The organism is Chloroflexota bacterium, from assembly GCA_020850535.1.
Lineage (GTDB): Bacteria > Chloroflexota > UBA6077 > UBA6077 > JACCZL01 > JADZEM01.
The window spans coordinates 57672-113887 of the sequence record JADZEM010000123.1; the positions used below are offsets into that span (position 1 = coordinate 57672).

The following is a 56216-nucleotide window of genomic DNA, read 5'->3' on the forward strand; positions in this document are numbered from 1 at the left end:
CCGATCGCGATCCACGCTGGCGAGACGTTCGCGGTTCACGAGCGGACATTGGCGTACTGCTACGCGCAGTACTGCGTTCCTGTGGACGGTCAGGCGGATGTCATGATCGCTGGCATCCCGTACCTCTCGCCGTACAACATCGACTCGGCCCTGAACCCACTGCTCGTCCAGGTCATGGCGCTCGCGTACACCTTCCACATGTACCGTGGGCACCCGCTGGTCCGAAAAGGCGGTGTGATGATCGTCACCCATCCGCTCTACGACGAGTTCGATGCCGAGCAGCACCCCTCGTATATCGAGTTCTTCCACCGTCTGCTGCCGGAGACGCGCGACGCTTTTGAGCTCCAGCACCGATTCGAGGCAGAGTTTGCCCAGGACGCGGGCTACCGCCACCTCTACCGCGAGGGCAAGGCGTACCATGGCGTCCATCCGTTTTATATGTGGTATTGGGGCGAAGCGGGCCGCGCCCATCTCGGCAAGGTGATCGTCGTCGGCGCGAGGGAGCCGGAGACGGCCGCGCGTCTGGGCTGGGACACGGCGACGAGCATGGACGAGGCGCTGGCGTTCGCGCAGTCGTACCTTGGACATCGACCCAGCGTCACGTTTTTTCGGATGCCGCCCCTTGTGATGGCCGATCTCACGGGACCACCGGCATGAAACACGTGCTCGTCACCGGGGGCACCGGCTTTCTCGGGCGCCATCTGGTTGCCCACCTGCGCCGCACCGAGCCGGAGACCCGCCTACGACTGCTCTGTCGCGAATCTACCCCAGCCGACGACGATCCTGCCGTTGAGGTCGTACGAGGCAACGTGGCGGATGCCGCGAGCGTGTTTCGCGCGATGGATGGGGTCGATCAGGTCTACCACCTGGCTGGCCCTGTGTCCCGTCGCCGGTCGGATCGGCAAGACTTCTTCTCGACCCACGTCGAAGGGGCCAGGAGCGTCTGTGCCGCCGCCGCACGCTACCGCCCCGAGCGGCTGGTGTTTGTGTCGACGTCCGGTACCATCGCTGTCTCGCGCCGCCCAGTCCTGCACAACGAGGGGGCGGCATACCCGTACACACTGGTGAGCCGCTGGCCGTACTACGTGAGCAAGATATTTGCGGAGAAGCTTGTCTTGCAGGCCACCGCCGAGCACGATCTTCCGACAGTCGTCGTCAACCCGACCCTGGTCCTTGGGCCGTGCGGTGGTCCGTCCTCGACGAACGCGTCGATCATGCCGTTTCTGGATGGTCGACTCCCGTTCGTCCCGCGCGGTGGGCTCAGCTTTGTGGACGTGCGCGACGTCGCGGCGATCCTGCCAGTGGCCGCGGCACGGGGGCGGGCAGGCCAACGCTACCTGCTAACCACCGCGAACGTGAGCTTCCGCGAGTTGACGAGCCGGCTGGCGGAGATTGAAGGACGACCGGCCAGGAACTTGCCAGGGCTTCCGACGCCGCTGGTGCAGGATGCGGCAGGCGTGCTGAGGCTGCTGCCGCTCGCGGCTCAGAGAGCGCTCTTGGACCCGGCGGGCCTCGAGATGTCGACCTGCTTCTGGTACGCTGACGCTTCGAAGGCCCGCACCGAGCTCGGGTTTGCACCGCGTAACCCCTCTGAGACTCTCGCAGCGGCCGTGAACGATCTCCAGAGAGCGGAGGTGGGGCAATGATGCGCCAGCGCTCGGGTGCTCCACTGGTGCTGGCACCGCCCCGGCCGTCGAGTGTCGGCAGGCCCGGGTGGCCGTACTCGCCGCTGTCGGTGGTGGCGCGCGGCTGGATACAGGCACCGCTCTTTGGTCTACTGGGGCTGTTGGTTCGGACCGAAGTGAGCGGCCTGGAGCGGATCGAGCAGATGGATCGGCCGGTGCTCTTCGTAGCGAACCATATCAGTCACCTGGACACCGCCGTGGTGCTGCGGGCACTACCGGCCGAACGGCGGCGTCGGATTGCGGTGGGGGCAGCGCGTGATTACTTTTACAACCATGCGCTCGTTGGCGCGATGGTGGGCCTCGGTGTCGGGGCTTTTCCGCTCACCCGAGGAGCCGACATTCGGCCACTGCTCGACCAGTGTACGCGTCTGAAAGAGAGTGGCTGGTCGATGCTCTTTTTCCCGGAGGGCACGCGCTCGACTTCCGGCGAGATAGGGCCGTTCAGGCACGGTGTCGGACTGATTGCCGCCACGCTTGGTCTACCGGTGGTGCCGATCCGGACGCGTGGTCTGTTTGAAGTGTTACCGAAGGGCAGCGTCCTGCTACGTCCCGGCCGCGTGACCGTCAACATCGGCTCGCCGTTCGACGTCGAGCCTGGAGCTCCGATTCACCATGTCACCGCCTCGATCAAGGCGGCACTCCACGCTCTCTAGCATCGCGGGGCTCCACAGCGCACCCGGGGATAGTGCAAGCTCCCGACCCGTACTCGTGCGGGCTGCACGAGTACGGGCTGCACGAGTACGGGCTGCACTCACGGCCGATCAGGCCGCGGTTCGAGTGTTTGACGCATACAATCCAGCGCCCGAGAGAGCCCCGTCCGCGCGCTCTCCGAGCGCTACGTACCCGGCCTTCGGTAGACCGCGTGCGCCTCCAGCTTCTCCACGTCGAAGTCCACGCCGAGGCCGGGGCGCTCTGACAGGAACAACTGATCGCCCCGGAAATCGATGGGGTGATCGAGGAAGTGGTTGTAGTTGGCGTAGTTCGCGATGTTGTGTTCGAGCCGGTAGAAGTTGGGCACGGTCATCATGGTGTGCGCGCCGGCGAGGACTTGCAGCGGCCCCATCGCGTTGTGCGGGCTGATCGGGACGTGGTACGCCTCGGCCATGGTGGCAATGCGGAGCATCTCGGAGATGCCGCCGGTCCAGACGATGTCCGGCATGATGTAGTCCGTCAGGTGCTGCTCCAGGAGGGGCAGGAAGTCGTGGCGAGTGTACAGCCGCTCGCCGACGCAGACGGGGATGTTGATCTGCTCGCGGACGGCGCGGAGTGCCTGGATGCTCTCCGGCGGCGTCGGCTCCTCGAACCAGCCCAGGTTGTACGGCTCCAGCCGCTTGCAGATGCGGACGCAGGTGGGCACGTTGTAGTGGCCGTGGGCGTCCAGCAGAATCCCGATGTTCGGACCGACGGCCTCGCGCATGGCGGCGATGATGTTGGCGCCGAAGTCCTCGCCCTCGGGGGAGATCTGCCCGGCCAGGTAGCCAGTATGAAATTGCTCCATTTCCAGGAAGGGGTCGCACTTGATGACCGTGTGCCCCTTCGCCACGGCTCGCTTGGCCGCCGCGGCGTACTCCTCGGGGGTCTTGGCGAACGGGAAGCCGTCCAGCGCGAAGAACCAGGCGTTGGCGTAGGTGGGGATGCTCGGGCGGACCTTCCCGCCGAGCAGATCGTAGATCGGGCGGCCGGTCACCTTGCCCTTGATATCCCAGAGCGCGATGTCCAACCCGCTAACGACAGCTGTTGGCAGCCCGCGCGGCCCGAGGTACGCCGCCTTCCGGAAGATCCGGTGCCACATCGCGTTGATGTCGGCAGCATCTTCGCCGACGATCCACGGCTTCAGGTGGTGGATGGCGTCGGCGATCATCAAACTGCCGTTGCCGGGGAAGTTCGTACACTCGCCCCAGCCGTAGACGCCCTCGTCCGTGCGGACCCGCACGAACGTCCAGATATCGGGGTACTCCACGCTGTTCGGCGTGGTGAACTTCGACGGATCGACGGTGTAGACGTCGACATCCGTGATCTTCATGCTGATCCCTCCCTGAGGCCGGCCGCGGCGGAGCAGCCCGGCGACGTGCGGGAGGATCATAGGATGAGGACCATCAGCGCCGCCTTCCCAGGCGGCCACCGGGCTGGACACAGATTCTTGACAGTTCGGCCATCGAATCGCCGTGACCGAGGCGGTATCGTGGTCGAGGCAGACACACCCAGTACCACGTCAGCATCGCTTCGGGGGCGAGAGCATGAGCGACTTCTCGGGATACATGGGTCAGATCGCCGGGCGGCGCACGGCCAGCCGGCGGGCATTCCTGGCATTGGCGCTCGGGACAAGCGCCAGCCTGCTCGGGGGGTGCGGGGCCGCGCGAGCGCAGGCGAGCGGAGCGGCATCACAGCCGACCGGAGCGACAGCACAGGCCGGCGCAAGCGGTGCGGCCTCCCAGGCCGGCGCGACAGGTGGAGCTATCGTCGGGCCGCGGGCGCGCCCCGCCACGACCCCGGCCGTGCGGGGCGCACCATCGGGCCAGGCGGTCAATCGCTCGGTCCAGACGCTCAGGGTGGGCGAGGTCGAGCGGCGTTACATCCGCTACGAGCCGGGCGGCCTCGATCCGTCAGCACCGGCCCCGCTGCTCGTCGCGCTGCACGGGCGGGGCGGCAATGGCCGTGTCTCCGAGCTGATGTTCCGCTTCAACGAGCTGGCTGACCAGCACCGGTTCGTCGTGGCCTACCCGGACGCGCTGGGCAACCCACCCACCTGGAACGAGGGGTTCGTCGGACTGCCCGGCGGCCCCTACCGGCCGGACGACATCGGCTTCATCCGCGCGCTGGTCGACCGCGAGGGGCGTGCTCGCTTCCTGGACGCCCGCCGCCTGTTCGTCTGCGGCCACTCCAGCGGCGCGCTGATGACCTACCGGCTCGCGGCCGAAGCCGCCGACCTCTTCGCCGCGGCCGGGGCCGTCGCCGGCTCGGCCGGGTACACCAGGCCGAGCGGCCAGACCCAGACCGTTCAGCAGCCCAGCCGCCCGATCTCGATCGTCCACGTGCACGGCACGGCTGATCCGCTGGTCCCCTACAACGGCGGGGATGGCAACGCCAATCGGAATGGCGACTTCATCTCCGTTGCCGACACCATCAGTTTCTGGGTCAAAGCGAACCGCTGCACGCCGACGCCCACCACCGAGACGACTGGCCCCGTCCGCCGTGACACCTACGGCGGCGGCGCAGACGGCGCCGAAGTCACCCTCTGGACGCTTGACGGCGGCGGCCACGAGTGGCCTCGTACCACGGCTGCCGTGCGCCGGAACATCCCGACCAGCAGCATGTCGGCCAGCGAGGAGATCTGGGCATTCTTCGCGGCGCACGGCCGGACGGCCTGACGGTGACATCGCCGCGAGGGGCCTCGTGTGCCCCCCAGGCGGTCAAGAGACCGGCGCGAGCGGCTTCGTCGGGCGGGGCTCGGGCGTGTCCTGGCCCGATGTTGGGGCGGCCTCGTCGGGCGCCGGCCCGGCCTGGTGGCTGCCTGACGCTGGCGGGCCATCGCTCAGGGGCAGCACAAACGCAAACGTCGCGCCCTGCCCCTCGCCCTCCGATTCTGCCATCATCCGGCCGCCCATCATCTCCACCAGCGCCCGTGCGATCGTCAGCCCAACCCCGGCCCCGCCCATCGCCCGCGAGCGGGACTTGTCCACCCGGTAGAACCGCTCGAAGACGCGCGGCAGATGCTCCGGGGCGATGCCGATCCCGCTGTCCGTCACCGTGAAACGCACGGCATCCGGCTCGGCCGCGACGCGCACCACGATCTGCCTCGGCGGCGGCGTGTAGCGCAGCGCGTTGGTGAGCAGGTTCGTCAGCACCTGGATCGCCCGCTCGCGGTCCGCCGAGACGAGCGGCAGAGACGGTGGCGTCTCGACGGTGACGGTCAGGCCCAGGGCGGCGGCGTCGCCTTCGACGCGCTCGACGGCCGGCCGCACGATCTCGGCGGGGGCCGTGGGCCGCACGACGACTGGCAACTGATGCGCCTCAGCTCGTGACAGCTCGTGCAGGTCTTCGACCAGCCGCCGCAACCGGCCAGCCTCGTCGTGCAGCTTCGCCCAGACCCGGTCAGACGGCGCGATCACGCCGTCGAGCAGCCCTTCGAGATACCCTTCGAGCGTGGCAATCGGCGTCCGCATCTCGTGAGCCACATCCCCGATCAGCTCCTGCCGCCGCCGCTCAGCATCCTCGACCGCCGTCGCCATCGCGTTGAAGCTGGCGGCAAGCTGGCGGGTCTCGGTCGCGCCCTCCACGGGGACGCGCTCGTCATAGTGCCCGTCCGCCAGTCGATGGCTCGCGCCGGCCAGCCGGTGAATCGGGCGGGCGATCCCGCGCGAGACGAAGACGCTGACGACAACCGCCGTGGCGAGCGCCGCACTGCCGGCCACCAGCAGCGAGTCGGCAATCGAGGCGAGGTAGCTCTCGGTGACGCGCCGCTCCAGCTCGGCAGACATCACGCCGAGCGGCCCCATGCCGGGCGGCTGCTGCGGCCGAGCGAGCTGGCCGCCGGCCCCCGACCCGGAGCCGGCCCCGGCGTTCGGCCCGAGCGCCGGGCCGCGCCGCGCGTTGGCGATCATGTTGCGCTCGAAGATGCGGGGCGCGGCCACCGTCGCCGCCAGGTAGAGCGTCGTCAGGCCAACGGCGATCACCAGCAGGTGCGCCAGGAGCAGGCGCGCATGCAGGCCGCGAAACGCCCGTCGCAGCGCGTTCACGGCGCGCCCTCCGCCAGCCGATACCCGACGCCTCGGACCGTCTGGACCCAGCGGGGGCGCTGCGGATCGTCCTCCAGCTTGCGGCGCAGGTTCCCGACGTGGACATCTACGACATGATCGTCGTAGAACGCGCTGCCCCAGACCCGGTCCAACAGCTGCCCCCGCGTAAAGACGTGGCCCGGGTGCGCCGCGAGGATGGTGAGGATCGCCAGCTCGCGGGCCGTCAGCGTGACCGGCTCGCCGCGCTTGCAGACCAGATGGCGGGCCGGATCGATGGTCAGCTCGCCGAACTGGAACGGCTCGGGGGGCGGCGGCTCGGCGGCAGCGCCCGTGCGGGGCCGTCGGAGCATCGCCTGGACGCGCGCCACCAGCTCACGCGGGCTGAACGGCTTGGTCAGGTAGTCGTCCGCGCCGACAGACAGCCCGACAACCTTGTCCACTTCCTCGGCGCGGGCCGTCAGCATCACGATGTACGCGTCCGAGAACTGGCGGATGCGCCGGCAGACCTCCAGGCCGTCGAGGCCCGGCAGCATCAGGTCCAGCACCACCAGGTCTGGCTGAGCTTCGCGCGCGAGCGACAGGGCGGCCACGCCGTCGCTGGCCGTGTAGACCTCGTAGCCCTCCCGTTCGAGGTAGCCTTGCACCAGCTCGACCAGGTTCGCCTCGTCGTCGACGACCAGGATGCGCGTTGCGTCCGCTCGGCCTGCCATGCCTCCAGTATACGGTGGGGCGGCGGGTCAGTCGGGCAGCTCGGCGTCCGGGTGCATCGGTCGTTACGACCGTCAGCGTCTCCACTTCAAGCACGTTGCTACCCGGATGATCGTCATCGGGATGGCAGCATTCTCGCTGGCGCTGGTGCTGGCATCGCAGCTGGTGGCCAATGAGATCGTTGGGTTCACGCCGTCACTGGTGGTCGCCGGGGTGATCGCTGGAATGATTGGCGCGGTCTGGTGGATCATCCCCGTGACCATGAAGGGACGGCGTGCCGCGCGGTAGTACCGTGCATGCACGCCGGTGACAGGCGCTCGACTACGACTTCCCGCGACGAGAATCCTTGGCCGCCCGAGCAGTCGCCATGCTAGAACGGTCATGACGGACGTTGCCACCGGCGTGGCAGCGAGATAGGGAGATCATGGGACGATTCCGAGTGCGGCGGCTCCTGCTGGCGGGTGCGATGGCGTTCAGCGTGGCCGTTGGCGTTGCCGCCGTGGCCGAGTTTGACGAGATGGGGACGGCGTTCGCCCAGGTGGTGAACCCGAACGGCGAGACCGAGCTGGATGGGGTCGTCGAGGCGATGCCGGCGACGGGCCTCATCGGGACGTGGCAGGTGAGCGGTCGGACCGTGGTGGTGACGGACGCCACCGAGATCGATCAGGAAGAGGGACCGCTGGCGGTCGGTGCGCTGGTCGAGGTGGAGGGCAAGGAGCAGCCAGACGGCTCGATCCTGGCGCGCGATCTCGAAGTCGAGGACGAAGACGACTAGCCGGCCGACTCGCGCCACCGGGCCGCAAGCTCCATTGCGCGAGCGCTCCGGCCAGTCCGGCCGACAGGCACGAGGTCTGGCCGCTGACTAGCTGGTCGGGGGCTCCAGGCAGGGCGTGAACTCCTGGCGGATGTACTGATGGTTGGTGGCGGATCCGCCGCTCAGGACCAGCTCGACGTCGATCCGCTCGGCGATGCTCGGAATGGTGACGCTGCCGGAGAAGAAGCCTGCGCCGGTGGCGTCGGTGCGGAGCGTCCCCACGTGATGGTGGTCGCCAGCCGATCCGCCGCCGGCATCGACGTAGACATCGTAGGTCGTGTCCGCTGGCGCTCCCGTCAGCGAGGCTTCGACGCGCACCGCGACGCCGCCTGACACGCTCTGGGTGTAGGCGGCAGCGGCGCCACTGCCGATGGACGCCAGCTCGCGCGCCAACGGCCCGCTGCAAGATGGCAGGGCCGTGCTGGTCGGCGTGCTGGTGATGGTGGGCGCGGCTGTACTGGTGGCCGTGGCCGTTGCCGTGCTGGTCGCGGTGGCCGTTCGGGTGGCGGTGGCTGTGCTGGTGGCAGTGGCCGTGCTGGTGGCCGATGGCACGGGCGTCAGGGTACTGGTCGGTGTTGGAGAGCCTGTCGCCGTGGCCGTCGGCGTCCGCGTGCTGGTCGGCAGCGGCGCGGTTGGCGTACGGGTTGCCGTACTGGTCGGCGTCCGGGTGCTGGTCGGCGGCACAGCGATCGCAGTGCTGGTTGCCGTCGCGGTCGGCGTCGGGACGGTCGTCCCGATCACCCCGACCGTCCCCGTGGGCGTCGGGACGCCGCTCCGGACCACCTCCACGCCCGTGCCCGCGCCGTACGATCCGGTCAGCGGCTGGCTGACGATGATCGAGCCGAAGCCGACGACGATGCCGGTCTCCGAGGCGGGCGGCGTGCCGATCTGGATCAGGTCGCCAATGGCGAAGCCAGCCGTGGACGCGACGTCCAGGCGGACGGTGCCGCTGGGCGCGGCGGCGATCAGGAACGTCCTGCCAGCCTGCGGTTGTTGTGGGGTGTCGCGCTCCTGCTGCTCGCGCTCCTGGTTCTGGGAGCCGTGCTGCGGCGCGGTGTACGAGCCGGTTCCGATGCCCGGGTTGTCGGTGCCCGTCGGGTTACCGCTGGTGGTCGCCTCGGTCACGGCGTTGTACAGCGAGCCGGCCGCGTCAAACCTGCTGTCGACGATGTCGCCGCGCGAGGTGCTGGTCCGCTTCTCGCCGCGCCGTAGCTGCATCCCGGCGCGCGGAAAATCGACGATCCCTTCGCCAACAGCCAGCGTCACGTCCCCGGATGGATCGACATGGTGGCCGAAGACGGTCCCACGCACCACCGCCACCGAGCCGCCGGCCTCGATGCGGTACGAGGAGCCGGGTGACGAGAGGGTGACCACGCGATGGACGGTGGTGCCGACGACGCTTTCGATGGTGATAGTGGTGACCTGCCCCTGACGGGCCAGGTCACGCAGGACGATGGTCGTGTCCGCGCCAAGCTCCAGCTCGGACCCCTCGAAGAAGGTGACGAGCGCGGCGGCGCGCCCAACCGTGGCGATCTGGTCGCCCTCGGCGAGCGCGAGTCCGCTGCCGGCCGGCGAGACGGGCGTCCCATCCGCCCGCAGCACGCCGACCGAGCCGCGCAGGACCGTCAAGGTCGCCCCGGCTGCGATCTGCGCGCGGGCCAGCCCGGCCGCCGTCTGGGCCGTGCCAAGGAGGCCCGCAGCCGCAACGGCAAGCAGGATCAACAGCCTGACCCCGATCAGACCGGCGCGCCCCGAGGCCCGAAGCCCCCGCTTCAAGCTGCCCCCCACTCTTCGACGCCGCCCCCGAAGGGCGTGCCGCGCTACTCACAACTCCGTCGTGTGCCGTCCATCAAGAACGGACGAGCCAACACAACGGCCAGCGCGACCAGCCCCCGAAGAGCGTCCACGCACAGCTGCTTCCCGCACTGTACTCGATTGTGCGCCCCGGCGCGAGGCCGCTGCGCCCCCTTCGGTTGCGATTCGGTGGAGATCGCCGTCAACCCGGGCCCACCGGGGGCGACTGGCCCACCGTGGGGTGATGCCCGCGCCATCGTAGCATCCTGACGGAAGCATGACGATACCCCGTCTTCGGTACTGTGGTACAGGGGTCGGCGGGCCGATCGGGGCGGCCGGCGCCGACAGATCGCCCGAGAGAAAAGGCCGAGCCCGTGGGATCAGGCCCGGCCGGCGCCGAGGAGGGGGGCATCCCACCGGTCGGCGCTGCCAGCGTACACGGTGTCGGGAGCCACACCAAGTGACACGTTGGTCCCGACCGCCAGAGCACGCCCTGCCCTGCCAGAGCGCCCGCGTGAGAGCTGGCGCTCGTCCCGTCCGCGGCCCTTCGGACGGAACGGCACAATGGGAGAGAAGCGGAAAGGCGGCATCGTCGCCGCCCGCACTCCCGGCGCTGTCAGCAAGGCCACCAGCTGCCTTGGGGGGACTACCCCACGCCAGACTTACCCGCCGATTCTATTATCGACGATATTCACCCGGCGTACATCTCCTGGCTGGTAGAGGTTTGGTTACCGCAACGCCTGATCGAGAGATATATAATTCGTGTTAGAAAATGGGAACAACCGCCAAAAGGTGACCGCTGGAACGGTTCGTGCTACACAATACGGTCAGGAAGCAGTGGTCACCAGCCGCCGCATCCGCCCTCGCAGCCCGCGTACGTGTCAGGTGCGCGGGCTTTTCTCTGCCTGGTTTCTGGTGGACGACGCTGACAGCGCCGTCCGGCCGTGCGCCGTCAGCGTCCACAGGCGGGCCTGGGCCGGCGTGCAGGCTGCTGCGATGGGGCAGCTTTCGCAGGGCGAGGCGCACGGCATGGCGAGGGGCGCGAGGTACCCGCGACGCTGGAGATCGTCCAGCATCGGGCCGAGCAGCCGTATGCTGACCCCCAGCGAGCGGGCAAGCTCGTCCGGGCGGGTCACCCGCCCGTCGGCCAGCGACTGGAGCACCTGTCGGAGCATGACTCAGCCTCCCAGCCCGAACAGCGACAGCCCCTGATAGAGCAGCAGCCCTGCCAGCAGCGAGATCGACAGCGAGAGGCCGAGACTGAAGAGGGTCCAGCGCACGCTCTGACTCTCGCGGTAGATCATCGTGACGGTCGCCATGCAGGGGATGAACAGCATCTGCATCGCCAGGTAAGCCACCGCCCCGGCGACGGACACCTGCTCGGCCATCTGCTCGGCCAGGCCGACGCCTTCCTCACCGGCGCCGTAGAGCACGCCCAGCACGGCGATGGCGTTCTCCTTGGCCGGGAAGCTCGCCAGCAGCGCCACGATCATCCGCCAGTCCATCCCCATGAGCTGGCCGAACGGCTCGACGGCCTGCCCGAACATCCCGAGCACGCTCTCTTCGACCTCTGACCCTGGGAAGCTGCTGAGCGCCCAGACGGCGATGGACAGGACGACAATCGGGCCGGCGGCCTTGCCCAGGAACTCGCGGACGTTGTTCCAGACGAACAGCCCGATGGTGCGCGCGTTGGGCAGGTGATAGAGCGGCAACTCCATGATCAGGGCCAGTTGCTCACCACGGAACAACAGCCGGTGCAGCACCACGCCCAGGACGCTGAGCACGACCAGGTTCAGCGCCACCAATCCGGCGGCCACCAGCGGCGCGGCGTCGGAGAAGAAGGCCGGGACCAGGAACGCGAGGACGGCGAACCGCGCCGCGCACGGCACGAACGGCGCGAGCACAATCGTCAGCAGGCGGCTCGACCGGCTCTCGAGCACCCGTGTGCCCATGATGGCCGGCACGTTGCAGCCGAACCCGAGCACCAGCGGCAGGACGCTCTTCCCGTGGAGGCCCATCGCGTGCATGCACCGGTCCATCACGTAGGCCACCCGCGCCAGGTAGCCGGTGTCCTCAAGCACGCCAAGCGCCGCGAAGAAGACCACCAGGACCGGCAGGAACGTCAGGACCGTTCCAGCCCCCCCGAGCACGCCATCGATGAGGAAGCTGGCAAGCCAGGCCGGCTGCAAGCCCATGTCGTCACGGATCCACCCGCTGAGCCCATCGACCACGGTCACTTCGAGCCACTCCTGGAGCGGCGCGGCCAGCGTGAACGTCAGCCAGTACACCAGGCTGAGCATGCCCAGCAGCATTGCGAGGCCGAGGAATGGATGGGTTGCCACGCGGTCCACCCGCTCGGTCAGCGAGGCGGCGGCAGTCGCGGGCTGGACCGTCGCGGCGCGGGCCACCTCCTCGATCCAGGCGTAACGCGCACCGGCGATGTCGAGCATCGCGCCGGGGTGCTGCCCGAGCCGCGTCTGAATATCGTCCCAGGCGGCGGTGGTAAGCCAGCCGGGCGCTCGATCCGTCAGGTCACGGTCGCCTTCGAGCAGCTTCAGCGCGACCCATCCTGTCGAGTACGGCGCGGGCACCGAGCCGTTCAGCGAGGTCTCAATCGCCTGCACGGCTTCTGCATGCGGGAGGGTCAGCAGGGGCCGTCGGGGGGCAACGGTCGCGCGGCCATCGACGACCTGTGCGACCGTCTCCACCAGGCGTTCGATGCCGTCGCCGCGCGTCGCGATCATCGGCACCACGGGCAGGCCCAGCTCGGCCTCCAGCCGGCTGGCGTCGATCTGGAGCCCATGGTTCGCGGCGACGTCCAGCATGTTGAGCGCCAGCACGACCGGTGACGGCAGCGCCAGCAGCTCGGCCAGGAGGTAGAGGTTGCGCTCCAGCGCTGTCGCATCAGTGACGAGGACAATCGCGTCGGGACGCGCTTCCAGAATGTAGTCCCGTGCGACCAGCTCCTCGGCTGAGCTTGCGCTCAAGCTATAGGTACCCGGCAGATCCACCAGCTCGAGCACGAGGCCGTTGCGCTCCAGCGTGCCGGTTCGCCGCTCGATGGTCTTGCCGGGCCAGTTGCCGACGTGCTGGCGCAGGCCGGTCAGCGCGTTGAAGACGGTGGACTTGCCGACGTTCGGCTGGCCGGCGATGGCGACCGAGATCGTGCTGGACCGCCGATTGAGCAGCCCGAGACCGCCCGACCGGCTGGGCGCACGAATGTCACCGTGCTGGCTATGGCATCCCATGGCACGCCCCCTCCAGAAGAATCCCAGCGGCGACTTCCCGTGCCAGGGCAACCCGCGTGTTGCGAACGAGCACGATCATCGGGCCGTGGCTCGCGTTCCGAAGCATCTGCACCTCCGTCCCGATCGAGAAGCCGAGCGCGGAGAGCCGCGACAACGCGCCATGCTCGCCGGTGATCCCGCTGACGACGCCTCGTTCGCCGACGACAAGCTGGGTGAGGAAGTCCTGGGCTGGTCCACTCATAGGGGGCCTCCTGTCGAGCCGAGCGGCTCGATGCTCGAATGCGGAGTGAGGAATGGGTTACACTGTGTCTTAGCTCTTACTAATCTGCTGTGGCGCGATGTGGTTCGGTCCTGTGTGGGGTGGGGTTAGGGAGCGGACGCCTACGCCGCGACGACGAAAGCGACGATCGGGTGGGTCGGACACCGGCCCCCAAAACGGAGGCTGGTGATGTCCCCTGTACAGCTTGTGCTCGCCGCGCTCAGTACGGCTCCGGTCCGCTCACTGACGCTGCAAGCAGGCAAGTCGATTGTGGGTGCGCTCCTGGACGACCGTGCCAACAGTCGGTTGGAGCGGCAGTATTGCGCCTGCCGGCCAACGCGGCGGGCGGCGGGCGAGCGGCGAGTCAAGGAAGTCGTCCCTGGCTGCGTCCGCGTGAGCCTCCCCGGGCTCTGGGGCGACCCGGAGTGGGCCGCCGAGCTGGAGAGCAGCCTGCTCCAGCTCAACGGCATCCGCGATGTCCAGGCGAGCTCACGCACGGGACGGGTGCTCATTCTCTTCGATCCCACGGTTGTGGCGTACGATGAAATCGACCGGCTGCTCGTGCAGGAGCCCAGTGAGGCGCTCGTGACCGATGCCGCCGTTGGCGAGCACACCGTCGACGATCACACCATCGGCGACCACACCATCGGCGAGCACGCCATCGGCGTTGGCCGCGTCGTTGCCCAGGTGCTCCATGTGCCCGTTGCCGTCGGGCAGGGCGAGCAGGTGATCGACCTCGCCGTTCACGCGGCTCGGTAGCGCCGCGCCAGGGTCCCGATAGGCAACAAGCTGTGCCGAGTGCAGCACGACGGCCACGGTGCTCAGGTTGTGGACGACGGCGCCCACGAGTGGGGACATCAGGCCGAAGGCGCTCAAGCCGATGCCGAGCAGGTTGATCCCAATCGCCGCCGCGAAATTGTGGTGAACGACGTCGAGCGTGTGCCGGCTGAGCCGAATCACGCTCGGCACCTGACAGAGGTCATCCCCCGCCAGCGCGATGTCCGCCGCTTCAATCGCGACATCCGTGCCGACCGTCCCCATGGCAAAGCCGATGGTTGCCGCTGCCAGGGCCGGGGCGTCGTTGATCCCATCGCCAACCATCGCCACCTGATGGCCGTCCGCTTGCAGCTGGTGGATGAGGGTGAGCTTGTCCTCAGGCAGGACGCCTTCCAGGTACTCGGACACGCCAACCCTGCTGGCGATACGCGCGGCAGCGGCCCCACGGTCGCCCGTCGCAACGACGAGCCGCCGCATCTGCGCTGCCCGCAACTCGGCAACAGCCCGACGCGCCTCGGCGCGGATCTCCTCTTCGATGCTGATCCAGCCCAGGAGGCGGCCGTCGGCGACGACCCAGAGCAGCGCTTGCTCCTCGTAGCCGGCCTGGGTAGCTGGCACGTCGATCTCATACTGGGATAGCAGGCGTCTGCCGCCAACGGCCACGCTGATGCCGTCCACGTTCGCCCGGACGCCGACGGCCACGAGCGTCTCGTAGTCGGCAGCGGCAGGGGCTACGATGCCGCGCTCGTCGAGGTGGCGCTGGATCGCCGCAGCGAACGGATGATGCGAGTGACGCTCAGCGGCGGCTGCCAGGGCGATGACCCGCGCTGGAGCCACGTCCGGCGCGCACGAGACGACCTCGCTGACGCGGGGGATGCCGGTCGTCAACGTTCCCGTCTTGTCGAAGACCAGGGCGTCAATGTCGCCGGCCAGCTCCAGGTACAGCCCGCCCTTGATCAGGACACCGCGCCGGGCCGCGTTGGCGATGGCCGCCCCGATAGCTGTCGGCGTCGAAAGACCGGCCGCACACGGACAGGCGATGACCAGCATGCTGAGGCTTCGTCGGAAGTCGCGCGTCAGCAGGAACACCGTGGCCGCCAGAGCAAACGACCAGGGCACGAAATGCTCCGAGAAATGGTCCACGGAGCACTGAATTGGCGCGCGATGCTCGCGGGCCTCTTCGACGCGCTGAATGATCCGGCCGACAGCCGTGTCGTCCCCAACGGCCGTCGTTCGGATGATGATGTGGCCGGCCTCAACGATGGTGCCGGCGAACACCCGGTCTCCGGCCACGCGGGCCACTGGCATCGCCTCGCCCGTGATCGCGGCCTGGTTGACCGTCGCCTCGCCGTCCTCCACGACACCATCGACGGCGATCTTCTCACCCTCATGGACGCTCACGAGCGTATCTACAGTGATCTCGGCGACCGGAACCCGGACCTCCTGGTCGTTGACGATGATCCAGACCCAGGCGTCGCCCACTGAGAGCAGATCGCGGATCGCGCGGCGAGACTTCCGAAGCGTGAGCGCCTCAGCCAGGTCGCCCAGGTTGATCAGCCAGACCACCACCAGGCCCGTGAAGCTCTCACGCAGGATCAGCGACGTGAACGTGGCGCTGCTGATCAGCAGATCCATGTCTGTACGCCTCTCCTTGAGGAGAATCATCAAGCCACGGCGGAAGATCGGGTAGCCGGCCACCAGGGTGGCGACTGACGCGAGGCTGAGGAACGGCGTCCCCGCCAGCAGCGCCCCGCCGCCCACCAGCCGCTGGAACGCAAAACGGCCCAGGACCGCCCCGCTGAGGGCGATCCGAATGACCGAGGCGAGCATGCCCGGCTCGCCGTCCTGCTGCTCGCGCTTCCGAGCAGGGGGTGGCGGGACGGCCGGCGCGGTTGCCGTCGTCTCCAGGATCGCCTCGAGCGACACCACGCCTGGGGCATATTCAACCAGGACACGCCCGCTCCCTGGATTGGCCTGGACGCGCTGGATGCCACGGAGGGTAGCAAGCGCCCGCTCGATGCCGTGTGCCCGGTCCGGCCGGCCGTACAGACCGGCTACCCGCAGACGAACACGGCCAGGTAGCTGCGTGATGACCACCACGTCAGCCATGGTGCATCTCCCGTATCGATGTTCAAAGCCGGAGGCCCGTACCGGCCCACGGTCGGTACCGTGGGCCGACCAGCGTCATCGAGCAGGCGGGCGACGCAGCCAGCGCCAGATGTCAGCCAGCAGGCCGGCGGTCAGCGACGCCCCGATGGCGATGCCCAGGAGGCGCGTGAAGAAGCCAGTGCGGACCATCGTGGTTCCGACACGATCCCAATTGATGCCATCAGCTTGATTGGTAGGCCCACCAAACTGCCCAGAGTTCATGAGGATGCTCCATACAAGGGAAGAGGCTCGCCAGCAAACGTGGCGAGACTGCGACCAGTCATCGATAAGCAGAGCAGCGCTCTATGCGCTCGTGCGTGTTCCCAGGCGGGGGGTCCCAGGCGGGGTCAGTCGCTCGCAGCGTCACCGTGCAGGTCGTGCCGAGCTTGCGCCCGAATGTCCGCGACGTCCTCACTCAGCTCGTTCCAGCGGAGCATGGCCGTTTCTTGCATCGCGATTGCCTCGCGTACCGCGGCGACGGCGACGGGGCGGCCAGCGCGAAGGATGAGCGACCGGAGGCCCATCCCGACGAAGGCGCCGGTCAGGCCGATCAGAAACGCAGCGCGCGGTTGGACATACGTGCTCATCGTTCTTGCCTCCAAACGTCATGAGCAGTTTCGCGCAGTGAGCATGGTGCATCGCCGCAGGGCTGCAACCGAGCCCTCAGTGATGCAGCATGGTGGGAGCGCGACCGTGACAGGCTCCGGAACGGCCGTGGACTCGCACAACTCGACGTGACCGCGAGGTTGGCGCATCGCGCGGAGCCGACACGATGGTCAGCGCTCTGGCACATCAACACAAGTGATGTGAGCTACTGCTAAGATACGACGTTCAGGTCAGCTCCACCGTTGACAGTTGTCCCGCGAGCAGGGTGACGCGTGTCCCAATGCCACGGGGATCATCGCGTTTCCGCGACCACCGTTGTCCGCGCCGATGTTTGCAGCTGTCGACTCGCTGCCTCGCCAGCCGGAGCAGCCGCCGCCCCGCTCACGCGGCCCGAGATGAGACATCCTTCTTGAGACGCGCTGGCGGCCCGGTCCGGAGCCGCTCCGAGAAGTTATGTTTCCGAGACGAAAGGTGCTGTATCGCGCAACGTCGCTGTGACGCCTGCGCCCGTACGATGGCGCTCGCCAGGGAGGCGAGGCCAGATGGGCAACCAACAGGCGATCGATCGGGGCGGTGCGCGGCAGGCGCGACCGAGCCAGGCTGCACCAGCAGCCCCGGCGTCGGCGCTTGCTGGGCGTAGCCGCTCGGGCGAGCCGTCAGTCGGTCGCTCGGCGGGCGCACAGGCCGGCGACGGTCGGCGTGCGTTCGGGCTGGTCAGCCTTCCCGGCGCCACATGCGAGCACACACTCGCGTGCGGGCCGCTGCCGCTGCTCGGGGCACAAGGGGTGAGGAGCCCCGAGCGTGCGGAGATGGCTCAGGAAGGAGATGCGGCCGGAGCATGGCTTTGCCAGCCCACGGGCGGGGACACCCTCAGCTCGTGCTTGACGGACGGACAGGCCGCGCTGGCCTGTGCGGGAACGATACGCGTGCCCCCAGCACGGGACAGCCGGCCTGTACCACGCACGGACTGGAGAGACGATGACCGAGGACGGGACCACCGACGGAGCGGCGTCGCGCCTGACCGCCGTGCCTGTGCGCGATGCGAGACTGGCACGCGGCAGCATGCGCGCCGCGCTGACGGCGCAGGACGTCCGTCGCTTGACACTCTTCAAATGGCGGTACTCACTCGAATCAGCGGGCTTCAGCTCGCAGCAAGCAGCGCGCCTGCTCTTCCTCAAGTGGCTCCACGCTCGGCGCGGGCCGGCGGGGATCTCCTGAGCGGGGATCTCCTGAGCAGGGTCTTCCGAGGGGCAGCTCTGGGGATCTCGGATGCCTTGCCGCTGCCGGACGTAACCAGTACGCTTCCTGCCAGTCGCTCCGACGATCCTGGGCGACGGGTGATCCCTCATGGACGAGCTAGCGTACCGTATGCGGCCGGCCGAGCCGGACGATCTGCCCCAGATCAGGACCACCATCACGGTGAGCCTGGCACACCCGGAAGGCCGTGGCCGTGGGACCAGTCTGAAGACTGCGCTCCAGCGGAACGAGCTTCTGTTGCTGGAGCGGTACGACGCTCGCGAGAAGGACTGGGTGATCGGCGGGTTTGTCGAGTTCCACATGCGAGTCGACGACACGCTGACGCTGCGGGATCTTGGGACGGCCGGCGAGACGCCACACGCCGGGGTTGCGAAGCACTTGCTGAGCGAGCTGTTCAGTCAGCTCAGCCCGCTGAGCGCGACCTGCGTGGTCCGGCGCGATGCCACTCCCTGGAACGAGATCCTGGCGAGCATCCCGGGCTTCACCGTGGACGGACCCCCGGAGTACCGTCGCCCTCACTACTACAACATCTGGAAGTGGTCGCCGGAGCTGGCTCAGCAGGCCCAGGGGAGAGCGCGCACGCGTGGCGCGCCTCCGCGTGGTGGGCCGAGAGCGGGGCGGCGCCGCTGACCGTTCGCGCACTGGTTAGGCGGATCATGCCTGTGTTTGACGCTCGATCGGTTCCTGTTTCACTGGCCGTGGGACGGTCGGAGCGCACGGGGGTGCGGCCGTGATGTACGACGCCGACACCTTCCTGCAGTTCCTGGCCGCGGAGCGGCGCCTCTCGCCGAACACCCTGGCGGCCTATCGCAATGACCTCCGACAGTTCGAGGAGTATCTTGCGATCCGCCAGCACGACCCGTTGGGGAACGGCACGTCGAACGGCTCTGCGTCCGTTGGGCCAGCTGACCCCACGATCGCTTCCCGCGAGCAGGTGGCGGGCTTCTTCCTGAGCCTGCGCGAGGACAAGGGGTACTCGGCGGCGACGATCGCCCGGAAGATGGCGGCCGTCAAGTCGATGTTCCACTACCTCACGCGGCAGGGCGCCGTCACCGCGAACCCGACCGCCGATCTCGGCTCGCCCGAGGTCAAGAAGCCGCTGCCGAAGGCGATCTCGCCAGAGGACATCGAGCGGCTGATGCGGCAGGCCGACAAGAAGGGCACGCCCGAGGGCCTGCGCGACCGCGCCATGCTCAACCTGCTGTATGCCACCGGCATGCGCGTCTCGGAGCTCGTGACGCTCGACCTGAGCGACATCGACTTTGAGAAGGGCGCCGTGCGCTGCGTCGGGCGGGGGCTGCGGGTGCGAAGCCTGCCGATCGACGCGCGGATCCTGGTCGTGCTGCGCGACTATCTGGAGCGTGGCCGCTCGCAGCTCGTGCGCCCGGGCCAGCCGACCTCAGCCCTGTTCCTCAACCACCGGGGCCAGCGGCTGACGCGCCAGGGCTTCTGGCTGATCATGAAGGCTGTCGCCCGCGAGAGCGGCGTGACCGTTGAGGTGACGCCGCACACCCTGCGCCACTCGTTCGCGGCGCACCGCCTGAACGATGGGCTGGCGCTCCCCAAGCTGCGCGAGCTGCTGGGCCATGCCAACATCTCCACGACCCAGATCTACACGCAGCTCAAGAGCGAGGGGCCGCGCCAGCTCGTGCCGCCGCCGCACCACCACACGCGTCTCGCTGTCGTCGGCGGCCGGCGCGGCTAGAAGGGGTAGGGTCATGGGTCGAAGGTCGTGGGTCATGGGGCAAACGGCGGCGAGTCGCTCGTCCATCCCCACGATCTACGACCCACGCCCCATCACCCGCGTCCCGTGACGACCTCATCTTTGGCCTACCGTGTCCGGGAGGCGGCCTCCAGCCTGCGGGGCCGCCTGCCAACCCTGCCGAAAGTCGGGATCATCCTCGGCTCGGGGCTGGGGCCGCTGGCGGACGAGGTCCAGCACACGACCGTGGTGCCCTACGCCGAGATCCCGCACTTCGCGGTCTCGACGGTGGCCGGCCACGCCGGGCAACTGGTCTCCGGGACGCTCGAAGGCGTGCCGGTGGCCGTCCTGCGCGGGCGCGTCCATTACTACGAAGGGTACTCGCTGCAGCAGGTGACGTTCCCGGTCCGGACCTTGCGCCGGCTGGGGGCGCAGACCCTCATCATCACGAACGCGGCCGGTGGGCTGAGCCCTGACTACCGTGCCGGCGACGTGATGGTGATCCGCGACCACATCAACCTGCTCGGGCTGGCCGGCCAGAATCCGCTGATCGGGGCCGACGAGCCAGAGCTGGGCATTCGCTTCGTGGACATGAGCGCGCCGTACGACGCTGTCTTGCGTGGGCGTGCCGTGCAGCTCGGGACGGACCTGGGCGTTCGGGTCCATGAGGGCGTGTACGTGGTGGTGGCGGGACCAAACTACGAGACGGGCGCGGAGCTGCGCTACCTGCGCGGCATCGGCGCGGACGCCGTTGGCATGTCCACCGTCCATGAGGTGATCGTGGCGCGACACGAGCGGATGCGGGTGCTGGGGATCTCGGTCATCACGAACAGCGCCGCGCCGTCGCCGGTCGTGGCCGACGTCAACCATGAAGAGGTGCTCTCCGTGGCCGAGGTGGCGGGCGCGGGGCTGGCGGGCATCGTGCGGGGCATCCTCCGCACGCTCGATACGCCGGCCGGCGGCGCGGGCGGCCCGGCATGAGCGTCAACGTCCACTTCCTGCCGGCAGCCTCCTGGCCAGCCGTGAGCCGGGCCGTCCGCAACAGCGTCATCGGCGCGCTCGTGGCCGGGACGCTGCTGCTGCCGTTTCCGCTGGCGCCGCGATTTGACCATGCCCGGCCGACGCTTGATCTCGCCGTACGACCAGGAGATACCCTCGCCGCCCAGACCCCGAGCGATCTCATCGCTCAACCCTCGCTGCGTGCCGCGGAGGCGGGGCAAGACTGGTCAGTTTCGGCAGATGAGGGCGGACCGCTGCTGGCCTCCATGCCGGCCGAGGCCACGGACACCGGCATCACTCTCCCCCCGCTCCGTGAGATTCCCCTTCAGGTCGAGGCCGACGAGCGGCTGACCACCCTCGAGCGGCTCCTTGCGACGCCGCGCCCGGCCCGCGATCCCATCGCCCTGGCCGGGCGGGTCAGCGGCACGCTTGCGCCGTGGACGGCCAGCCAGCCGTTCAGTGGGCCGCTGGCCGTCGGGCACCAGACGACGTTCTTCGTCCTCGATCAGACGGACAACACCTACAAGACCCGCGCGGCCACGCTGCGCCTGGTGTCCGGGTACGCCTACTGGTACGTCCAGGACGGTGAGACGGTCCGCGACGACGAGCTGGCGCTGGCCGCAAAGCAGTTCGACGAGCAGACCGTCCCGACCGTCCACCGCGTCTTTGGCACGGAGTGGATGCCGGGCATCGATGGCGACGCCCGCATCACCATCTTCCTGGGGCAAGCGCCGGGCGTCGGGGCGTACTTCTCGTCCTGGGACGAGTATCCGCGCTCCGTCTATCGGTACTCGAACGAGCGCGAGATGATCCACGTCAATGTCAGTTCGGTGCGGCCGGGCTCGGTCGGCTTTGACGGGACCATCGCCCACGAGTACCAGCACATGGTGCACTGGCATCTCAACCCCCAGGACGACACCTGGGTGGACGAGGGCATGGCCGAGCTGGCGTCCTCGCTGGCCGTACGGGGGCGCTCTCCCAGCACGGCGAGCTTCCAGCGCCAGCCCGACGTGCAGTTGACGGCGTGGTCTCAGGGGGCGCAGACAGGCCTGCACTACCAGGCTGCCTACCTGTTCTCGCGGTACTTCGCGCAGCGCTTTGGCGAGGATGCTGTCGCGCGGCTGCTCAGCGAGACGGGTCGCCCGCCCGACACGGTCACGGCCTTCCTGAGTCGGAGCGGCCTGGGGATCACCTTCGAGGACGTGTTCGAGGATTGGATCGTCGCCAACCTGCTGGACGATCCCACGGTTGGGGATGGCCGCTTCGCGCACGAGGGCCTGGAGCACCGCGCGACGCCCACGCTGTCGTTACGCCCTGATGGGCAGCCAGCCAGGAGCGAGGTCCAGCAGTTCGGGGCAGAGTACGTCGAGTTGACGGGCGACGGCTCGGACGCCGAGCTGTCGTTCGCAGGCGCGTCGAGTGTGCGGCTGGTCGGCGCAGACGCTGCCAGCGGCCGGAACGTCTGGTGGACGAACCGGGCGGACGGCATGGACTCCTCGCTGACCCGCCGCTTCGACCTGACCGGGCTGACCGGCGCCACGCTGCGCTTCAACCTCTGGTACGACACCGAGCGTGACTTCGACTTCCTGTACGTGCTGGTCTCGACGGACGGCGGCACGCGCTGGCACGTGCTGCACGGCCCCTCTGCAGATGACGCGAACCCGACCGGCAACGCCATCGGGCCGGGCTACAGCGGACGGAGCGGGCAGGCTGGCAGCCAGCGCGGCGATCCGACCTGGCTCGCGGAGAGCATCGATCTGACGCCGTTCGCGGGCCGCGAGGTGCTGGTACGCTTCGAGTATGTGACGGACCAGGGGTACAACGCTCAGGGCGCGCTGCTCGACGACATCGAGATCCCGGAGCTGGCTTTCCGCGACGACGCCGAGGCTGATGCTGGCTGGACGGCTGAGGGCTTCCTGCGGTCGGCCAACCAGATCCCGCAGACCTGGAGCTTGCGGCTCGTCGAGCAGCAGCGGGGGGGCCAGACGACGGTCCGCGCGCTGCGGGTGGACGCCAACGGTCAACTGACAGAGCGCATCCCGAGCCTCGGCGGCAGCACCGAGCGGGCCGTGCTGGTGATCAGCGGCCTCTCGCCGCGCACCCTTGAAGCCGCGCCGTACACCCTGACGCTGCGCCCGAGATAACCTCAGCCCCGGCGCGCGTTCAAACCTGCTGGGCCAGTGCGATGGCTCCAAGCACCCCCGCGCGGTCCCCGAGGCCCGGCGGCACGATGTACTCGTCCACGCGGTCCAGGATCAGCGGGTGCTGCAGGTAGCCGTTCAGCAGCGTCCGCACCTCCTCGCGGATCATCGGGAAGAGAAACGCCTGGTGCATCACCCCGCCGCCGAGGATCACCCGTTGCGGGGAGAGCGTCAGGCTGAGGCTTACCACGCCGAGCGCGAGGTAGTGCGCCTCCAGCTTCCAGGCCGCATGCTCGGGTGGGAGCGTCTCGGCTGGCTGGCCCCAGCGTTGGCTGATGGCCGGTCCGGCCGCCAGCCCCTCCAGACAGTCGTCGTGGTACGGGCAGAAACCCGAATACGGATCGGCGGCCGGATCGCGCGGCAGCAGGATGTGCCCCATCTCCGGGTGGATCAGCCCGTGCAGCAACTGGCCGTGCACCAGCGCGCCGCCGCCGATGCCCGTTCCCACCGTCAGGTAGATCAGGGTGTCCTGCTGCTGGGCCGCCCCCCAGCGATGCTCGGCGAGGGCCGCGCCGTTCACGTCGGTGTCGATGGCGACGGGCAGCCCGAGCGCCCGCTGGATCGGCCCGCGCAGATCGGCAAAGCGCCAGCCGGGCTTGGGGGTGGCCGTGATGTAGCCGAACGTCTCCGAGCGGGGGTTGAGATCGACTGGCCCGAACGACGCGATCCCGATGGCCGCCAGGGGCGCCTGCGCGTGCTGCTCCTGGAGGAACGCGATGGCCCGCCCGATGGTCTCGTCGGGGGTCGTCGTCTCGATGACGGTCTCGGCGCGAAGGTCGTCTGGCCCGGTCCCCACGGCGCACACGAACTTGGTGCCGCCCGCCTCGATGCCGCCGTACAACCGCTCCATGCTCGTATCCTCCCGAACGACCGTTGCGGCGAGATTATCTCTCGGTAACAGCCTTACCCGCTGCTATCGTGAGAGGATGGTGTACGCTGATACCGGGCGTGGGCCTACCGCAGTCTTGCGAGCGCGGCGTTTGGGGGAGGATCTCACGGCGATGGAAGCCACGACACCGTTCGGATCGGCGCAGCCGGAGCTGCCGCCAGTCGCCCAGTTCCGCCGTGAGCTGCTGGAGAACCTGCACGACCGCGTCGGCACCGACCTGTCGTTCGCGACGCCGAGCGAAGCGTACCTGGCGCTGGCCTACACCGTCCGCGACCGTCTGATCCAGCGCTGGCTCGACACCCTCCACGCCGGCATCGACAGCCAGTCGCGCTTCGTCTGCTACCTCTCCGCCGAGTACCTGATCGGCCGGCAGCTCGACAACAACCTGCTGAACACCGGCACCGAGGACGTGGCCCGCGAAGCCCTCTCCGACCTCGGCCTGAGCCTGGACGAGCTGCGGGGCCTGGAGTCCGAGCCGGGCCTGGGCAACGGCGGCCTGGGGCGGCTGGCGGCCTGCTACCTCGACTCGCTGGCGACGCTCCGCATCCCGAGCATCGGCTACGGCCTGCGCTACGAGTTCGGCATCTTCCGGCAGGTCTTCCGCGACGGCTGGCAGGTGGAAGAGGCGGACGACTGGCTGCGGCGCGGCAACCCCTGGGAGTTCCCGCACCCGGAGATGGCGATCGAGGTCGGGTTCGGGGGCGGCACCGAGAGCTTCATCGACCCGAACGGGCGTTTCCGCGTGCGCTGGCACCCGGATCGGACCCTCGTGGGCGTGCCGTACAACACGATGGTCCCCGGCTACGAGAGCGGCGCTGTCAACACGCTGCGGCTCTGGCGCGCCCAGGCTACCCGCTCCTTCGACCTGGACGTGTTCAACGCCGGCGACTACCTCCGTGCCGTCCACCGCAACATCCTCTCCGAGAACCTGACCAAAGTCCTCTACCCTGAGGACAGCACGCCCCAGGGGCGGCAGCTTCGGCTGGAGCAGCAGTACTTCTTCGTGGCCTGCTCGCTGAAGGACGCGCTGCGGATCGTGCGGGTCATGGGCCTGCCCATCGAGGCGTTGCCGGAGAAGGTCGTCTTCCAGCTCAACGACACCCACCCGTCGATCGCCATTGTCGAGCTGATGCGGCTGCTGCTGGACGAGTACGGCATGGCCTGGGATCCTGCCTGGGCCGTCACCACCCAGGTTTTCGCCTACACCTGCCACACGCTGTTGCCCGAGGCGCTGGAGACCTGGCCCGTTGCGCTGATCCAGTCGGTGCTGCCGCGCCACATGGAGCTGATCTACGAGATCAACCGCCGCTTTCTGGAGTCCGTGCGCGCGCAGAACCCGGACGACCTCGGCCGGCTGGCCCGGATGTCGCTGATCGCGGAAGGGCCGGAGCAGCGCGTTCGGATGGCGAACCTCGCGGTGGTCGGCAGCTACGCCGTCAACGGCGTGGCCGAGCTGCACTCCCGCCTGCTCCGCGAGCAGACCCTGCGTGACTTCGCCGAGCTGTGGCCGGAGAAGTTCCAGAACAAGACGAACGGCGTCACGCCGCGCCGCTTCATGCAGCTGGCAAACCCCCGTCTTGCCGACCTGATCTCGTCGCGCATCGGCCCCGAATGGCTGACGCAGATGGACGATCTGCGCGACCTGGAGTCCCTGGCCGAAAGCCCCGAGTTCCGGGCCGAGTGGCGGCGTATCAAGCAGCGCAACAAGCAACTGCTGGCCCTGATCATCCGCGACCGCACCGGCGTGACCGTCGATCCCGCCTCGCTGTTCGACGTGATGGTGAAGCGGCTCCACGAGTACAAGCGCCAGCACCTCAAGCTGCTGCACATCATCACGCTGTACAACCGGATCAAGGCCGATCCCGCTGCCAGCGTCGTGCCGCGCACCGTCATCTTTGGCGCGAAGGCCGCGCCGGGCTACCGGATGGCGAAGCTGATCGTCAAACTGATCAACGACGTGGCCGCCGTGGTCAACAACGATCCCGACGTAGCCGGCCGCCTGAAAGTCGTGTTCCTGCCGAACTTCAACGTCTCGCTGGGCGAGCGCGTCTACCCGGCCGCCGACCTCTCGGAGCAGATCTCGCTGGCCGGCAAGGAAGCGTCCGGCACCGGCAACATGAAGCTGGCGCTGAACGGCGCGCTGACCATCGGGACGCTCGACGGCGCGAACATCGAGATCCGCCAGCTGGTGGGCGACGAGAACTTCTTCCTCTTCGGGCTGACCGCCGAGGAGGTGGCCGAGCACAAGGCACGCGGCTACCGCCCGCGCGACTACGTGACCGCCGACCGCGAGCTGTCGCTGGCGCTGGATCAGATCGCCTCAGGCCACTTCTCGGACGGCGATGCGGGCCTGTTCCGCCCGATTGTGGACAACCTGCTCAACGACGACCCGTTCATGCTGCTGGCCGACTTCCGCTCGTATATCGAGACGCAGGAACGAGCCGAGCACGCCTACCGCGATGCCGACCACTGGTCGAGGATGTCGATTCTGAACGTGGCGCGCTGTGGCTACTTCTCCTCGGACCGCTCGATCCGCGAGTACTGCGAGGAGATCTGGCGCGTCACGCCTATCGACGTCCCGGGCAACTCCGGCGAGGACATCGATGCCAGCCAGCGGCTCGGCCAGCCGAGCGCCGAGGAGCAGACCAGCCTGCCCGAGCTGCCAGACGACGAGCGCGACCTGCTCTGCGATCTCGCGATGCTGGTGGGCCTGGACGTGATGCATGCCACCCACAGCGGCGCGCAGGGGACGCTCATCGAGCTGGCGACGGCGGTGGCCGCCCCGACGGCCGTCGCGCGCTTCCTGACCCGCAGCGCCCTGGTGCGCTCGCTGGTGCCCTCCGACGTCGAGGCCATCGAGCGGAGCGAGCGGCTGATCGGCCGGCTGCGGAAATCATACGACTTGCGCTCGCGGGACGGCCGCGCGGCCCTGCACGACGACGTGCTGGTGCAGTGCCGGGCGGCGATGGATCTGCTCACAACCCGTGCGAAGCCGCAGGACGCCGCCGAGTTCGCGCGGTGGCTGCTGCTGGTGGGCGAGCGGGTGGCCGAGGCGTCCGTCGAGCCGCAGCCGGGCCGCCCCGAGCGCCAGGTCAGCGAGTCCGAAGTGGCGGCGCTCCGGGAGCTCGCGGCGGCGTTGCGCGTCGAGGGGTAGACGGGCCGGTGTCGGGTGCTGGGTTTCAGGTTTCAGGGGCGCGCACCCACGTCGTCAACGGTCATCCTGGGCGGCGGTCATCCAGCACCTGTCATCCAGCACCTGTCATCCAGAGCGGTGGTCATCCAGCACCTGTCATCCAGAGCGGTGGTCATCCAGCACCTGTCATCCAGAGCGGTGGTCATCCTGCACCTGTCATCCTGGGCGGCGGTCATCCTGCGCGGCGGTCATCCTGCGCGGCGGTCATCCTGCGCGGCGGTCATCCTGCACCTGTCATCCAGAGCGGCGCGAGCTTGCGAGCAGAGCGAAGGATCTCACCCGCTGACCGTCAACGCTCGCGTCACCCACTGACCGTCAACGTTCGTGTGACGCCCCGACCGCCAGCTTATGCGTCACCCGCTGACCGTCAACGCTCGCGTCAGCGGGTGAGGTCCTTCGCTGCGCTCAGGATGACAATTGGGAGTCGCAGCTTTACCATGACATTCTGCTGCCTACGGACGGCTGCCTACTGCCTCGGCTTGCTCAGCTCCGTCTGGAGGTCCATGTTGAGGACCGTTGCGGCCCGGCGGACCGGCTCGTAGGCGGCGTCCGACGTCTCGGCGACGCCTCGCGTGCCGATGGCATCGTCGAACAGCTTCTGGCCGTCCTCGCGGGCCGAGATCCGCAGCAGCGCCTCGCGGGTCTTCTTGATGATGTCCGGGGAGAGGCCTTTGCGGAACGCCACGCCATCGTTGGGGATCGGCGGAGACTCTTCGAGGATGCGGATCTCCTTCTCGGCGTTCGGGTAGACCGAGTTGAGGCGCGGGATCGAGTCCTTACCCATCGCGCCCGCGTCAACCTGTCCCTGGAGCACCGCCAGCCCGACCTTGTCGTGGCCGCCCGCGAACACCTGCTGCCCGAGGTCTTCCGGTTTCAGGTTGTGCTCGGCCAGGATGGTGCGTGGGAACAGGAAGCCGGAGGTCGAGCCGGGATCGACCCAGGCGAACCGCTTGCCGCGCAGGTCCTCGACCTTCTGGATCGGCGAGTCCACCCGCGTGACGATGGTGCCCCAGTACTGCGTGCCGACGCGCGTCACCGAGACCAGCGTCATATCGGCGCCGCACTTCTCGCGCGCCAGGATGTACGCCAGCGGGCTGACCCACCCGATATCCACACGGTCCGCGCACATCGCCTCGACGACGGCTGCGTAGGAGGTCGGCACGTCGCCGGTGTAGGTGAGCCCGGTCTCCTTCTTCAACTCGTCTGAGAGCATCTGCATGCCCTTGACCAGCCGGCCGGACTCGACGAACGGGACAATCGCCATCTTGATCGGGTTCTCCGTCGACCCGAGTGAGCGATTCCCGCCCAGCTGCGAACATCCGACCAGCAACGCCGCGAGCAGCGCCCCGGCGAGCACCACGATCCGTGACTGTCTCTGCCCTGTCCACCACATAGCCGACATTCTATCCGAGTCGGCAGCCGGCAGTTTGCAGGGCACGGTCGGGGTGCGCCGTCAGCGGCGGCGAGGGCGGTCCGCGGTGAAGGTGGCGTCGAGGCCCTTCAGCAGCTCTTGCTTCTCGGCGTCAGACAGGCGCGCCTCGGGGTGGAGCGGCAGGTAGATCGGCAGCGGCATCTGGCCCTTCTCGATCTGCTCACGGAACTCCATCGCCTCACGCTGCGGCAAGTCCCACTCCGAGAAGTTCATCTTCAGGCGCGCCTCTTCGATATCGTGCGCGATCAGCCACGAGACCGGCGCAACGTAGCTGTACCAGGGGTAGCGGACCTGATTACTGTGGCAGTCGAAGCAGGCGCGGACGGCAAGCTCGCGGGTGCGCGGGCTGTCCCAGTTCGGCTCGCGGCGCACAGGGGGATCAGTCGTCGGGCGGCCAAAGGGCACAAGCTGCAGCCCAACGAAGACGACGACCAGCACGCCGACCAGTCCCAGTACGATCCGCTTCCCTTTGCCACGCATCGACACGTCCCCATCGCCAGGGCCTCGTGCCACGCCACGAGAGACGCGGGCCGGCTGCCCCAGGCTCCCCCAGAATACGCCCTGGCCCTGCCTTCCGGATTAACCGGAGCTGCTAACCGGAGCTATTAGCCGGGCTTGTGAGCGCTTGGACCCTCTGGCACCGCTCCCCCTCACGCACCCCTCACCCCGGCACCTCACTCTCAAGGGGCGAGGGGAGACCCACTCGATCTGTACGGACGCTCCGCGCCTGCTGACGGCGAGGGTCCATGGCGGCCTGCACACGGTCCTGCCCGATGGACCATACTGCGCCAGAGCGTTGGGCAGCCGCCCATCCACTGCTGGCAGGCAGGACGGGCGGCCAGGAGGAGTGTCGCCATGAAGTTCACCGCGCCGGTGCTGCGTGGCCTGCGTGAGCCGATCCGCCTCGAAGAGGTCGAGCTGGACGATCCGAAGCCAGGCGAAGTGCTGATCCGGATGGCCGCCAGTGGCATCTGCCACAGCTGCCTGCACGCGCAGGATGGCTCCTGGGGGCCAACCCTGCCGATGCCCGCCATCCTCGGCGATGAGGGCTCGGGGACGGTTGAGAAGGTCGGAGACGGGGTCACCCACCTTCAGCCGGGCGACCCGGTCATCATCTCCTGGACGCCCACCTGCGGGCGCTGCCACTACTGCGTCATCGGCCGCTCGAACCTGTGCGCGGCCAAGGGCGGCCCCGGCCTGATGACGGACGGCACCACCCGCCTGCATGCCAACGACGACCGCATTCACCACATGGGGGCGGTCGCCACCTACTCGCCGTACACGGTCGTCGGCGCGTCGAACGCCATCAAGATCCGCCCGGACATGCCGCTGGATATCGCGGCGCTGATCGGCTGCTCGGTGACGACGGGCGTCGGTTCGGTGTTGTACGCGGCAAAGGTCGGTCCTGGTGAGGCGCTGGCGGTGTTCGGGTGCGGCGGCGTCGGGCTGAACGCGATCCAGGGCGGCCGGCTGGTCAACGCGTGGCCGCTCATCGCCGTGGACATCTCCGACGAGAAGCTGGAGATCGCGAAGGCGCTCGGGGCCACGCACACGATCAACCCGTCCCGTGAGAACGTCGCGGACCGGGTCACCGCGCTGACGGGGCGCGGCCTGGACTATGCCGTCGTCACCGTGGGCAACGCGGCCGCGACCATCCAGGCCTGGGAGACGATGGCGCGCGGCGGCGTCTGCGTGGTCATCGGCGTGGGGCGCGCGGACGAGCCGCTGCCCATCGACGCCCGCTACCTCGTCACGGGCGAGCGCAAGCTGATCGGGTCAAGCTACGGCACGTCGCGCCCGATGGAGGACTTCCCGCGCTTCGTGAACCTGTACCTCGACGGCAAGCTGAAGATCGACGAGCTGATCTCGCGGCGCTACCGCCTGGACGAGGTGCAAGAGGCGCACGACGACCTGGCGGCCGGGCGCGCAACGCGCGGCCTGCTGGTGTTCTAAACCAGAGCTACGGCGCCGCGACGGAAGCGTGCCGCCCCCCACGCCACGGGCCTGGAGTCCAACGGCTCAGGCGTCGTCTGGGGCGGGACGCGCTCCGTGCGTCGGGGCGATCAAGAACGCGCCCAGGAGCGCCAGCGCGGCCGGGCCGAGATCGAACAGGATGTGGACGCCGCTGGTTGCGCCGGCTTCGTCCTGGATGGCCGCGCCAGACATGAAGCCGACGAGAATATGGGCGAGCCCGGCGACGATCAGCACCACCCTGGCAGACTTCCAGTAGCGATCCGCCAGCAGGAACCCGCCCAGGTATGCCAGCCCGATGGCCATCGTGCCGACCATCCAGGGCAGCCGCAGATCCCCCTGTGATTGAAACGCGGCAATCGGCCAGATGCGCGAGGCGAGCGTCAGGGTGCCAGCCAGCAGAGCCAGGATCGCGCCGACCCGCGCAGACGGCGACGACCAGATACGCATCGTTGGATCGCGGAGGCGGTCACGGGCGGCCAACTCGTTCTGCTCGGCTGCGCGCTGCTCGATCTCCGCCTGCTCGCCGTGTCGGTCGATGCGCTGATCGACAATGTCCTGACCGTCGGCGGCGCGCTGCTGCCCAGCCGGGCGTGCCTGCGTCGCCGCGTGCTCCATCGTGCGTCGTGATGCAGCCATAGGGTTCCTCCCGAAAGATGCCGTGCCAGACAGATTCTTCTGATGGAGGACGGTGCAACACGCGGGCCGCTCAGCCGTTCCAGATCGTATGAGTCCTGGACACGCGGCCGACATCGGCGCGTGGGCGGCTCCGGCATGTCCCTTGCACGGATGTGACGGCAACTCTGCGTATGAGGGAGGCTGGTATGTCGTACGGATACCGCCCTGGCGCACCCACCGACCGCACGGCGGAGGCTGGACAGGAGTCGGCAGCCGCCCGCACCTGGCGACCGCTGGTTCAGCCGGGGATGCGGGTGGCCGGCATCGCTGGTGACGTCATCGGGCAGGTCAGGGAGGTCCGCACGGCCGACTTCCTGGTGGATCGCGCAGGCGCGCTCGGGATGGCCCCAGATACGCTGGTCTCGCTGCCCTACGAGCGCATCCACGTCATGCGCTCGGACAAGATGACCCTGGACGTGCCCAGCAGCCAGGTCGACGACATCGCGCAGGTCGACGACATCGCGGTCTGACCCGAGACATCGCGCCCTGAGGCCAGGGCGATTGCACGTTCGTTGATGTTCCCGCAACGCCATGAAACGCGCAGACGGGGGTTGAAACCCCCGTCTACAGTCATTCAGTCGCTGCGCGACGGCGGCCGGAGCAGCGACAACAGGTGAGACTGGAGCGTCGCGAAGCGACTGCAGGATGGTAGGCGGGGCTTTCAAGCCCCGACGACGCTGCACGACCCGCCGATGATGAGGCGGCAGTGCGCCGCCCCACCACCCACGATCCAAGACCTATGACCCACGACCTGCGATCCACGACCCTTGGCTATACGCCGTTGACCGCCCGCCACAGCTTCTCTGACGTGAACGGCATGTGGATGTCCGTCACGCCGAACGGCTCCAGGGCGTCGCGGACGGCGTTGGTGATGGCCGGCGGCGCGCTCACGCAGCCGGACTCGCCCACACCCTTCGCGCCAATCGGGTTGTACGGCGACTTCGTGACCGTCATCGCGATCTCGAAGTTCGGGACCATGTGCGCCGTCGGGACGGCGTAGTCCTGGAGCGTGGCCGTCAGCGGCTGGCCCTCCTCATCCCACTCCAGGTGCTCGTAGAACGCCTCGGCAAGGCCCTGCGTCACGCCGCCCGCGATCTGCCCGTACACGATCAGCGGGTTGACGACCGTGCCGATATCGTCCACCACCACCATGCGCTCGACGTTGACGCGGCCGGTCTCCTTCTCGACGGACACCACCACCACCGTCGCCGCGAACGGGATCGCGGAGACGTCAGCGGCGAAGTCGGCGTCGTCCTTCAGGCCACGCTCACCATCCGCCAGCCCCACACCCTGCTGGGCCGCCGCCGCGATCTCGCTCAGGCCCAGCCGGCGCTCGGGCGCGCCCTGCACCTGGACGCCACCACGCACGAAGGCGAGGTCTTCCACCGAGACTTCGAGCATCGCCGCCGCGACCTTCAGCGCCTTCTCGATCACGGCATCGCTGGCCTTCGAGAGGGCGCTGCCGCCCACCACCAGGCTCTTGCTGCCGCCGGTGCCGCCGCCGCGCGGCATGGTGGCCGTGTCGCCGTGGCGGACGGTGATCTTCTCGAATGGCACCCCCAGCCGATCCGCGACCACCTGGGCAAAGCTCGTCTCGTGCCCCTGCCCGTGCGACGACGAGCCGGTGGTGGCGACGATGGAGCCGTCCGGCTGGATCTCGACGCTGCCGTACTCGGAGCCCTGGGCGCTGACCTCGATGGTCGTCGCCACGCCGATGCCGACCACCTCGCCACGCGCGCGGCGCGCCTGCTGCTCGGCCCGAAGCCGCTCGTAGCCGGCCAGCTCCAGCGCTTTAGAGGTCGCCAGCTCGTAGTCGCCGCTGTCGTAGACCGACCCGATGGCGTTCTTGTACGGGAACTCCTCCGGGCGGATGAAGTTCCGACGGCGCGCATCGACGGGGTCCAGATCCAACGCCTTCGCGACGGCCTCGACGGCCTGCTCGGCGATGTAGGCGGCCTCGGGGCGGCCAGCCCCACGATACGGGCCGGTCGGGCCGGTGTTGGTGTAGACGCCGTACGCCTCGGCGCGGTGCGCGATGAACCGGTAGGCGCCGGTGGCAAAGTCGCGGACGCGCAGCGGTGGCGCGGCGCCATGGGTCAGCAGCACGCCGCCGACGTTGTGGATCGTCTTGACGATGAGGCCGGTCAGGATGCCCCCGCTGGTGTAGGCCACATCCACGAGGTTGAGCTGATCCCGCCCCTGCATGGTGAACAGGAGGTCTTCCATGCGGGTGGAGGTCCAGCGGACCGGGCGGTCAAGCTCGAGGGCCAGCAGTACCACGGCCAGCTCGTCGGGGTAGAGGCCGCCCTTTGCGCCGAAGCCGCCGCCCACGTCCGGGGCAATCACGCGGATGCTGCTGGCCGGGCGGTCGGTCACCTGAGCAATCGAGCCGCGCGTGCCGAACGGCGACTGCGTCGAGCGCCAGACGGTCAGCAGATCCTGCTCGCGGTCGTAGCTGGCGAGGATGCCTCTCAGCTCCATCGGCACCTGGGCCAGCCGGCTGTGCTTGATCCGCAACGAGAGCGTGTGCTCGGCGCTGGCGAACACGCCATCCACGTCGCCGCCATCCTTCACGTAGTGGTAGGCGACGTTGCTGCCGAACTGCGGCCAGACCAGCGGAGCGCCGTCCTTGAGGGCCTCCTCAGGATCGGTGACGACGGGCAGCGGGTCGTAGTCGATCTCGACGCGGGCAGCGGCATCGCGGGCGGCGTAGCGGCTCTCGGCGGCCACCATCACGACGGGGTAGCCGGCCAGGGTGACGGTGCCATGGGCCAGCGGCGGCAGCGGCGAGACGTTCTTGTCCTGGATGGCGATGGTGTTCGCCATCCGGGCCACGTCCTTGACCTTCTCGCCGTCCCAGACCGCCACGACGCCCGGCTGGGCCAGGGCGGCCGAAATATCGATTCTGCCGATGGTGGCGTGGGCATAGTCGCTGCGAACGAAGGCCACTTCCAGGATGTCGGTCCCTGGAAGCCGGATGTCGTCAACGTACTGGCCTTCGCCGCGCACCAGCCGGGGGTCTTCGACGCGCTTGCGAAGCGCACCGATCTCCTGCTCATGGACTGCTGTCATGCCGCCTCTCCACCGGGGAATGGTCGCTGCTGGCGTGGCGGGGCGCCGACGTCAGCCCGCGCGTGCTGGTCGTGTGTGGCCGCGACCGGCGGTCCGCATGGTCCGGGGCCGGTCTTCAACGTGGCAGGGTAGCATGCCGGGCGGCGCATGCGACGGGCCGCGCGCAGCGTATCCAACAGCGAAGCCCGGTGCAGTATCTGCACCGGGCTTCTTCTCGCGCTGACTTCTGATGACTGAAAACTGACGACTCGCTTCGTCAGGCCGCCCCTGCGCGCGGCATCTTGCGCGACTTGACGGGGGACGCTGGTTCGGCAGGTGGAGTAGGATAGCAGGCGGGTGCGTTAGCCGGAGCGTCGCGTCGGAAGTGCGCGTGACGGAGTGTGTACGAGACGATGATTGCGGTGGCCGTGGCAGACGAGGGCGAGGGAAAGTCCAGTCGTTCTGGACCTTCGAGACCCCGCCCGCAGCGATGTAGCGGCTAGCAAATTGGCAGGAAGCTACAGATTGACAAGGGGTGGCCCTCGGACGGTGAGCCTGCCCAACTGATTCCTGGCACAGACTCAAGCATCGCGTCTCTCCGACTCGAAGCGCCAGAAACCGACCGAGGCTGAGATGGACCCAGTAGACGAGCCGCTGAAGACAACTGTGCAAGATGATAGGCGGGAAAACGAGCTTCGGGAACTGTTCAACCTGGAGAGAATTCCCTCAGAAGGGAGAGCAGGCATTGACGCCCATTTGACGGTAGACGGCGTGACGGTGCCGTTTGAACTCAAATCAAGCACGGGCAAGGGGGTCACGACTGTCCGCGACTTTGGCCCGGATCATGTCCAGAAGTGGAGAATCAAGCACTGGCTGATTGGATTTTACGATAGGAGTGGCCGTAGCCTTCAATTCTGTTTATACGGAAGCCCGAGTGATATGGCTCCCTGGATTGATGAGAAGCTCGCATATACAAAGTCTGATCGTGACCTTGCCGATATACTCCCGGGCGAGCTTGAAGAACATCATCTCTGGTCTATTTGTGGGCGCAAGCAAGAATACGCTATTGCAGATGCAAAGTTGATCTATAAGAATCAATGGAAAAGTCGCCAGTATGAACAGTACTGTGATCGATTCAAGGTTATTGAAGGCCTTCAGATTCCCTCTGGATATTCTCCTGAGCGGATGCTGGAAATCCTTCGCATGAGGGCGAGGTACGTCATTCTGCGGGGGAGTACTCTGAACAATCCGCACATCCCTCTCAGCTACTTCGCGGGCTGGCCTCGGATTACTGCAAACCACTCAGAAGAGTTGCGGCGTTGCGTCCGGGCGTGGCTGGCTCAATCACAGTAGGGCATCTGCAACTGCACATGCCACGCGATAGGCCATTGGCGGTGCTACTGAGTTCCCTATCTGCCCCAGAACTTGATACACCCCACCGGCGAAGCACCACGACTCCGGAAATCCTTGAATGATGGCGCAATCTTGAACGGCGAGGCGGAAGTGTCCATTCTTTGCAACGAAAGCCGAGGCGCTTTCCCTGCTTAGAGCAACTCCGTTCGGCCAGATCTCTAGGGCTTCCCAGGCGCGCTGACCCGCCACGCTGTTCAGAATTGACGTAGAGTTCCGTGGGCCGGTGAAGCCGCTTCGCAGGGTGGGCGCAAGGCTGTCAGTGCCAATGTCATGGAGTCCGAGAGCTTCACGAACTCCCATGCACCTGGATCTAGCATCTGCAAACGAAAACAGATCTATCGTCTCGGCCTGGCGATTGGTCAGGTGACTGAAGTAATGGGTTGCCGCAGGCTCGCGAAATCGGGAGGATGCAACGTTATCAGCGAATCCAACAAAGAACACCCGTTGACGAGACTGTGGGACGCCAAACATCGGTGCATGGAGCTTGAACCGAAAGACGCGGTATCCGCTGAGCGGCGCCAGAATATGATCCTGAACGTATGAGGAGAATTTGGCGGTCAATAGGCCAGGGACATTCTCGGCAATGAACGCCCGAGGCTTGACCGTCTTGATGGCCCGAATCATCTCAGGCCACATGTCTCGGTCATCAAGGTGGCCCTGCTGGCGACCTGCCGTGGAAAAGGGCTGGCATGGGGGGCCGCCGTGCAAGACATCCACGGATTCTGAATAGGCTGACCAATCGACCCGGCGGACATCGCCTTGCTCGCCAGCGCACACCGTCCAAGATGGTCGATTCTGGAGCAGAGTTCGTCCACAGATCTCAAGCACATCGAATGATGCAACGTGCTCGAAGCCTGCCCGCTCGAAGCCGAGATCCAGCCCACCGCCACCACTGAACAAGGACAGGACCCGCAGACCGTTGGAAACCCGCATGGGCATCAGATCCTCAGGTCGCAGGCGAGGCGTATTTACGGCATGCAGCGGCGCTGGTCCGTCGCCACGAAGCGCTGCGTACTTGGCCCGTAGGGCAGTTTTGGAACTCTGCCTGTAGGCTTCACGTCGCTCTTCGGTGATTTGGTACGGCACGAGGGTGATGTGCTCCTGAAGAATTCGTCACCCGTAGAGAGTGGTTTGCATCAGTCTAGCAGCGAGACCGTGAATCATGTGGTGTTCGAACCCACAATCGCATCTCGTCAAACAAGTCTCGAACTACAACTGACTGCACGTTACTGCTACATGATACAACACTGCACGACCTGACGGCAGCGAGCGTGTCCCTCGATTTCCATCTGTAACGCGGCTGCTGGGCGCTCGCCATCGGGCTACCGAGGGCATCCAGCCGGGCAGGAGACTGCATGGACGAAGATCGTCTGCTCACGGTACGGGAGTGTGCAGAGCGGCTGCGGGTCAATCCTGAAACGGTTCGACGATGGCTCCGCAGTGGCCGAATGCGAGGAGTGATTCTCGGAGGCGACCGGAGTGGATGGCGAGTTCCTCAGTCCGAGTTGAACCGAGTGGCGCGATCCGGCCTTGATGGTTCGAGCGGGGCCGACTAGCTCGCTCGACGGCATGGATACTTAGAACTCTGACATCACTCACGTCACCTGCCGGCGCGTGCACTCACGTCGCCTGCCGGCGCGTGCGTCTTGTGAAGGGCACGGACGTGGTGAACGAAGAAGCCCGGTGCAGTATCTGCACCGGGCTTCTTCTCGCGCTGACTTCTGATGACTGAAAACTGACGACTCGCTTCGTCAGGCCGCCCCTGCGCGCGGCATCTTGCGCGACTTGACCGGCGATGGGGAGGCTGGCTCACCGGCCGGCGGGCCGTTCGCGCCCTTCGGCGAGAGCTCGCCTGCGAACTGTCCGAGCGCCGCGCCCAGACTCTCCAGCGAGACCCCTGGCGTGCCGGTCGAGGCCCGCCGGTTCTCCTCTTCGACTTGTTTCAGCAGCTCGCGTCTGAGCACCGTGACTTCGCGCGGGGCGCGGATGCCGACGCGCACCTGCACGCCATCCGACCCGAGCACAACGATCTCGATATCCTTGCCGATCAGGATGCTCTGTCCTGGTCGCCGACTGAGGACTAGCATGCTCGTCGCCTCCCAGGGCTGCGCTCGACGGTCCCAGGGCCGCCGAACACGGGATACCTGAGCGGGAAGCGCTCATCCGTCAGGATGACCTGCTTGGCGATGCGCTTCACCGGGTTGAGAATCAAGGGCGCCTGGAGATTCGCCGTCATCGCGCGGACGTCTTCGGGGACCACCAGGATCGAGAGCACCCGAGCCTCGGAAGGGTCGCTGAGCTGGAGCAGCTCGGCGTCCGGATCGGCGATGTCGAAGGCGTAGTCGGTCACCAGCAGCCCCGGCTCGATCACCAGGAACCCGACGAGCGGATCGTGCAGGGACTGGAGCCACGCGAACGGGGCGAGCTTCTGGTCTTCGATCAAGGCGAACCGCTGGTGTCGCTCGAAGCCCGGCACCCCCTCGGGGAAAGCGATGACGTCGGTCTCGGAGATCTCGATGGTCTCCATCTCGCCGTACCGCGTGGTGCGGATCTCGAACGTCGCTGGAGCAGCTGCCGGGAGGGTGGTTGGCGTCATCATCATTGCACTCATCACCGCAGATAGTCCAGCAGGCTAGGCTGGATCGCCCTTCCCGAAACTTCAAGCGAGGCTTTGTAGACGGTCTCCTGTACGGAGAACTTGCTGACGGCCTCCACGAGGTCGGCGTCTTCAGACTTGGACCGCAGATCCTGCAAGTTCACCTGCAGCAGCTCGTGGCGGCCCTGGGCGGCCTCCAGGCGGTTGGTCTTCGCGCCGATCTCCGCGCGCGCCGACATGAGCGTCTGCAGCGCGTTGTCGATGGCCGTGAGGTCCGCCCCGCCGACCGTCGCCGAGTCGCCAGCGTTCAGATGGTTCTTCAGGTCGAAGAGGGCCGTGATCGCCGGGCCGAGCGTGGCCTGGCCGGGCGTGTTGATGGTCACGTAGGCGTTGAGGTCGTACTCCCGCTCCATGGTGCCGGTGTCGCCGACGTAGGTGAAGCCGGGGGTGGTCCCCGAGGCCTGGAACGGGTCAGCGTTGATCAACTCACCAGCGAAGAGCCGCTGGCCGCGCAGCGAGGCGTTGCCCGTGACGATCATCTGCTTGAGCAGGTGATCGACTTCGGAGCCGATGGTAGCCATGTCAGCCTGGGTCAGCGTGCCGTTCGCACCCTCGACGGCCAGCTCGCGCGCCCGCTGGAGCAGGTCGCCGGCCTCAGAGAGGGCGTCGTCTGTGGCGTTGAGCCAGGTGGTGGACGAGTCGATGGTGCGGAGGTACGCTTCGCCAGCGGCGATGTCGCCGTTGTACGTCAGCGTCCGCGCCACCGCCGCCGGATCGTCAGATGGGCGCGAGAGCTTCTTGCCTGTCGAGATCTCGTTGTGCAGCGACTCCAGCCGGTCCAGGTTGTTGCGAAGATTCCTGATGCTGGTGTCGGACACCATACCGTGGGTGATTCGCATCCGTGCGTGCCTCCTATCCTTGTCCCGACACCTAGCGACCGACGATGCCCGTCGCGTTGATCAGCTTGTCGAGCAGCTCGTCGTAGGCGGTCATGACGCGGGCAGCCGCTTCGTATGCCCGCTGGTAGCGCAGCAGGTTGGTCGCCTCCTCGTCCAGCGAGACGCCGGTCAGGGACTGGCGGCGGCGCGAGAGCAGGTCCACCAGGGCCTGCTGCGTGTCCGTCTGGTTGGAGGCGCTCTGAGAGTCCGTGCCCAGGCCGGCAACCAGGGCGTTGTACGCCGATTCCGAGGTGGAGGTGCCAACGGCCAGCGGCGGCGACATCGACGAGCGCAGCGCCACGAGGTCGAGGATGGTCTCGTTGTTGCCCGTCGCGCCGGCGGTGTCCGAGGCCGCGATCAGCTTCGGGTCTGCCATGATGGCGGCGTTGACCGTGATGGTCGCCGCGTTCGTGCCCGTGAAGAAGGCCACGCCCGCGTTGCCGTTCTGATCGAAGCCGGTGGCGTGGACCGTGTTGACCGCCGAGATCAGGTTGGCGGCGATGGTGTCCAGCTGTGACTGGTAGCTGGGCACGTTGGTGTCGCGGGCGGTCAGCTTGCCGGAGATCTCAGCCGTGCCAAGCGTCGCGGCAGGGCCGCCGCTGCCGTAGGTGATGTCCACGTAGTTGCCGTTGCCGGCGTTCGGCACGGCGAAGAGGTCGGTCTTGCTGGTCGCAGCGTTGACCAGCACCTGCGCGCCCATCAGGACGTTCATCGAGCCGTCGGCGTTCTCGCTGACGGTCACGTTCACCAGCTCCGAGAGCCGATCGACCAGGAGATCACGGCGGTCGCGGAAGTCGTTCGCGGTCTGGCCGGTCACTTCGACCTGGACGATGTTCTGGTTGAGCTGGAGGATCTGGGAGGTGATGTCGTTGATCTTGGTGATGTCGTTCTGGATCTCGCCGTCGAGGACTCCGCGGATGCCCGCGAGCTGGGTGGCGGTGCGGTTGAACGCATCGGTCAGCGAGATCGCCTGCTGCACCACCGCGGTGCGGACCGGCAGATCGCTGGGATCGCTTGCCAGCTCGTTGAGCACCTTGTAGTACTCGTTGAAGAGGTTGTTCAGGCCGACGCCTTGCGGCTCGTCCAGCGTGACTTCGACCTGTTCCAGCGCATCCTGGCGGGCCTGGGCGTTCTTGAGGCCGCCCAGCTCAGTGCGGTACTGGTTGTCCAGAAACTGGTTGCGCGCCCGGGTGACGTCCGCGGCGATGACGCCGGTGCCAAGCTGGCCGGCGGTCGCAGGACGGTTCATGCCCGGCGCGGTGTACGGTTCGGTGGTGACCAGTTGGACGTTCTGTCGGCTGTAGCCCTCGGTGTTCGCGTTGGCGACGTTGTGGTTGGTGACGTCGAGGCCCATCTGCTGAGCCTGCAACGCGCGAAGGGCGAGGTCGAGCCCAAAGAATGCGCTGGACATGGAGCCTCCTTGCTACGTCGTCTGCGCTAGTGCGCGGGCGACTCCGGCGTCCCATCCTGATCCGACTGTGCTGGCCGCTGGCCGCGCAGCTCGGTGGACGCCGGGTTGGTGAAGCCAGCGTATCCACGCCGGGCCGCCAGCTGGCGGCGAGCCTTCACCGGGTCATAGATGCTGTCAGCGCCACTGCGGCGCTCGACGATCCTCCGTGTACGATGGGCGACATCGATGGCGGCGCTCAGCAGCTCGGCGTTGCGCGCGCCCTGCTCGCGCAGCTCGCGGACGAGCCGGGCGATCTTGGTGAGCATCTGGCCCAGCCGCACGCGCTCCGACGGGGCGATGTCGGCCGCCTGGAGGACGGACCGCAGCCCCTGCACGCCGAGCTCGGCTTCGAGATCGTTCTGGATGACCTGCCGACGCCCTTCGAGCAGGGCGATCCGGGCGCTGCTCTCCTCGATGACCGTGGTGGTGACGACGATGGCGCCCAGGTCGCCGGTCACGACCACCTGGCGCTGCTCGCGCTGGGCCTGCTGCAGGCGTTCGAGCGCCGGCATCAGGGGGGTCAGGACCGCTTCCAGCTCGGCAAGCCGGAAGGCTGCGCCGCCCGTCTCGGTGGCCATCCTAGACGTCCGAGCCTTCGAGCAGCTTGCGCGCGAGCATCTGCGGCGAGACGGAGTACGTCCCATCCTCGATGCGCTTCTTGATATCGGCAACCCGCTCCGCACGAACCTCCGGAGCCTCGTCAACTGCCTGCCGCGCACGTGCCAGCTCGCGGGAGCGATCGGAGATCTCCACCGTGTCCGAGGCCGGGCGCACGCGCTCGGCGTCTGCCTTCGGGGCGGTCTCCTGTGCGAGTCGCTCAGCCCGGCGGGCAGCCAGGTGGCTGTTGACCGCTGGGTCGTTCTGGCGCTGATTGATCCGTTCGATGTCCATGTGGGTCTTCCCCTTACGGGTACATCCTTGTCTGAGTCAGATCCCCTCGCGGGTGCATCCTGCAGTTATCCTCACTCAGATCATCGGCGGGTTGCGCGGCGTGAATAGGGTCCGGAGGTACTATTTGGGCTAGTCGCCAGTCCCGAATGGGTCAGTACTTTCGTTCGTCTATGACCGCCGCAGGTTGTTGGCGTCCTGCAGCATCTCATCGACCGTCTTCATGGCCCGCACGTTCAGCTCGTAGGCGCGCTGGGCCTGCACGACCCGCAGATACTCTTCTCGTGGATCGATGTTTGACGACTCGATGATCCCGCTCACCAGCACGCCGACGCCGGGGTCGCCGGCCTGGCCCTCGAGCGGCAGGCCGGAGGCGGTAGACGGGAGCAAGAGGTTCTGCCCGATCTGGAGCAGCCCCTCGGGGTTCTCGAAGCGGACGATCTTGAGCTTGCCGACGTTCTGTCGGATGCCCTCCGTCGAGACGGCGAGAACCGAGCCGTCCGGCTGGATCTCGACGGAGGCACTGTCCAGCGGCACGCGAACCTCGGGGGAGAGGGCGGAGCCAGTGACGGTCATCAGGCGGCCTTCGCTGTCCATGTGGAGCGAGCCGCCGCGCGTGTAGGCGTTCTGCCCGTTCGGCATGGTGACTTCGAAGAAGCCGTCGCCGTCAATGGCGACGTCCAGCGGCTCACCCGTCGCCATGAACATGCCCTGGCTCAGGTTCTGGAGGTTGGCGGCGACGGTCACGCCCCGGCCGCTCTCACGGGCGTCGGCCTGGACGTTGCCTTCGCCGTCCGCGACGCCCAGGTAGCGCAGCTCGGGGGCCAGCTCGATGAACGAGACGCGCTGGCTCTTGCTGCCGGGGATCTGCATCTTGGTGAGGTTGTCGGCAGCCACGTCGAGCGCGCGCTGCTGCGCGAGCATCCCGGAGACGGCCGTTCGGAGCGATGACCACATAGCGTTGCTGCCTCCTTGCGCGCTTCCCGCTAGACCGGCTTCGCGATCTCGTTGACGGCCCGCCCGAGAAGCTCGTCCTGGTACTGCATGAGCCGCTGCCCGGCCTGGTAGGCCCGCTGCAGCTCGAGCATGGTGGTCTGCGCGCCGGCCATGTCCACGTTTGAGACTTCGATGAAGTTCTGGTGAACGGCCGAGGCGGCAGACGGCGTGGGCTGATCGCCGTCGATGCGCGGCGCGAACTGGTTGCTGCCGACCTTCTTGAGCGGCTGATCCAGGCTGAACTCGACCATCGCAAGCTGACCGATCACCTGTCCCTCGACGCGCATCGCGCCGGTCGTGTCCACGGTCAGCCGGCCGCCGGGAATGGTGATCGGGTTGCCGTCCGTGCCCAGCACGAGGTGGCCTTCGCTGGTGGTCAGGCGACCGCTGGCATCCCGCGTGAAGCCACCGTCGCGGGTGTAGCGGATGCCGTCCGGGGCGCGGACGGTGAAGAAGCCCGGCCCCTCAATCGCCATGTCGAGGGCGCGGCCGGTATCCTGGAGCGCCCCCTGCGTGAAGTCGATCATCGGCTCTTCGGCGATGGACGCCATGCCCAGCTCGCCAAGCTGCGAGTTGCCAGGCGGCGCGACGACACCGTTCTGGAGGACCATCACCTCGTCGAACGTCGAAAGCCCGGAGCGGTCCTGCTTGAAGCCGACCGTCTGCGCGTTCGCCAGGTTGTTGGTCACGAACTCCATGCGCCGCATCGAGGCAAGCATCCCCGAGGCGGCCGTGTACAGTCCCCGAATCACCGATCTATCCTCTCTTATGCGCGGCGGGCGCCGGCCCGTCCGAGCGCGAAGCCGATCCCGCCAACGGCCAGCAGGGCCAGCAGGAGCAGCCCGCCGGTGCTCAGGCCGAGCGTGCCGGATGGCGTGCCAGGAGCGTTGCCGCCGGTGTTCGGCAGCACCTTCGGCTGGGGGGCGCCTGCGCCGCTCGGGTTCGCCATCGAGAACCGGCCGGCAATGGCGCGCTTCTCGCTGGGGGCGGCCGGCTGCGAGTCCTTGGCCTCGACGGTCAGGACGATGAGGTTCCAGTCCCGCTCGGGGATGCCTTCCTTCACGACGGTGTCGATCTTGGCGCGGCCGGCGTCATCCACCTGGAAGCCGACGAGGCGCTGGCGGTTGCCGCTGCCGTCGCTGATCCAGGCGTGGTACTCCTCGTTGTCCGCGAGCTTCTGGAGGTTGGCCGTCTCCAGGCGCAGCTCGGCCTCGCTGGTGATCATCTCACCGGTGGCGATGGCGTTCCGCGCGCCGAAGTTGGAGACACCGTCCAGATAGGTCAGCTGCAGCCTGATCGGCGTGCCGTTGGCCAGCACGGTGGGCGCCACCGTGCCCCAGGCCAGCACCAGCGACAGCAGTGCGGCCCCCGCCAAGAGCGCCAACCGGACACGCTCCCCCACCCTGTTCCCTACACGAAGCATCGATCCTCCTCGCGATCTCAGCGCCACAGCAACGGGAACGTGGCAGCGCGCGCGTGTGGGACGGCGCTCATGCCGCAACCGGCTGGGCGATGTTCGCGCGCAGGGCGGCCCGCAGCTTGAAGACGGCCGCGGCATGCAGCTGGCTGACGCGCGATGTTGACACTCCCAGCACTTCGCTGATTTCCTTGAGCGTCAACTCCTCATAGTAGTACAGGTTTATGACCAACCGGTCGCGCTCGGAGAGGGCCTGGATGGCCTGCACGAGCGCCTCGTACAGCTGTTGCCGCTCGACTTGCATCTCCACGCCGGGGGTGTCCTCGTCGGCGATCTGTTCCAGCAGGGAGGGGCGGTCCCCCTCGCTGCCAGCGTCGCCGCCGGACGGGTTGCTGAGCGAGACGACGGAGAGACTGGCGTCCACCATCGCCTGATTCAGCTCCTCGTTGCTGATGCCCATGTGCCGAGCCAGCTCACGGTTCGTGGGCATGCGGCCATGCTGCTGCAGCAGCTCGTCGTAGGCGTGGTCGAGATCGCGCGCCCGCTTGGAGGCATCCCGCGAGAGCTGCTGGAGGCTCCGGATCGCATCGAGGATCGCGCCCTTGATGCGGCGAATCGCGTAGGTCTCGAACTTGACGCCGACCGTCGGGTCGTAGCGGTCAACGGCCTGGATCAGCCCGACGGTGCCGTACCCGATGATGTCCTCGGAGCCAAGCACACCCGGCATGCTGACGGCCATCCGGCCGACAACGTACTTCACGAGCGGCGCGTACTGGACGATCATGCGCTCACGAAGGGCCGAGTCCCGGGTGGCGCAGAAGGTTGTCCACAGCTCTTCGAGGTCAGCGGTTGTCTGCGTCACCGTTTACTCCTTTCCGCCAGGGCCAGCCGACTTTGCGGCGGTGGATGGCTGCTCGGCGGCGGGCTTCGGCGAGGCTGGCGCCTGCGGATCGAGGCCGGCGTTCGAGAGATACTCGCGAACGGCGCCTGAGCGCGCCATCGCGACGATCTGACTGTCGTTGAGGACCAGCCGCTTCTCGTCAGCGATGATGCCGACGGCCACGCGGGCCAGGACGGCCAGCACCAGGCTGGCGCCGCCGGCGCTGAGGAGGGCCATCTCTGGCTCCACCCCGGACACCAGGCCCGAGACGTAGAGCGCGACGAAGATCAGCAAGATTGATGGATAGAGAATCGAGGTCAGGCGCCACTTCAGCTCGTTGGGCCGCTGCGCCTTCTCCTGCATCTCGGCGAGCATCGCCTCGATATCGGTCGCACCGTCGCCGGCCATGGCCGCCTGGTCTGGCAGTCCCGCTGGATCGGTGCTCGGCATGCCGGTTTGTGTAGCCATTACAGCAGACCTCGACGGCGGCGCTCACGCTGGACGTCGAGCGCGAAGCGGATGATCCGCTCCTGCGCCGCGCGCGGCATGTCCAGGAAGGCGACGCCAATTTCGCATTCGAGTGTGGGTTCGATTCCGGTATCGATCAGGCGCACCACCCGGGCGCGCAGGCTGAGCGGCGCGGACAGCTCCGGCAGTGCGATGACTTTCCCACTGAACGATGGTTGCGGCGTGGGCGGGACGATCTCTCGCTCGCTACGTGGCAGCGCGAGGTCGATCTCCAGCTCGTCGCCGGGCTCCAGCAGCAGGTTGGCCCGCCCACGCAGGCCGCCGGCGCTCAGATCGCGAACGTCGATATGGAGCGGATGCTCCATCGCCTCGTCCAGATCGACGTGGTGGGTGGCCGAGCCGAGGTAGTAGGCCCAGGCTTCGGCCGAGACCGGCACCCGCACGTAGGCGCGCTTCTGAATGCGCTCCAGGTCACGAACCGCCAGCCCGTAGAGCGGCTCCGGGTCCAGCCGGGCGAAGGCCACCTTCGCGTGGATCTGGTAGGCCGCGTCCATGTAGCGCCAGGTGTGGCAGGTGACCTCTTCGCCCGGCTCGACTTGCACGCGCGGCGCGGCTGGGGGCGCGCCCTCGACCCAGACGGTCTGCTGGTCCACCCGATGCACCAGCGTGCGGTACCAGCGGCGGGCGTCGGCCGGGCCCGTCCCGAGGATCACGGGCTGACCGGCTTCGAAGGGAAGGGCTACGGTCCCGTTCACGCTTCAACCCCCGGAAGTGACACCATCTCCATGGCGACGACCTGGACGTTCGGGCTGACCTCGCTGTAGGCCATCACGACGAGGCTGGACAGCGAAAGCTCGGTGAAGCGGCGCACGGCGAGGCGGATGCGCGCGGGGCAGAGCAAGACGGGCTGGTAGCCAGAGGAGGCCATCCGCTCCATCGACTCCCGCACCGAGCGCATGAGCTGCTGGCCCTGGCCCGGCTCCAGTTGGAAGCTCGGGCCGCGCTCGGTGGCGACCATCGTCCGGGCCAGCTCGTGCTGGAGGGCGGGGGCGAGCGTCATGACGTGCAGTCGGCCGTCGTCGGCGGCGTACTGGCTGGTGATCTGCCGGCCCAGGGAGCTGCGAGCCTGCTCCGCCAGGATGTCGGGATCCTTGGTCAGGCGGGCCTGATCCGCGACGGCTTCGAGGACCGTCACCAGGTCGCGGACGGAGACGCGCTCGCGCAGGAGGTTCTGCAGCACCCGCTGGACATCGCCGATGGCGAGCAGGTCCGGCACGACCTCGGAGATGAGGGCCGGGTTCTCTTCCTTGACGTGATCCAGCAGGCTCTGGACGTCCTGGCGGGAGATGATCGAGGCGGCCGACGAGCGGATGACCTCCGAGAGATGCGTGGTGATGACGGAGGCCGGATCGACGACGGTGTAGCCGAGCATCTCGGCGCGCTCCTGCTCATCCGGGGTGATCCAGATGGCCGGCAGGCCGAAGGCGGGCTCGACCGCTGGGATGCCGTCGATCTCCTGCTCGGCAAGGCCGGGGTTCATGGCCATCATGCGGTTGGGACGGACCTCGCCGGTGGCGACCTGCACGCCGCGCAGCTTGATGACATAGGTGTTCGGGTCGATCTGGGCGTTGTCGCGGACGCGGATGGTCGGCAGGATGATGCCCAGCTCCAGCGCCATCTGGCGGCGGATGACGGTGACGCGGCCGAGGAGCGTGCCGTCCTGCTCCGGGTCGGTGAGCGGGATCAGCATGTAGCCGATCTCGATCTCCATCGGATCGACCTTGAGGAACTGGCGGACGTTCTCGGCGTCGGTGCTGGCGGCGGCGGAGGCCTGCTGCATCGCCTCTGCGTGCTCGGCCTCGTCGAGGGCCTGGGCGCGGGTGGCGCTGCGGCGCTGGAGGGCGTAGGCCAGCCCGGCCAGGGTGCCCGCCATCACGAAGAGCGGCACCTTCGGCAGGCCCGGGATCACGGCGAGCATCGCCAGGACGCCGGCAACCATGTACAGCGCGCGCGGGTTCCCGAAGACCTGGCTGCCGATGTCGTGGCCGAGGTTCGAGTCGGTGGCCGAGCGGGTGACGATGATACCGGTGGCGGTGGAGATGAGCAGGGCGGGGATCTGGGAGACCAGGCCATCGCCGAGGGTCATCAGGGTGTAGTTCTGGAGGGCGGTCATGATCGGCATGCCAAGCTGGAGCACGCCAATGGTTAACCCGCCGAGAATATTGACGATGATGATGACGATGCCCGCGATGGCATCACCCTTCACGAACTTGCTGGCGCCGTCCATGGAGCCGTAGAAGTCGGCTTCCTGGGTGATCTCCTTGCGGCGGGCGCGGGCGGTCACCTCGTCGATGGCCCCGGCCGAGAGGTCGGCGTCGATGGCCATTTGCTTCCCAGGCATCGAATCGAGCGTGAAGCGGGCGGCCACCTCGGCGACGCGGCCAGCACCGTTGGTGATGACGACGAACTGGATGACGATCAAGATCAGGAAGATGACGATACCGACGACGTAGCTGCCGCCGACGACGAAGTCGCCGAACGCCTTGATGACCTCGCCGGCATGACCCTGGAGGAGGATCAGGCGGCTGGCGGCGACGTTGAGGGCCAGCCGGAAGAGGGTGAGCACCAGGAGGAGCGACGGGAAGGACGAGAACTGGAGCGGGTGCGTGGTGTACATGGACACCAGCAGCATCATCAGAGCCGCCGAGACGTTGACGATGATCAGCATGTCCAGGATGAACTCTGGCAGCGGAACGATCATCACGCCGAGGATCACGGCCATGGCGACGGCGAGCATGATGTCGCTCTGGCGGGTCAGGCGCGTGAGTGTCGCGCCGAGGTTGAAGCCGGACGGTGCCGGCGCTTCCATCACCTGAGCCATGTCATGCCCCTGCCCGCGCCGAGTGGCTGGCGCTCGGGCGCCGCTTCAGCGAGTAGATGTAGGCGAGAATCTGGGCCACGCCCTGGAAGAGGTCGTACGGGATCTCCTGATCCACCTCGACGGCGGCGAAGAGCGCCCGGGCGAGCGGCTTGTTCTCGACGACCGGCACGTTGTTCTCCCGTGCGATCTGCTTGATCCGCTGGGCGATGAGGTCTTTCCCCTTGGCGATGACCTTGGGGGCCGCCATTTCGTCGCCTCGATACCTCAAAGCAACGGCGAAGTGGGTCGGATTGGTGACGACCACATCAGCAGTTGGCACGTTTTGCATCATGCGGGACATCGCCATGCGCCGCTGGCGGCGCCGGATCGCATTCTTGATCTCGGGCGAGCCCTCGCTCTGCTTGTACTCTTCCTTCATCTCCTGCTTCGTCATGCGCGCGCCGCGCAGGAACTCCCAGCGCTGGTAGCCGTAGTCGAGCACGGCCAGCACCAGGAACGCCCCGCCGACGGTCAGCGCCGTCGAGAACATAGTGCTGACGAACAGCGCCAGCGCCCCGGCCAGGTCTGCGCCGGCCAGCGAGAGGAAGAGCGGGAAGCTGTCCACGTAGGTGCGATAGAGCAGCCAGCCGACGACGCCGACCTTGATGGTGGTCTTGAGCAGCTCGACGGCGATCCGCAGGGAGAAGAGCCGTGTGAACCCGGAGATCGGGTTGATACGGCTGAAGTCAGGCGTGATCGACTTGGTGGAGAGCAGGAACCCGCTCTGCCCGACGTTGGAGATGATCCCCATGACGGGCATGGCCACCAGCAGCGGGGCCATCACCGTGAAGAAGGCCAGGCCGGCCATGAACCAGAGCTGCATCATGGTGGCGTCTGTGAAGTCGCCGCGGTTGAGGTTGGACAGGGTGTCCGTGACCAGCACCCGCAGGTGGCTCCAACTGAACCCGCCGAAAGTGTAGAGCGTGCCGACGCCGGTCAGGATGCTGGCGGCGGCGATCACCTCAGAGCTCTTGTTGACCTTGCCTTCGTCGCGAAGGTGTTGGAGCTTACGAGGTGTTGCGGCTTCTGTCCGTTCTTCTCCGGCCATGCTGCCCTCAGCTCGCCAGCATCGTCATGACGCTCGGGGCGGTCCGGAAGAGGGCCGCCAGCCGAGGCACGATGATCGGCAGGGAGAGGGCCAGGGCCAGCAGGCCGAGCATCATCTTGGCGGGCATCTCCAGCGCGAACAGGTTGAACTGCGGCGCGACGCGGGAGAGCAGCCCGAGGCCGATGTCTGCCAGGAGCAGCGCGGCCATGATCGGCAGGGCCAGCTTGAGGCCGGCCGAGAAGAGGTTGGACGAGACGGCGAGCAGGGCTTCAGCGGAGCCGGGCACCTTGGTGACCTCGCCGACGGGGATGACGTCGAACAGTTCGCGCAGGCCGATCAGGAAGATGTGGTGGCCGTTGATCTGGACGAAGACCAGCAGCGCGAACGCGCTGATGAACGTCTCGATGACGCCGGAGCCGCCGTCGAAGAGCGGGTTGATGGTGTGGGCGAACGAGAAGCCGCTGTTGATGCCGATCAGGCCGGCCATGAAGTGAATCGCCCCGAAGATCAGCGTGATGCCGAAGCCGGCCAGCAGGCCGATCATCAGCTCGCCGGCGATCTCCAGCGGCCCGACGCTCGCTGGCGGCTCGTAGGGGCCGCCGGCTGGGAAGAGGACGAGCGTCGAGAAGAGGCCGACGCCGAGGCGGGCGGGCATCGGGACGCGCGCCGAGCCGAGCAGCGGGTTGAACATGATCGCCCCGAGCACGCGGATCGCCGCGAGGACGTAGAACGTCACGTAGGTCGCGGTGAACGCGGCGATCTCCTGGGCGGGCACGCCCGGCTGGAGCGACGGTACGGTGGTCGGCATGATCGGCTACCAGTCCCGGCCCGGCCTACCGCACCATCGCCGGCAGCATCGAGAAGAGGCCGGTGGTGTAGCCGACGAGGTTCTGCATCAGCCACGGCCCGGTCACGACGAGCGCCGCGAAGACGGCCAGGATCTTGGGGACGAAGGTGAGGGTCTGCTCGTTGATCTGGGTCAGCGCCTGGAAGACGCTGATGATGAGGCCGACGACCAGCGCGGCGCCCATCATCGGGGCGGCCAGCATGACGGTCATCAGGAGGGCGTTGCGGCCGACTTCCAGCGCGAACAGCTCATTCATTGATGGGACTCCTTGTGCTGGCCTGTCAGCCGCCGAAACTGGTCACGAGCGAGCGCGAGATCAGGTACCAGCCGTCCGCCATGACGAAGAGCAGCACCTTGAAGGGGAGCGAGATGGTGGTGGGGGGAAGCATCATCATGCCCATCGACATCAGCGCGCTGGAGATGACCATGTCGATGATCACGAAGGGCAGCAGGATCAAGAAGCCCATCTGAAAGGCGGTCTTGAGCTCGCTGATCATGAAGCTGGGGATGATGACCCAGGTGGGGACATCGTCCGGGGTGTTGGGCTGGGGCAGCTTCCCAAGCGAGATGAAGAGGGCGAGATCGCGCTCGCGGGTCTGCTTGAGCATGAACTCGCGGAGCGGCTTGCTGCCCCGCTCGATGGCAGCGTCCATCGAGATCTGGTTGTCCAGGAAGGGCTGCAAGGCCTGCTCGTTGATGTCGGTCCAGGTGGGGGCCATCACGAAGACGGTCAGGAAGAGCGCCAGCCCCAGCACGATCTGGTTGGGCGGCAACTGCTGCATCCCGATGGCGGTCCGAGCGAAGGACAGCACGATCGAGATTCTGATGAACGAGGTGACCATCATCAGGATGGCTGGCACCAGGCTGAGGACGGTCAGTAGGAGCAGGAGCTGGACGCCCACAGCCATGCTGTCGCCGCCCTCGGGGCCGCCGACCTGGACTCGTACTGATGGCAGTGCACCAGTTCGCGCAGCGGTTGCCGAACCGCAGCCGCTGAGCATGAGTCCCAGACCAGCCATCCCGAGGACCAGCAGTGCTGCCCGTGGGCGTGTCCACCAGCTCCCTCGCCTCCGTGCCGTGGCGGTTGAGCCGCCGCGACGCATTCGCTCCGAATTCACATCCATGTCCTTGTGAGTTCCCATCCTGGGGGGCCGTCCCTGGCTTGGAGCCGAATTCCTTGCCGATGGTAACGGCGGATCCGGAAGTCTCAGCAGGGCGGGGAGTCCCGCCCAGGGCAGGCATCGGTACCGGTCGGAGGCAGTACGTTCGTCCTGACACGGATCGGCGTGGAGGGGGACGCCCGTATCGGCGGGAAGCGGGCGGACGTCAGGCGCTACCGGCCGATGCTGGCCGTGCGACAGCCAGTGCAGCACGCAGCCAACGGCGTCATGAGAGTTCTCATGCTACCTATCATGATAGGTAGCATGACGACGGTCACGTGTTCGTGAGGCGATATAGCCTCGGTTGGGTGGACATCGCAGCAACTGAGCTACCACGCACGGGTGGGCAATCTGCAACGGGTATACCCAGGGGTCTATCGGTTTCGGGATTTTCCACCGTCACAGTACGAAGAGGTCGTGGCAGCATGGCTGGCCGTAGGGAAGGATCTGGCCGTCGTCTCTCATGAAAGTGCGCTCGACATCTGGGATCTAACAGACCTGATCCCGGATGCGATCCATCTCACGGTTCCCCGCCGACAGCGGCATCGGCCGAGACTACCAGGAGTGCAGCTTCACACACAGACTCCCCGCTATGAGGTGCGCGACGACGAGGTCCGGCTGGCACCCTCGTCGCTCCGGGTGACATCCCCCCAGCGGACACTGCTGGACGTGGCGGTGGCTGGCATGTCAAGTGAGCACATCACCATTGGGGTGCGCCAGGCACTGTCGCGCGGGTGGATTGACACGTCGAGGCTTCTGGCCGAGGCTCAGCGTCGGGGTAAGCGCATCGCATCCATCTTCGAGGATGCGCTCGCCGAGGCTCAGGTTCTGGATGTGCCACCGACATGAAGTACGTCTCAGCCACAGCGTTTCAGCAGGCGCTCACGGAGAACTGTCGGGACTGTCGGACTGACTACCGTTCTTCGGAGCGGCGGCGCAGGCCCACGACTTGCAAGACGAGGCCGCTCACCATCGCCACGAGGCCGACGACGGCCCACACAGACTGGCCTGACATGAAGCTGCCGCCGAGCACGTTCAGCCCCTGCAGGATCCAGAGCGCACCCACCAGGTTGAGGCTCAACCCACCGATCAACATTCCCCAGGCCATACGACTCCCTCAGCGAGCGCCAGGATAGACGCGGCTCGCCCGGCGATGGATGCCGCACCGCACGACAACAGTACGACGCGTCATCCACAGCACTGCCTACTGCCTGCTCGCTCAGAATGCCGCGAGACGGCGGACGGCGTCTGCCACCTTCGCCGGGCTCGGGATGATGGCGTCCTCTTCGGGGCCGTTGTAGGGCAGGTGGCAGTCGTCGGCGGCCACCCGGACAATCGGGCCGTCCAGGTCCATGAACAGCTCTTCGCCGATGAACGCGGCGATCTCCGCGCCGAAGCCCATCGTTTTGTTGGCCTCGTGCAGGATCAGCACCTTGTTCGTCTTCTGGACCGTCCGCGCGATGGCCTCGTGGTCCAGTGGGATCAGCGTCCGGAGATCGAGGATCTCCACCGAGATGCCGTCCGATGCCAGCAGGTCGGCGGCCTCGCGCGCGTGGTGGACGCCCACGCCGTAGGTGACGATCGAGAGATCCCGGCCCTCGCGGTCGAGGCGGGCCACGCCCAGCGGGATGACCTCGTCTGCCGGCGCGATCTCGCGGTAGCGACGGTAGCTCTTCTTGTGCTCGAAGAAGACGACCGGGTCGTCGTCGCGGATAGCGGCCTTCAACAGCCCCTTGGCGTCGCGCGGGGTGGCCGGCACGACGACCTTCAGACCGGGCGTGTGGCAGAAGAACGCTTCGACGCTCTGGGAGTGGTAGACGCCGCCGCGCACGCCCGCGCCGCACGGCGCTCGGAAGACGGCCGGCACGCCCCAGCCGCCAACACTGCGCCAGCGGACCGTCGCCGCCTGACTGACGATCTGATCCAACGCCGGGAAGATGTAGTCCGCGAACTGGAACTCGGCCACGGGCCGCAGCCCCATCATGGCTGCGCCAACGGCCGCCCCGGCGATCACGTCCTCGGCAATCGGGGTGTCCAGCACGCGCAGCGGCCCGAACTGCTCTTGCAGACCGACCGTCGTCTTGAAGACGCCGCCCTTCCGCCCGATGTCCTGCCCAAGCAAGACGACGCGCGGATCGCGGGCCATCTCCTCCTGGAGCGCCTCGGTGACGGCCTGCAGCAGGGTGATGCCCTCCGCGGCCGGACGGTCCTGCGAGACACTCATGACGGCAGATCCAGATCGTCGAACGGCCCGACGCCGATGCCCTCGGCTTCCAGGCGGGCCAGCTCAGGGTGGGGCGGATCGCCGGCGTAGAGCCATCGTCGGGCACGGGCAGGGGCCGGCTCGGGGGAGGCTAACGCGCGGTCGGCCTCTTCGAGCGCCCGGGCGCGGGCGGCTTGCTGGAGCTGCGCTTCCTCACCCGGCGCCAGCAGGCCGAACTCCAGCAGCTCGGCGCGCAGCTTCGGCAGTGGATCGCGGGCCTCGGCAGCGGCCTTCTCTTGCGGTGTGCGGTACTGATCGTCGTCCTGGGACGAGTGCGAGGTGATGCGCGGCACGTGGGCGTCGACGATGCTCGGGCCGAGGCCGGCGCGCGCCCGCGCGACAGCCGTGCGGGTGGCACGGTAGACGGCCAGGGCGTCGGTGCCGTCCACGCGCACGCCGGGCATGCCGTAGGCTGGGCCACGCTCGGCCAACGAGGCGATAGGCATCTGCAGGTGATGCGGCACGCTGATGGCGATGTCGTTGTTCTCGCAGAAGAAGACCACCGGCAACTGATGAATGCCGGCGAGGTTCATCGCCTCGTGGGTGGCCCCCTCAGAGGATGCGCCATCGCCGAACCAGGCCACGGCCACGCGGTCATCGCCCAGCACTCGCGAGGCGTAGGCCGCGCCGACAGCGTGCGGCAGGTGCGCGGCGATCTCGCTGGAGACGGAGCCGATGCGGAGGCGCGGGCTGGAGATGTGCAGGGTCAACTGGCGGCTGCCAGAGTGGGGATCGCAGTCCCGCCCGAGCGAGCCGGCGAACAGCTCGAACGGGGTCAGGCCGAGGGCCAGCGCCAGGGCCATGTCGCGGTAGTACGGCCAGACGGAGTCGTGCCCGCGCCGGATGGCGGCGGCGCTGGCGATCTGCGCGACATCGTGCCCCCGGGGCGTCAGCACGAAGCTGGCGACGCCCTGGCGTGAGAGCACCCAGAAGCGCTCTTCGACGGCTCGGGAGAGCAGGAGCACCTCGTAGATGCGGCGCAGCAGCGCGCGCTCGGCGGCGTTGACTGGCGCTGCTGGCTTCTCGGTGTCGAGGGATGTCACCGTCTCATCTCTCCCGTTGGCCCGGCGGTCGTCGGCGACCGTCCGTGCTCCCGCCACACTCCCGCCACGCGCTTGCCACACTCCCGATAGACGTATCGTACCACCGAGGCAGATGGCTGGCGCGGTTTGGAAGACAGCGCAGCGGTTGCCCTGGTAACAGGTGCAGATCCTGGGCCATAGTCCCGCCCACGTGTGGTCCCGCCCACGTGTATCTCACACACGGCACGCGGGTATCAGGAGGAGCGGGCGCATGGCCGCGGGAGATCGACCGATTGCCGTCATCTGTGCCATTGAAGAGGAGATCCGTCACCTGCGCGAGGCGCTGCCGCCGGCCGAGGAAGTCTGGCGGGGCAATCGACGGGTCTGGCTGGCGGATCTGGACGGGCTGCCGCTGGTGATCTCGGTGTGCGGGATGGGGATGCTGAGCGCGGCGGCCGTGACCGAGGCGGTGCTCTGGCAGTATGAGCCGTCGGCGGTGCTGAACTACGGCTGCGCGGGATCGCACCGGACGGAGATCCTGCCGGGCGACATCGTCGTGGGGGAGCGGGTTGTCGCCTACGACAACGTCCGCGAACAGCCCGATGGTGCGCCACGGTACGCGGGGATGCGCTACCTGCGGCGTGGAGAGACGGTGCGCGCGGCCTCGCTGGCAGCCGACAGTGCGCTACTGGAACGGGCGACGCGGGTGATGGCCGCGCTGGAGGGGCAGCACGAGCCGTGGCCGGTGGCGCTCGGCTGGCCGGACGAGATCCCCCACCGGACGCCGCGCGCGCTGCCGGGGACGGTCGCCTCGGCCGACCGCTGGAATCGGACGGCAGGGAGCATCGGGGCGCTGGTGGCGCAGCACGAGACGCACTGCGAGGACATGGAGGCCGGGGCCATCGCGCTGACCTGCGCCAGCCACGACGTGCCGTTCCTGAGCATCAAGGACATCTCGAACAACGAGCTGCACCCGAAGACCGAGAGCGACTCGTCGTTCCTGACGGCGCTGGGGCCGGAGCTGGGCAAGCGGGCCGGCGCGCTGACGCTGGCCGTCCTGAGAGATGTCGCGGCCCGGCACGGGTGACGTATATTTACATTGGTAAGACGCATAGATGAAAAAGTATCGGAGGTGCGGCTTGTCGTGCCGTGTCGTGCTGGCCTTGTCCGTTCCCCCAGCGCGGGATGTCATTTCGGCTGGGTACTGACGTTGCCTCCGTGCTCTCGTGTCATTTCCCTATGCAGGCAAGTTCAAGTTGAGTATGTCAGAGCCGCCCAACATCCCCAGATCCTGGCAATAGCATGCGTAGCGACTCTCACATCCTCGCGGTCACAGGCCGCCAAGTATGGAGGAGACTCATGATCGCTGATCGTCTCTTGACTGAGTTGGAGCGCCAGCAGAAGTACCTGGATCGTCTGCCGCAGAACTACGCGTATCCGCCTGCCAGGTCGTGTGCTGATCGGGATCTGTCGCCGCCAGCGTGCGGCCCCGATACGTCCGGGCGAGGGGGCGGATCAGCTCGCCCCGCCAGCCGGGCCGGCCGCGGCCGGGATAGGCCGGCGGAGTCGCCCGCCGACCCGTGACGTTCTTGGCCGCCCGCACGACGTACCGCGTCACCTTGGCGTCCTGGAGTTGGCGGATCTCGAAGCCGGCATCGAGCACTTTGCATCGAGCCACCTCTGTGTTTTGTCGAGTCTGAACACCCCGACACTACCGCTCCGGTCGGCTCCTCTGCTTTCCTCCCTCGCCACGTCCTCGTTT

General features: G+C 67.6%; 54 protein-coding genes (1 of these 54 only partly in view). 18 read left to right on the top strand and 36 right to left on the bottom strand.

Annotation, left to right across the window (positions count from 1 at the left end; all coding sequences use genetic code 11):
• The 3 genes in view from IT306_17620 to IT306_17630 are tightly spaced (each overlapping or abutting the next) and all read left to right on the top strand, a layout consistent with a single transcriptional unit that may run on beyond the window.
• Window positions 1-657 carry the 3' end of a DUF2088 domain-containing protein gene (locus IT306_17620; protein ID MCC7370247.1) on the top strand. 1014 nt of this gene lie to the left of the window's left edge, so only the last 657 of its 1671 coding nucleotides appear in the window; its start codon lies off the left edge, out of view; the stop codon is at window positions 655-657.
• On the top strand, window positions 654-1646 hold the full coding sequence (locus IT306_17625; protein ID MCC7370248.1) for an NAD-dependent epimerase/dehydratase family protein: 993 nt from the start codon (window positions 654-656) through the stop codon (window positions 1644-1646). Before IT306_17620 ends, IT306_17625 begins: the two co-directional genes overlap by 4 nt.
• Window positions 1643-2338 carry a 1-acyl-sn-glycerol-3-phosphate acyltransferase gene (locus IT306_17630; GenBank protein ID MCC7370249.1) on the top strand — a complete coding sequence of 232 codons (696 nt, stop codon included), beginning with the start codon at window positions 1643-1645 and terminating at the stop codon, window positions 2336-2338. Before IT306_17625 ends, IT306_17630 begins: the two co-directional genes overlap by 4 nt.
• Window positions 2339-2520: 182 nt before the next feature.
• Here the strand turns inward: IT306_17630 and IT306_17635 are convergent, their stop codons facing one another.
• Window positions 2521-3708, bottom strand: a complete 1188-nt coding sequence (locus tag IT306_17635; protein MCC7370250.1) for a mandelate racemase/muconate lactonizing enzyme family protein — start codon at window positions 3706-3708, stop codon at window positions 2521-2523.
• A 214-nt stretch (window positions 3709-3922) separates the two neighbouring features.
• Here IT306_17635 and IT306_17640 point away from each other — a divergent pair, with 214 nt between their 5' ends.
• Window positions 3923-5053, top strand: a complete 1131-nt coding sequence (locus IT306_17640; protein MCC7370251.1) for a hypothetical protein — start codon at window positions 3923-3925, stop codon at window positions 5051-5053.
• A gap of 42 nt (window positions 5054-5095) precedes the next feature.
• On the opposite strand, the gene IT306_17645 is transcribed toward IT306_17640, so the two are convergent.
• Together IT306_17645 and IT306_17650 are read right to left on the bottom strand one after the other, a co-directional pair.
• A complete protein-coding gene (locus IT306_17645) occupies window positions 5096-6412 on the bottom strand; it encodes a HAMP domain-containing histidine kinase (protein ID MCC7370252.1) in 1317 nt (438 codons plus the stop codon).
• Between the two features lie 5 nt (window positions 6413-6417).
• The gene (locus tag IT306_17650) at window positions 6418-7131 is read right to left on the bottom strand and encodes a response regulator transcription factor (GenBank protein MCC7370253.1); all 714 of its coding nucleotides are present in this window, start codon (window positions 7129-7131) and stop codon (window positions 6418-6420) included.
• A gap of 121 nt (window positions 7132-7252) precedes the next feature.
• Between IT306_17650 and IT306_17655 the strand changes: the two genes are divergently transcribed.
• Together IT306_17655 and IT306_17660 are read left to right on the top strand one after the other, a co-directional pair.
• Window positions 7253-7417 carry a hypothetical protein gene (locus IT306_17655; GenBank protein MCC7370254.1) on the top strand — a complete coding sequence of 55 codons (165 nt, stop codon included), beginning with the start codon at window positions 7253-7255 and terminating at the stop codon, window positions 7415-7417.
• A gap of 136 nt (window positions 7418-7553) precedes the next feature.
• The gene (locus IT306_17660; protein MCC7370255.1) at window positions 7554-7904 is read left to right on the top strand and encodes a hypothetical protein; all 351 of its coding nucleotides are present in this window, start codon (window positions 7554-7556) and stop codon (window positions 7902-7904) included.
• Between the two features lie 87 nt (window positions 7905-7991).
• Here IT306_17660 and IT306_17665 read toward each other — a convergent pair whose 3' ends face one another.
• The 7 genes from IT306_17665 to IT306_17695 all read right to left on the bottom strand — a co-directional run bounded on the left by IT306_17665 (window position 7992) and on the right by IT306_17695 (window position 16756).
• Window positions 7992-9719 carry a FecR domain-containing protein gene (locus IT306_17665; protein ID MCC7370256.1) on the bottom strand — a complete coding sequence of 576 codons (1728 nt, stop codon included), beginning with the start codon at window positions 9717-9719 and terminating at the stop codon, window positions 7992-7994.
• An 899-nt stretch (window positions 9720-10618) separates the two neighbouring features.
• Window positions 10619-10912, bottom strand: a complete 294-nt coding sequence (locus IT306_17670; GenBank protein ID MCC7370257.1) for a hypothetical protein — start codon at window positions 10910-10912, stop codon at window positions 10619-10621.
• Between the two features lie 3 nt (window positions 10913-10915).
• Window positions 10916-12985: a ferrous iron transport protein B gene (gene feoB, locus IT306_17675; protein MCC7370258.1), complete on the bottom strand. Its 2070-nt coding sequence runs from the start codon at window positions 12983-12985 to the stop codon at window positions 10916-10918.
• Entirely contained in the window at window positions 12972-13226 is a 255-nt protein-coding gene (locus IT306_17680) for a ferrous iron transport protein A (GenBank protein MCC7370259.1), read from the bottom strand. The genes feoB and IT306_17680 overlap by 14 nt, the downstream gene beginning before the upstream one ends.
• Window positions 13227-13733: 507 nt before the next feature.
• Window positions 13734-16130 carry a cadmium-translocating P-type ATPase gene (cadA, locus tag IT306_17685; GenBank protein ID MCC7370260.1) on the bottom strand — a complete coding sequence of 799 codons (2397 nt, stop codon included), beginning with the start codon at window positions 16128-16130 and terminating at the stop codon, window positions 13734-13736.
• Window positions 16131-16205: 75 nt separating this feature from the next.
• On the bottom strand, window positions 16206-16391 hold the full coding sequence (locus tag IT306_17690; GenBank protein ID MCC7370261.1) for a hypothetical protein: 186 nt from the start codon (window positions 16389-16391) through the stop codon (window positions 16206-16208).
• A gap of 125 nt (window positions 16392-16516) precedes the next feature.
• Complete coding sequence (locus tag IT306_17695; GenBank protein MCC7370262.1) at window positions 16517-16756, bottom strand: hypothetical protein; 240 nt, start codon at window positions 16754-16756, stop codon at window positions 16517-16519.
• 997 nt (window positions 16757-17753) lie between these two features.
• Between IT306_17695 and IT306_17700 the strand changes: the two genes are divergently transcribed.
• The 5 genes from IT306_17700 (at window position 17754) to IT306_17720 (ending at window position 22877) form a co-directional block, all read left to right on the top strand.
• Entirely contained in the window at window positions 17754-17993 is a 240-nt protein-coding gene (locus IT306_17700) for a hypothetical protein (GenBank protein ID MCC7370263.1), read from the top strand.
• A gap of 129 nt (window positions 17994-18122) precedes the next feature.
• Entirely contained in the window at window positions 18123-18662 is a 540-nt protein-coding gene (locus tag IT306_17705; GenBank protein ID MCC7370264.1) for a hypothetical protein, read from the top strand.
• A 103-nt stretch (window positions 18663-18765) separates the two neighbouring features.
• The gene (locus IT306_17710) at window positions 18766-19737 is read left to right on the top strand and encodes a tyrosine-type recombinase/integrase (GenBank protein MCC7370265.1); all 972 of its coding nucleotides are present in this window, start codon (window positions 18766-18768) and stop codon (window positions 19735-19737) included.
• A gap of 120 nt (window positions 19738-19857) precedes the next feature.
• The gene (locus tag IT306_17715; protein MCC7370266.1) at window positions 19858-20715 is read left to right on the top strand and encodes a purine-nucleoside phosphorylase; all 858 of its coding nucleotides are present in this window, start codon (window positions 19858-19860) and stop codon (window positions 20713-20715) included.
• On the top strand, window positions 20712-22877 hold the full coding sequence (locus IT306_17720; protein ID MCC7370267.1) for an immune inhibitor A: 2166 nt from the start codon (window positions 20712-20714) through the stop codon (window positions 22875-22877). The genes IT306_17715 and IT306_17720 overlap by 4 nt, the downstream gene beginning before the upstream one ends.
• Before the next feature lie 19 nt (window positions 22878-22896).
• Here IT306_17720 and IT306_17725 read toward each other — a convergent pair whose 3' ends face one another.
• Entirely contained in the window at window positions 22897-23784 is an 888-nt protein-coding gene (locus IT306_17725; protein MCC7370268.1) for an ROK family protein, read from the bottom strand.
• Between the two features lie 151 nt (window positions 23785-23935).
• Here IT306_17725 and IT306_17730 point away from each other — a divergent pair, with 151 nt between their 5' ends.
• Entirely contained in the window at window positions 23936-26977 is a 3042-nt protein-coding gene (locus IT306_17730) for a glycogen/starch/alpha-glucan phosphorylase (protein ID MCC7370269.1), read from the top strand.
• Window positions 26978-27482: 505 nt separating this feature from the next.
• On the opposite strand, the gene IT306_17735 is transcribed toward IT306_17730, so the two are convergent.
• Together IT306_17735 and IT306_17740 are read right to left on the bottom strand one after the other, a co-directional pair.
• Window positions 27483-28376, bottom strand: a complete 894-nt coding sequence (locus IT306_17735; protein MCC7370270.1) for a phosphate/phosphite/phosphonate ABC transporter substrate-binding protein — start codon at window positions 28374-28376, stop codon at window positions 27483-27485.
• A gap of 93 nt (window positions 28377-28469) precedes the next feature.
• On the bottom strand, window positions 28470-28928 hold the full coding sequence (locus IT306_17740) for a heme-binding domain-containing protein (GenBank protein ID MCC7370271.1): 459 nt from the start codon (window positions 28926-28928) through the stop codon (window positions 28470-28472).
• A gap of 375 nt (window positions 28929-29303) precedes the next feature.
• On the opposite strand from IT306_17740, the gene IT306_17745 reads away from it, so the two are divergent.
• Complete coding sequence (locus IT306_17745) at window positions 29304-30401, top strand: Zn-dependent alcohol dehydrogenase (GenBank protein ID MCC7370272.1); 1098 nt, start codon at window positions 29304-29306, stop codon at window positions 30399-30401.
• Window positions 30402-30467: 66 nt separating this feature from the next.
• Here the strand turns inward: IT306_17745 and IT306_17750 are convergent, their stop codons facing one another.
• Entirely contained in the window at window positions 30468-31058 is a 591-nt protein-coding gene (locus tag IT306_17750; protein MCC7370273.1) for a hypothetical protein, read from the bottom strand.
• Window positions 31059-31243: 185 nt separating this feature from the next.
• Here IT306_17750 and IT306_17755 point away from each other — a divergent pair, with 185 nt between their 5' ends.
• Window positions 31244-31567, top strand: coding sequence for a hypothetical protein (locus tag IT306_17755; protein ID MCC7370274.1), 324 nt, complete (start codon window positions 31244-31246; stop codon window positions 31565-31567).
• Window positions 31568-31868: 301 nt separating this feature from the next.
• Here the strand turns inward: IT306_17755 and IT306_17760 are convergent, their stop codons facing one another.
• Entirely contained in the window at window positions 31869-34169 is a 2301-nt protein-coding gene (locus tag IT306_17760; protein ID MCC7370275.1) for a xanthine dehydrogenase family protein molybdopterin-binding subunit, read from the bottom strand.
• A 612-nt stretch (window positions 34170-34781) separates the two neighbouring features.
• Between IT306_17760 and IT306_17765 the strand changes: the two genes are divergently transcribed.
• Window positions 34782-35501: a hypothetical protein gene (locus IT306_17765; protein MCC7370276.1), complete on the top strand. Its 720-nt coding sequence runs from the start codon at window positions 34782-34784 to the stop codon at window positions 35499-35501.
• Here IT306_17765 and dcm read toward each other — a convergent pair.
• Window positions 35493-36647, bottom strand: a complete 1155-nt coding sequence (gene dcm / locus IT306_17770; GenBank protein ID MCC7370277.1) for a DNA (cytosine-5-)-methyltransferase — start codon at window positions 36645-36647, stop codon at window positions 35493-35495. The two genes, IT306_17765 and dcm, sit on opposite strands and share 9 nt — an antisense overlap.
• Window positions 36648-36916: 269 nt before the next feature.
• On the opposite strand from dcm, the gene IT306_17775 reads away from it, so the two are divergent.
• Window positions 36917-37117 (top strand): helix-turn-helix domain-containing protein, encoded by a 201-nt coding sequence (locus IT306_17775; protein MCC7370278.1) that lies wholly within the window; start codon window positions 36917-36919, stop codon window positions 37115-37117.
• Between the two features lie 195 nt (window positions 37118-37312).
• Here IT306_17775 and csrA read toward each other — a convergent pair whose 3' ends face one another.
• The 17 genes from csrA to fliP all read right to left on the bottom strand — a co-directional run bounded on the left by csrA (window position 37313) and on the right by fliP (window position 51028).
• On the bottom strand, window positions 37313-37648 hold the full coding sequence (gene csrA, locus IT306_17780; protein MCC7370279.1) for a carbon storage regulator CsrA: 336 nt from the start codon (window positions 37646-37648) through the stop codon (window positions 37313-37315).
• Window positions 37642-38172: a flagellar assembly protein FliW gene (locus IT306_17785; protein ID MCC7370280.1), complete on the bottom strand. Its 531-nt coding sequence runs from the start codon at window positions 38170-38172 to the stop codon at window positions 37642-37644. Before IT306_17785 ends, csrA begins: the two co-directional genes overlap by 7 nt.
• The gene (gene flgL / locus IT306_17790; protein MCC7370281.1) at window positions 38172-39056 is read right to left on the bottom strand and encodes a flagellar hook-associated protein FlgL; all 885 of its coding nucleotides are present in this window, start codon (window positions 39054-39056) and stop codon (window positions 38172-38174) included. Before flgL ends, IT306_17785 begins: the two co-directional genes overlap by 1 nt.
• Before the next feature lie 31 nt (window positions 39057-39087).
• On the bottom strand, window positions 39088-40506 hold the full coding sequence (flgK, locus tag IT306_17795) for a flagellar hook-associated protein FlgK (GenBank protein MCC7370282.1): 1419 nt from the start codon (window positions 40504-40506) through the stop codon (window positions 39088-39090).
• Window positions 40507-40532: 26 nt separating this feature from the next.
• On the bottom strand, window positions 40533-41123 hold the full coding sequence (flgN, locus tag IT306_17800; protein ID MCC7370283.1) for a flagellar export chaperone FlgN: 591 nt from the start codon (window positions 41121-41123) through the stop codon (window positions 40533-40535).
• A gap of 1 nt (window position 41124) precedes the next feature.
• On the bottom strand, window positions 41125-41436 hold the full coding sequence (flgM, locus tag IT306_17805; protein MCC7370284.1) for a flagellar biosynthesis anti-sigma factor FlgM: 312 nt from the start codon (window positions 41434-41436) through the stop codon (window positions 41125-41127).
• Window positions 41437-41604: 168 nt separating this feature from the next.
• Window positions 41605-42390 (bottom strand): flagellar hook-basal body complex protein, encoded by a 786-nt coding sequence (locus tag IT306_17810; GenBank protein MCC7370285.1) that lies wholly within the window; start codon window positions 42388-42390, stop codon window positions 41605-41607.
• Between the two features lie 29 nt (window positions 42391-42419).
• Window positions 42420-43181 carry a flagellar basal-body rod protein FlgF gene (gene flgF, locus IT306_17815; protein ID MCC7370286.1) on the bottom strand — a complete coding sequence of 254 codons (762 nt, stop codon included), beginning with the start codon at window positions 43179-43181 and terminating at the stop codon, window positions 42420-42422.
• A 14-nt stretch (window positions 43182-43195) separates the two neighbouring features.
• Entirely contained in the window at window positions 43196-43813 is a 618-nt protein-coding gene (locus IT306_17820) for a hypothetical protein (protein MCC7370287.1), read from the bottom strand.
• A gap of 106 nt (window positions 43814-43919) precedes the next feature.
• Complete coding sequence (locus IT306_17825) at window positions 43920-44708, bottom strand: FliA/WhiG family RNA polymerase sigma factor (GenBank protein MCC7370288.1); 789 nt, start codon at window positions 44706-44708, stop codon at window positions 43920-43922.
• Between the two features lie 3 nt (window positions 44709-44711).
• Window positions 44712-45194 carry a hypothetical protein gene (locus IT306_17830; protein ID MCC7370289.1) on the bottom strand — a complete coding sequence of 161 codons (483 nt, stop codon included), beginning with the start codon at window positions 45192-45194 and terminating at the stop codon, window positions 44712-44714.
• On the bottom strand, window positions 45194-45907 hold the full coding sequence (locus tag IT306_17835) for a PilZ domain-containing protein (GenBank protein ID MCC7370290.1): 714 nt from the start codon (window positions 45905-45907) through the stop codon (window positions 45194-45196). Before IT306_17835 ends, IT306_17830 begins: the two co-directional genes overlap by 1 nt.
• 38 nt (window positions 45908-45945) lie before the next feature.
• On the bottom strand, window positions 45946-48063 hold the full coding sequence (gene flhA, locus IT306_17840; protein ID MCC7370291.1) for a flagellar biosynthesis protein FlhA: 2118 nt from the start codon (window positions 48061-48063) through the stop codon (window positions 45946-45948).
• Window positions 48064-48076: 13 nt separating this feature from the next.
• Window positions 48077-49162, bottom strand: coding sequence for a flagellar biosynthesis protein FlhB (flhB, locus tag IT306_17845; protein ID MCC7370292.1), 1086 nt, complete (start codon window positions 49160-49162; stop codon window positions 48077-48079).
• 7 nt (window positions 49163-49169) lie between these two features.
• Window positions 49170-49970, bottom strand: a complete 801-nt coding sequence (locus IT306_17850; GenBank protein MCC7370293.1) for a flagellar biosynthetic protein FliR — start codon at window positions 49968-49970, stop codon at window positions 49170-49172.
• Window positions 49971-49995: 25 nt separating this feature from the next.
• Entirely contained in the window at window positions 49996-50265 is a 270-nt protein-coding gene (fliQ, locus tag IT306_17855; GenBank protein ID MCC7370294.1) for a flagellar biosynthesis protein FliQ, read from the bottom strand.
• Window positions 50266-50290: 25 nt separating this feature from the next.
• A complete protein-coding gene (gene fliP / locus IT306_17860; protein ID MCC7370295.1) occupies window positions 50291-51028 on the bottom strand; it encodes a flagellar type III secretion system pore protein FliP in 738 nt (245 codons plus the stop codon).
• A gap of 558 nt (window positions 51029-51586) precedes the next feature.
• Between fliP and IT306_17865 the strand changes: the two genes are divergently transcribed.
• Window positions 51587-52018 (top strand): hypothetical protein, encoded by a 432-nt coding sequence (locus IT306_17865; protein ID MCC7370296.1) that lies wholly within the window; start codon window positions 51587-51589, stop codon window positions 52016-52018.
• A gap of 64 nt (window positions 52019-52082) precedes the next feature.
• Here the strand turns inward: IT306_17865 and IT306_17870 are convergent, their stop codons facing one another.
• The 3 genes from IT306_17870 to IT306_17880 all read right to left on the bottom strand — a co-directional run bounded on the left by IT306_17870 (window position 52083) and on the right by IT306_17880 (window position 54475).
• Window positions 52083-52277, bottom strand: a complete 195-nt coding sequence (locus IT306_17870) for a hypothetical protein (GenBank protein MCC7370297.1) — start codon at window positions 52275-52277, stop codon at window positions 52083-52085.
• 111 nt (window positions 52278-52388) lie between these two features.
• Window positions 52389-53393, bottom strand: a complete 1005-nt coding sequence (locus tag IT306_17875; GenBank protein MCC7370298.1) for an alpha-ketoacid dehydrogenase subunit beta — start codon at window positions 53391-53393, stop codon at window positions 52389-52391.
• Complete coding sequence (locus IT306_17880; protein ID MCC7370299.1) at window positions 53390-54475, bottom strand: thiamine pyrophosphate-dependent dehydrogenase E1 component subunit alpha; 1086 nt, start codon at window positions 54473-54475, stop codon at window positions 53390-53392. Before IT306_17880 ends, IT306_17875 begins: the two co-directional genes overlap by 4 nt.
• 250 nt (window positions 54476-54725) lie before the next feature.
• Between IT306_17880 and IT306_17885 the strand changes: the two genes are divergently transcribed.
• Window positions 54726-55541: a 5'-methylthioadenosine/S-adenosylhomocysteine nucleosidase gene (locus IT306_17885; protein ID MCC7370300.1), complete on the top strand. Its 816-nt coding sequence runs from the start codon at window positions 54726-54728 to the stop codon at window positions 55539-55541.
• Window positions 55542-56216: the final 675 nt, after the last annotated feature.

What these genes read in the sequence shown, in the direction of transcription:
- IT306_17625 (MCC7370248.1), top strand. Translation starts at nt 654, where the DNA reads ATGAAACACGTGCTCGTCACCGGGGGCACCGGCTTTCTCGGGCGCCAT.
- IT306_17630 (MCC7370249.1), top strand. Translation starts at nt 1,643, where the DNA reads ATGATGCGCCAGCGCTCGGGTGCTCCACTGGTGCTGGCACCGCCCCGG.
- IT306_17635 (MCC7370250.1), bottom strand. Translation starts at nt 3,708, where the DNA reads ATGAAGATCACGGATGTCGACGTCTACACCGTCGATCCGTCGAAGTTC.
- IT306_17640 (MCC7370251.1), top strand. Translation starts at nt 3,923, where the DNA reads ATGAGCGACTTCTCGGGATACATGGGTCAGATCGCCGGGCGGCGCACG.
- IT306_17650 (MCC7370253.1), bottom strand. Translation starts at nt 7,131, where the DNA reads ATGGCAGGCCGAGCGGACGCAACGCGCATCCTGGTCGTCGACGACGAG.
- IT306_17655 (MCC7370254.1), top strand. Translation starts at nt 7,253, where the DNA reads ATGGCAGCATTCTCGCTGGCGCTGGTGCTGGCATCGCAGCTGGTGGCC.
- IT306_17660 (MCC7370255.1), top strand. Translation starts at nt 7,554, where the DNA reads ATGGGACGATTCCGAGTGCGGCGGCTCCTGCTGGCGGGTGCGATGGCG.
- IT306_17670 (MCC7370257.1), bottom strand. Translation starts at nt 10,912, where the DNA reads ATGCTCCGACAGGTGCTCCAGTCGCTGGCCGACGGGCGGGTGACCCGC.
- feoB (MCC7370258.1), bottom strand. Translation starts at nt 12,985, where the DNA reads ATGGGATGCCATAGCCAGCACGGTGACATTCGTGCGCCCAGCCGGTCG.
- IT306_17680 (MCC7370259.1), bottom strand. Translation starts at nt 13,226, where the DNA reads ATGAGTGGACCAGCCCAGGACTTCCTCACCCAGCTTGTCGTCGGCGAA.
- cadA (MCC7370260.1), bottom strand. Translation starts at nt 16,130, where the DNA reads ATGGCTGACGTGGTGGTCATCACGCAGCTACCTGGCCGTGTTCGTCTG.
- IT306_17690 (MCC7370261.1), bottom strand. Translation starts at nt 16,391, where the DNA reads ATGAACTCTGGGCAGTTTGGTGGGCCTACCAATCAAGCTGATGGCATC.
- IT306_17695 (MCC7370262.1), bottom strand. Translation starts at nt 16,756, where the DNA reads ATGAGCACGTATGTCCAACCGCGCGCTGCGTTTCTGATCGGCCTGACC.
- IT306_17700 (MCC7370263.1), top strand. Translation starts at nt 17,754, where the DNA reads ATGACCGAGGACGGGACCACCGACGGAGCGGCGTCGCGCCTGACCGCC.
- IT306_17705 (MCC7370264.1), top strand. Translation starts at nt 18,123, where the DNA reads ATGGACGAGCTAGCGTACCGTATGCGGCCGGCCGAGCCGGACGATCTG.
- IT306_17710 (MCC7370265.1), top strand. Translation starts at nt 18,766, where the DNA reads ATGTACGACGCCGACACCTTCCTGCAGTTCCTGGCCGCGGAGCGGCGC.
- IT306_17720 (MCC7370267.1), top strand. Translation starts at nt 20,712, where the DNA reads ATGAGCGTCAACGTCCACTTCCTGCCGGCAGCCTCCTGGCCAGCCGTG.
- IT306_17725 (MCC7370268.1), bottom strand. Translation starts at nt 23,784, where the DNA reads ATGGAGCGGTTGTACGGCGGCATCGAGGCGGGCGGCACCAAGTTCGTG.
- IT306_17730 (MCC7370269.1), top strand. Translation starts at nt 23,936, where the DNA reads ATGGAAGCCACGACACCGTTCGGATCGGCGCAGCCGGAGCTGCCGCCA.
- IT306_17740 (MCC7370271.1), bottom strand. Translation starts at nt 28,928, where the DNA reads ATGCGTGGCAAAGGGAAGCGGATCGTACTGGGACTGGTCGGCGTGCTG.
- IT306_17745 (MCC7370272.1), top strand. Translation starts at nt 29,304, where the DNA reads ATGAAGTTCACCGCGCCGGTGCTGCGTGGCCTGCGTGAGCCGATCCGC.
- IT306_17750 (MCC7370273.1), bottom strand. Translation starts at nt 31,058, where the DNA reads ATGGCTGCATCACGACGCACGATGGAGCACGCGGCGACGCAGGCACGC.
- IT306_17755 (MCC7370274.1), top strand. Translation starts at nt 31,244, where the DNA reads ATGTCGTACGGATACCGCCCTGGCGCACCCACCGACCGCACGGCGGAG.
- IT306_17760 (MCC7370275.1), bottom strand. Translation starts at nt 34,169, where the DNA reads ATGACAGCAGTCCATGAGCAGGAGATCGGTGCGCTTCGCAAGCGCGTC.
- IT306_17765 (MCC7370276.1), top strand. Translation starts at nt 34,782, where the DNA reads ATGGACCCAGTAGACGAGCCGCTGAAGACAACTGTGCAAGATGATAGG.
- IT306_17775 (MCC7370278.1), top strand. Translation starts at nt 36,917, where the DNA reads ATGGACGAAGATCGTCTGCTCACGGTACGGGAGTGTGCAGAGCGGCTG.
- csrA (MCC7370279.1), bottom strand. Translation starts at nt 37,648, where the DNA reads ATGCTAGTCCTCAGTCGGCGACCAGGACAGAGCATCCTGATCGGCAAG.
- IT306_17785 (MCC7370280.1), bottom strand. Translation starts at nt 38,172, where the DNA reads ATGAGTGCAATGATGATGACGCCAACCACCCTCCCGGCAGCTGCTCCA.
- flgL (MCC7370281.1), bottom strand. Translation starts at nt 39,056, where the DNA reads ATGCGAATCACCCACGGTATGGTGTCCGACACCAGCATCAGGAATCTT.
- flgK (MCC7370282.1), bottom strand. Translation starts at nt 40,506, where the DNA reads ATGTCCAGCGCATTCTTTGGGCTCGACCTCGCCCTTCGCGCGTTGCAG.
- flgN (MCC7370283.1), bottom strand. Translation starts at nt 41,123, where the DNA reads ATGGCCACCGAGACGGGCGGCGCAGCCTTCCGGCTTGCCGAGCTGGAA.
- flgM (MCC7370284.1), bottom strand. Translation starts at nt 41,436, where the DNA reads ATGGACATCGAACGGATCAATCAGCGCCAGAACGACCCAGCGGTCAAC.
- IT306_17810 (MCC7370285.1), bottom strand. Translation starts at nt 42,390, where the DNA reads ATGTGGTCATCGCTCCGAACGGCCGTCTCCGGGATGCTCGCGCAGCAG.
- IT306_17830 (MCC7370289.1), bottom strand. Translation starts at nt 45,194, where the DNA reads ATGGCTACACAAACCGGCATGCCGAGCACCGATCCAGCGGGACTGCCA.
- flhA (MCC7370291.1), bottom strand. Translation starts at nt 48,063, where the DNA reads ATGGAAGCGCCGGCACCGTCCGGCTTCAACCTCGGCGCGACACTCACG.
- flhB (MCC7370292.1), bottom strand. Translation starts at nt 49,162, where the DNA reads ATGGCCGGAGAAGAACGGACAGAAGCCGCAACACCTCGTAAGCTCCAA.
- IT306_17850 (MCC7370293.1), bottom strand. Translation starts at nt 49,970, where the DNA reads ATGCCGACCACCGTACCGTCGCTCCAGCCGGGCGTGCCCGCCCAGGAG.
- fliQ (MCC7370294.1), bottom strand. Translation starts at nt 50,265, where the DNA reads ATGAATGAGCTGTTCGCGCTGGAAGTCGGCCGCAACGCCCTCCTGATG.
- fliP (MCC7370295.1), bottom strand. Translation starts at nt 51,028, where the DNA reads ATGGCTGGTCTGGGACTCATGCTCAGCGGCTGCGGTTCGGCAACCGCT.
- IT306_17870 (MCC7370297.1), bottom strand. Translation starts at nt 52,277, where the DNA reads ATGGCCTGGGGAATGTTGATCGGTGGGTTGAGCCTCAACCTGGTGGGT.
- IT306_17875 (MCC7370298.1), bottom strand. Translation starts at nt 53,393, where the DNA reads ATGAGTGTCTCGCAGGACCGTCCGGCCGCGGAGGGCATCACCCTGCTG.
- IT306_17885 (MCC7370300.1), top strand. Translation starts at nt 54,726, where the DNA reads ATGGCCGCGGGAGATCGACCGATTGCCGTCATCTGTGCCATTGAAGAG.